The sequence below is a fragment of the Microcoleus sp. FACHB-672 genome (genome assembly GCF_014695725.1).
Lineage (GTDB): Bacteria > Cyanobacteriota > Cyanobacteriia > Cyanobacteriales > Oscillatoriaceae > FACHB-68.
In genome coordinates this window covers 57,672-115,342 of the sequence record NZ_JACJOU010000021.1, presented here as the reverse complement: position 1 = coordinate 115,342, position 57,671 = coordinate 57,672, and the positions used below count along the sequence as shown (strand labels likewise).

Genomic DNA, 57,671 nt, shown 5'->3' with positions numbered 1-57,671 from the left:
TACTCTTCTTACTCAATGCCGGTGTTGTCGGCGCATTTTTAGCACAAGATTTGCTGCTGTTTTTCTTATTTTATGAGTTGGAACTGATTCCGCTGTACTTCTTAATTGCCATTTGGGGCGGACAGCGCCGCGGCTACGCAGCCATCAAATTTCTCATCTACACAGCAATTTCTGGAATTCTGGTTTTAGCATCATTTTTAGGATTAGTTTGGTTCACCGGCGCTTCAACCTTTGCTTACAATTCGCAACTTGCTCAAGCCTTACCTTTAGGTACACAAATGCTGCTGCTGGGCGGAATTTTGCTGGCATTTGGCATTAAAATTCCCCTCGTTCCCTTTCACACTTGGTTGCCAGACGCTCACGTTGAGGCATCTACGCCAATTTCAGTGCTACTGGCTGGAGTGCTCCTAAAATTAGGGACTTATGGACTGCTGCGGTTTGGCTTAGGCTTGTTTCCCGATGCGTGGGCGGCTTGGGCACCGTGGTTGGCTAGCTGGGCAGTGGTGAGTGTGCTCTACGGCGCATTCAGTGCAATCGCCCAAACAGATATGAAAAAAATGGTAGCCTACTCGTCGATTGGGCACATGGGCTACATTCTTTTGGCGTGTGCTGCCGCTACACCCCTGAGTGTGCTGGGGGCGGTTTTCCAGATGATCAGCCACGGGTTGATTTCAGCGCTGCTGTTTTTGCTGGTTGGAGTTGTTTACAAAAAAGCCGGCAGCCGCGATCTGACGATTATCGAAGGACTGCTCAACCCGGAACGTGGTTTGCCGATGATTGGCAGTTTGATGGTGTTGGGCGTGATGGCTAGCGCCGGCATTCCAGGTATGGTGGGATTTATTGCGGAATTTATAGTTTTTCGCGGCAGTTTCCCCGTCTTTCCTGTGCAAACGCTGCTAGCGATGGTGGGAACCGGCTTAACGGCTGTTTACTTCCTGCTTTTAACCAACCGCGCCTTTTTTGGCCGGCTGTCTCAGCGAGTGATCAACTTACCTCAAGTGCGGTGGTCGGATCGTACGCCAGCGATCATTTTAACCGTAGTCATCGTCGTCCTGGGAATGCAGCCAAGCTGGATGGTGCGCTGGAGTGAGGCTACGACAACCGCAATGCTGAACAAAGCCCCAGTAACCTTAACGCTATCAGCTACGCCAGAAAGCCAGAAGTAAAAATGCTAAAGGTAAAAGACAGCAGAAAAAAAGTCTTTTGCCTTTTTCTAACTAACTTTTAACTTTTCTATCCCTGCTTACCCTGCTTATCTTTTGAGGATAACCGCCATGACAAAAGCTGCTTTAAAATATTCTAATCATCCCCTGGCAACCTACATCGATAAATTGGAAGCCGGTGACGCACTGCTTCCAGATTCGCCAGAAAATGTTTTGGAGGTTGTGGGAATTCTTAAAAGCTACGGTGTCGTTTTAGATGCTTACTCTCGCAATTTAATATTCATTGCTGAACATCAATTTTTAGAATTGTTTCCCTTTTTTAAATACTTCGATGGGGAATTTTCGGTTAAGAAGTTGCTGCGCCATTGGTGGCACGACAGAATTAATTTTGAGTACGCTGAATATTGCATGAAAGCGATGCTTTGGCATGGCGGTGGCGGTATGGATGCTTATTTAGATTCCCCAGAATTTAGCCGACTGGCTGAGAAAGCAATTCAGGCTAAGCTTAAGGGCAATTTTCTGATGTTGGGACTACACCGGCTGTTTCCTGAATTTTTGCCAGAACAGATCCGCCAGTTCGCTTACTATAGCGGTTTGGGCCAGTTTTGGCGGGTGATGAGTGATATGTTTATCTCCCTGTCAGATCGTTATGACAGAGGGGAAATTAAAACAATTCCCCAGGTTGTAGAGCACGTTTTGAACGGGTTAGTGGCAGATGCCAATAAGCCGATTACCTATAGCGTGAAGATTGGGAAAGAAGTGTACGATATTCTTCCTAAATCTGCCGGTTTGACGTTTCTTATGGATACCGGGGTGCCTTATGTAGAGGCGATTTTCTTCCGGGGAACCCCATTCCCTGGCACGGTTTCTTATAACGCCCAAGCTTGTCAAATTCCTGCGGATCAGAGTGATTTTACCTATGGCGCTTTGTATGCAGATCCGCTGCCTATTGGGGGTGCCGGCATTCCTCCTACCCAACTGATGCAAGATATGCGCCATTATATTCCCGAATATTTGCATGAAGTTTACCGCACCAGTTGCCGGGGTGAAGATGATTTGCGGGTGCAAATTTGCCAGAGTTTTCAGAAATCAATGTTTTGCGTGACAACGGCTGCAATTCAAGGTTTAGCACCGCATCCATTAAAGACTTCTGATCCGAAGCAACGGCAAGCAAATCGGGCATATTTAGAAAATTGGATGAATCGATTTACTGCGTCTCGTTTGGCAGAAGTTAATAAGCCGGATGAACGGTATTGTCAGCTATTTCCTGAGAGATAAAAGCAGTTTTCTTCTTAACAGATTGTTTGCCGGCAAAACGGGAAGATAAGCGTTTTGACTGAGCATTTTCTCTGAGATTCAGGACTTACGCAAAATCGCAAAAACTTAGGCTTAGTAAGGGCGGGTACGTTAAGAGGCTCTGTAAAATACTGAATTTATCCTCTCAAACCGCCCTAGGCCCAAAATTAGTGAAAATATAGAAATATGCAGAGCATTATTCAAAATTATGCTCTGATTAAATTTCAGGCTTTAATTTTCAAGAATAAGCTTGCATCTTGCTGGCCAGAAAATTCCCTCCAAATGGGGTGAGTCTGCTGTCTAGTGGCCCACACTGCTGGGGCCAAGACGGGAAGGAATATTTCTATAGGCAGAAAATCGAGTGCAGCTTTTTTCTATCAATTTGCGAAATAATTGCCTACTTTCCTCATCCTGAATCTCTCTTATTGTCTAAAGTTCTTCCATTTTGAGTCTAAAATGTTTAATTCAAAATGATATTATGTGCCGGCAACCCTTTAAGTTTTCCAAAAAAATAAAAATTACTATCTCAGACAAAAAAATTGCGTTCAGCTACCAGATTTTCTATCTTTACGCATCTGTATTCTTTCAATTTCCGACTTAAGACAGAGGCTTGATAAAAAACTAAAGGGGAGGTTTCCGTTGATCCCCATTAGGGATTATCCTGTTTAAAGCAAAGCTTGTTATCGCTGAGCCTGCTTCTTATGACTGTTTTTCCCTCTTTCTCTATCGGTCGTCGGTCTTCCGGTGCACGCACGCTGGGAAACCCTTTCCAGTCCATACTGATCATGTTTGGGATCACCAGTGTGATGTTGGGTGCTATCGGCGGTCGGCTTGCCCATTTACAGCTAATTCAAGGAGATCGCAACCGCCAATTGGCAGAGAACAACCGAGTTCGTTTGCTGCCGAAACAACCAGTGCGGGGTAATATTTTTGACCGCAAAGGCAGAATTTTGGCCAGTAGCCGCCTCACCCATGCTGTATATTTGTGGCCTTTAGATTTAGACAAAACAGACTGGTTTAGAACGCGCCAACGCCTGTCTAAAATTCTGAATATCCCTGAATCAGAATTGCAAAAGCGGCTGCAAAAATCGGAAACCTATAACTCGAATGAGCCGATACGTGTTGCCCGTAGCGTCACCCCCGCGCAGATCACAGCACTGCAAGAATACAGCAGTGAACTAAAGGGAGTGAAGGTGGATATCGAAGCGGTGCGGAATTACCCGAACGGCATTTTAGCGGCTCATGCCTTGGGATACACCGGCGAAATTAATGACTCGGATCTTTATGATCTTCAACAGCAAGGTTACCGCCTGGGTGATGTTATCGGCCAGATGGGAATTGAGCAAGCTTTCGAGAAACAATTGCGGGGAGAGTGGGGCGGGCAGCAGGTAGAAGTTGATAGCATGGGCCAGATTTTGCGGGTTTTGGGTGACAAGCCGGCAAAGGCGGGTCAGGATTTGCATTTAACCTTGGATCTGGATGTGCAGAAGGCAGCAGAGGCAGCCCTCGGCGATCGTCAAGGGGCGATCGTGGCTTTGAACCCCAACACAGGCGAGGTTCTCGCGATGGTGAGCCGGCCTGCTTTTGATCCGAATATCTTTTCCACGCGCATTTCTGAGAAGACGTGGCAAGAGTTGCAAAGTGCGGATCACCCATTTGTTAACCGAGCACTGCGAGGATTTCCTCCGGCAAGTACCTTTAAAATTGTGACAACGACTGCCGGTTTGGAATCAGGCGAGTTCTCTCCCGACACATATTTGGGAACTTACGGTTCTTTAACCTTTGGCGGCATTGAGTTTGGGGAATGGAATCATGCCGGTTTTGGGGTTCTGGGATTTGTTGGGGCGCTTGCTTGGAGTAGTGACACGTTTTTCTATCAAATCGGCAGTGGAGTCGGCCATGAAAAGCTGATCCAATGGACGCGAAACTATGGCTTTGGCGAAAAAACCGGCATTGAGTTAGCCGAGGAGGAAGCCCCAGGATTAGTTCCGGATGAAGATTGGAAGGTGCAGGAAATCGAGGAAGGATGGTATCTGGGCGATACCATTAATATGTCAATTGGTCAAGGCTTTTTACTATCTACGCCGCTGCAAGTTGGAGTAATGTTTTCTGTGCCGGCCAATGGCGGATATAAAGTTAGGCCGCACCTGCTGAAGGACAATCAGCCGGCGCAAAAATGGCGAGAGTCGTTGAAGTTGAAACCCTCAACCATAGAAATTTTGCGGCAAGGACTACGAGGGGTGGTTGCCGGCGGCACCGGCGCGGCTTTGGATGTGCCAACCATTCCGCCGGCGGCGGGTAAGTCTGGGACGGCTGAAGATCCCCCCCGCGAATCTCACACTTGGTTTGGTGCCTATGGGCCAACTGATAAGCCAGAAATTGTGGTGGTGGCTTTTGGGGAAAATTCCGGCGGCGGCGGTGGTTCTTTTGCCGCGCCAATGGTCTTGCAAGTATTGGAGACGTATTTTAAGGCAAATAAGCCTGCGAAGGCTAAACCCGTTCAGCCGGCTGCTGAGTAGGCTAGCCATTAAACTGGTATTTTACCTTTACCCGCTGTGATCGACGGTCAGCTCATTTCCATCAGTTTGTTTTCCGGTGCCGGTGGTTTAGATTTGGGGATGGAACAGGCTGGGTTCCATACGGTTAGCGTCGTGGAAATAGATCCTGATGCGGTCAAAACTATCGCTTTGAACCGGACCCATCTTGCCGAGAGTGCCGTAGCGCGAGACATCCGCCAAGTTAGTGCTCAAACTCTTTTGCAGGAAGGCGGACGCGTTTTAAACTTGGGCAGACCTTTGGGTGCCGGTGAAGTGGATTTAGTGATGGGTGGGCCTCCCTGCCAGTCTTTCAGCACTGCCGGTAAGCGTGGATCAGTCATAGATCCGCGCGGTAGTCTGTTTATGGACTTCATCCGGGTTGTGCAAGAAGTTCAACCGCGCTTTTTTGTGATGGAGAATGTCAAAGGGTTACTTTCCGCACCCTTGAGGCACAGACCCCATGCACAAAGGGGTTTAGGCTTCTTACCACTGGAACCTGATGAGAGTGCCGGTGCCGCTTTAAATGTTGTGTTGGAAGAGATGAAAGGTATTGGGTATGAGGTAGTTTACGGTCTTTTGAACGCTGCTGATTACGGTGTGCCGCAAACCAGAGAGCGAGTAATATTTATTGGGTCGAGAGAAGTTCAACGGGTTAGTTTGCCGCTGCCGACTCATAGCGAAAGGGGTGCCGGCGGTTTACCCAAGTGGCGAACTTTTCGAGATGCGATCTCGGATTTAGATGACCTTCAGCCTGAGTGTATGGCTTATTCAGAGAGTCGGCTTAAGTATTTGCGCTTGTTGAAAGCCGGTCAAAACTGGAAGAATTTACCGGATACTTTAAAAGCTGAAGCGATGGGAGGCGCTTACAACTCTGGAGGCGGTAAAGTTGGTTTCTATCGCCGACTGTCTTGGGATAAACCTTCTCCTACGGTTACAACCAGTCCGCACCAAAAAGCAACAGATATGTGTCACCCAGACGAGTTGCGCCCTCTAAGCGTTAGAGAGTGTGCGAGAGTGCAAACGTTTCCGGATGATTGGATTTTTTATGGTTCGGTTGCGTCTAAGTACCGACAGATTGGAAATGCGGTGCCGGTTCTCTTAGCAAAGGCAATTGGTGATTATTTGTGCCGATTATGTAGGGGAGAGAAGGCGCAAGGGAGAGGAATGTACGAACAACTATCTTTGTTCAACTGGGGAGAGTCAAACGTGTCTGAACAACTGCATGAAATGTTAGCCTTTGCTTTAGAAAAAGAGATTAACCTTCCCAAAAGCAAAGCTCGTTCTCTTGCTTCCCACTTTGCCGATTTACAAGAATTTCTGAATGTAGAAGCTTCTGACCTAACAAACATTAGAAGTATTTCTGGACAGCGAACAATTCGACTGACATCTGATGAGGTTGAGCGTATCTTAGCTTTTAAATCTACAGATAGTCTTTCTGCACAACTTACAGTTGCAGAGAATTTTTTGGCCTGTATCAGCCGGAATTTTACAAGAAAACAGTTGGCTATGATCAGAATATTAACTTTAGAGAACCTGAATCCTAACCCATTTTTAATTAAAGCGCTTAATCTAAAAACCCCAGAGGAAGTTGTGCGGCTAAACGTTTATATGGCCGGTACAAGATCCATTGTCACATCAATGGGCTTTTTTCTTCAAGATATTCTGCTTTCTAGCTCTGACACAGTCGAAAATGCGCCCAAAAATTCAGGATGGGACTTAATTAAAAAGACTGATAGCGGTGAGTTGTGCTGGATTCAAGTTAAAAGTGGCCCAAATAACATGGATAAAGACCAGATAGTATATTGGGCTTTAAAGATTCAGGAAAAAATAAACGCAGGAGATAAAGCTTACATAGGAATAACTTATGGAAAAAGAAGCAATAAAACAGTAACAATGGGGCTTTTAAAACAATTCTTGCCTGAATGGGAAATGAAAACCCTTATAGGACGTGAACTGTGGGATTTCATAAGCGAAGATCCTGGTTATAGTTCTCAGCTATTTGAAATTCTGCGTACGTCAGCAGCCAAGGTATTACAAGAGCATTCGATTTCTGACGCCCTTGAGGTATGTGTTCAAAGAATAACGAATGAATTCATCAGTAAATATGGTGGAGGTAGCCTGGGTGTATCAAACTACATCGCAGAGATATTTTAAACGATACAACTATATCCTTTTTCAAAAGGTCGTCATTACCCAGGTTTAGCTGGTCAGCTTTTTTGCAACTTTGAATCTAGAAATCTAGATATTTATTTACCACGCTGGCACCCAACCTTTAATAATTCTATCTTACAAAAGCGCAACCTCATATCTTGCTTGACGAGGTGTAAATGCACTCAGATAATTTTCGCATTCTGGAATATACAATCCAGATGGGAAAACAGTGCCTAAACTCAACGCATCTCGCTGCTGCCAAATTTCAAAAATAGCCTGCCGGCCATCATTGAAAGTCACTGGATCGATTTGATAAATTTTCACCTGTTTTTCTACTTTCCTCTCTGTCATCTTCACCGGCTTCAACTTTAATCCCAACAAATTCAGAATTTTGCCCAGTATTTTTATCGAACTCACACATCCTTTTTCTGTTTCCACAGGAATGCTAATTCCAATTGATCTTTTGATATGCTTGCTACACCGGCACGCCTTTGCCTTCAATTCCAGCAACTCTAAACCACTCTCCTGAAATTCACGTTCTGGATGAAGAAAATCTAAAATCCCTAAAGCTTTTAAGGCTTCCACCTTCAACGTGTAAGTTTGCACGTCAGGCAGAAAAACTCTTCCTTCACCTTTTTCTAACTGCTGCTTCCATTCCTGCCGGTCTTTAAAATAAAAATACTCGCTTTCATGGGTTAAGTAATAATGCGTTAAAAGTTGCGAGTAGTACCCTCTGTCATCCCGCAGCTTTAATTGCGGCGTAACTTTCACACCATAACGCTGCTTCAAGATATATTTATTCACTTGGTAGCGTTCCTCATCCGTTAGCGCGTGCTTAACTAATAAATATTCATATTTTTCCTGATTAAGATCAATTGCCTTGGCAACAGCTTCAGCAACGTGTAATTCATTTTGCTGATGAATTTGTCTAAATTGATGTTTAATCACTAAATACTGATTCGTGTGCTTCTCAAAGTTTTGCTGAAGTTTTACAATTTCGAGAATCAGCTTTTTACGAGTTTCCCACTGCTCCGGACTAACTGTGAGAAATTCCTGACGCAGCTCTCTGAGGCGAGTTTCTGGGGGAGCATTATTAACCACATTTACCTGATGTCCTTCAGCAATTAAACCTTCTCGCAGGGACTGCCGGTAAAAAGTAATCGAGGCATTGACTCGCGCCGCCATTTTTGCCCAAATTTTTAGGTGAATTAAGTCATAAACCAAGGGTAAATCCACATCAACTTTGTGCAGGGGATTCATTAAAGCTAAGTTTTCTGTATGATTTTCTTGATACCAATAGGACAGCACCCGGTAATTTTTACTGCCACTGCCAATTGAGCCGATACCCCGCTTTGCACACCAGATAAACCGAGGGATGCCGACGCGAACTCTTGCTAATGCCTGTCGCGCTTCCCAATCTGGAATTACCCCTTGAAAAATGCCATAAACGCAGTCAAAATGTTCCACATCAATGCTGATGCCGGTTCCTAAACTGGGAGTTACAAAAACCGCGTCATAATCCTTTGCTCTCTGGTTAATGGCTTCTGCAAAATTAACCGCTTCGTGTCCCGGTGTGCTGGTTGTTTGGGAGTTAACTAGAAGCGTTTTAGGATACTGGTGAATCAATTTTTCTAAATGCTGTTTGAGATAGCGCTCTATTGTTTCTGAACTGTAAAGTCCTGACCGGCTATCGGTTGTAACATAACACTTTTTTCCCGCAATTAAATCTTGCTCAAGCTGCTGAATCAGCGGCGTTGGGTTGGGACAATCATAGAAAGTAACATTCCAATCGGTTTCAGGTTTCCACTCATTCACCACAACCCACGGCTCAATTGAAATGCCGGCCATTTCTTTGAGATAGTCTAAAGAAAGGTCTGACAAGTCGGCATCTTGAGCGATCACCGCACCGCCGGTTTGTATGATTGTAGAAATCAAATGCTGAAAAGTTTTTAAAATTTTAACTCGTTTATCTTTACAAGTTTCGCTGTTAAGAAGATGCCACAAACACTGTTCAACCTCATCCAAAATCACCAGCGATCCTTGCCAGTGTTGAGGGTTGAGTTTGCATAGAGAATCAATACACAGTCCGAGTAATTGGGGATGAGAATTGCTTTTGGCTTCCTGTATTCCTCGATTATTAATCCAATTGACTCCGATTTTTTCACACAAAAAACGCCCTAGCTGAATTCTGTGCGTGAGCAGCAAAACTGCTCGGTTTTGCTTTTTCGCTTCTAATACCAACTCTAAAAGAGCCGTCGTTTTTCCGGTTCCTTTGGCAGACTTAACGGCTATTAATCCAGATGTGGGAAAAGGTAGTTTTCCTAAATAGCGCCGGTTAAGAATCAATTGCGGCGGGTAGGTAAACTCAGTGTGGGGTTTAGTTTTAGCTAAATCAGTTTCTAAATCTGCGCTTGCTTCATAAACGGCTTGGAATGCTTCAGCACCTTGAGCGACAATAAAATCATCCACTCCTTTTTCTAAACCGGGAAGTCTGATGACTTTAGCCGCACAGTTTTTTTCCTCTAAAAGCTCACCCAATTGAGTGATCGCTTGATTGACTGCTTTGATAGTTTTCGGCTGAGTTTCATAATCAAAGCAAATGTAAAACGTGCGCGCCGGCAGTGTAAGCGCTGCCAATTCAGGAATCAGCCGGCGACTCATGACTCTGCCTTGTGCGTCTCGCGTCACCCGATAGCTGCTGGTAATTCCCGGTACGGCAAGCGCTGCATATCCCCAACTCAACAACGCCGCCGCTTTCTTCGCTCCCTCACAGATAATGAGCGGAATTTGCGCCTCCACCACCCACTGCCAAAATCCCAGTGCTTCCCCTCCCTCTGCGATCTCAGGGTTCGCCGGCACCGGCACTCCATAGCGATCAGAAATTTGCTGCCAGATGTGAAGCGGCACTTTCAAACAGAATACCCGTGTCGGCGTACAGGGAGGATGCTCGTACTTCACCGGCTTGCCGTTTTTATCATGCCTGGGATGGTTTGGCTTGTAACATCCCCATTCCATTAAACCCCAATCATTGAGCGGATCTCGACCTGCACACCACCATCCCCCATTGGCTACCTGAGCATAACGATGCAGCCATCCACCGCTCACTCGTCCGGCGTTATTGCGGTGTATATCATCGGATATTAGTAAATGCCTATAGATTGCATCTTCTTCCAAAGAGCTGAAGTTGAGCGAAGCCAGAGCGCCGTCAATGCCACTCTCTTTAATTAATTCTTGCAAGTGTTCCGGGTGCAGACTTTGCCGATGCATGAGCGAGTATCCTTCCCAAAGTAGGCGACGGATCTAAAACCCTATCACGACCGGCAACTTTATAACCGGCTAATTTGCCCCTAAAACACTAAATCTAGTGTGTGCTATTTTGTTGTATCCTATATATGGGGTCTGCTGCCCGCCCCACTCAGTCTCGCTCACTCAAAAACGACCGTCCGATTCCCGTAGACTAACACGCGATTTCGCAAATGCAAACGCACCGCACGGGCTAAAACCACCCGCTCTAAGTCCTTTCCTTTACGAATCAGATCGCCCGTTGTATCCCGGTGGCTTACCCTCACAACATCCTGCTCAATAATCGGGCCGGCATCTAATTCATCGGTCACATAATGTGCGGTTGCGCCAATAATTTTTACCCCCCGCTCATAGGCTCGCTCGTAAGGATTTGCTCCCGCAAAAGCCGGTAAAAATGAATGATGAATATTGATAATTTGCGGAAAATTGGAGATAAAATTACCGCTGAGAATTTGCATATATTTGGCTAAAACAACCAAATCAATTTTGTATTGCCGCAGCAATTCTAACTGTTTAGCTTCTTGCTCTAATTTATTTTCCTTAGTCACCGGCAAGTGATAAAAATCAATTCCAAACTGCTTCGCTACATCACCCAGAGCCGCATGATTACTGATCATTAAAGGAATCTGAGCCGCAAATTCCTTTGCGTGCTGACGCCAAATTAGATCCAGCAGACAGTGATCTTGCCGGCTTACCCAAATCGCAATGCGGGGCACCGTAGCGGAAAAGTGTAATTGCCAAGTTGCTTGTAGCGGTTCCGCAATTTCTGCAAATGCCGGCGCGATCTCCTCACGCGGTAAATCAAATCCATCTATCTGCCACTCCAGTCGGCTGAGAAACAACCCAGCCGTAAAATCAGTGTGGTGATCGGCATGAATAATATTGCCATGATGGGCATAGATAAAATTCGCCAACTTCGCAACCAGTCCCCGCTGATCGGGACAAGACACTAGCAGCGTTGCAGTAGGGCTAGTCATAAACAGAGTGCATCAAAATAAAATCGTTTGCATCAACATTGTGCCTTGAGAAAGCTTGCCGGCACGCACCCTTTAAACTTATTGCAAAAATCCTAACAGACACGACCCACAAATCACGACACCTCGTGCAAAAACCTAAAACGCCCAAACCGTGAGCATGATTAACGTCTGTCTAAGGATAGATTCTCGCCCACAGTTGCGGCTTCTCTGCCTATACCTAATGACAGATTATCATCCACATCTGCGTTTATCTAACAAAAAAAATCAATAGCCCCCAATAGCCGGCAGAGCCTTCCCCAGCCCATAGTGCCGGCAATCTGCTTTTCTATCAAATCAAGTTCAATCGCGCCCCATGCCGGCCCCGCTCATAAACGTTCCCTATTGCCGTAAACTAGCAAGCATCTGTGACGAGACATTGCGAACATTAAGCGGCTTGCTAGGAAAACAAAGAAATATGGAAAGCAATGCTGGGTTTATTATCAAAGTGCTGATCGCCTCAACTGTCATATCTGTTGCGATCAAGTATGCGGGTGCTATCGCCACCATCCGCCCAGCGCCTAACCAAGCCTTAATCGCGGTGTTACTGCCAACCGTAATGATGGCTATAGCCCTTTTTTGGCGCTCGTTGCAACAAAAAAGTGAAGGATGAAGAAATTTTGAGCGATAGATTTTCTCTGTTGACTTAATCGCTCAGTCCTAAAAACTGCTCCTTCTTAACTTTTTACTCTTCTTCAGCAATATTTCCCACTTCACCTCTAAGCTCAAATGACAAGGAGTCAGCACTGTGCAACTCGGTAAATGGATCGGTTTATTAGCGTTAATCCTTTCCCTATATATACTCTGGCAAATTCGGCAAGCCATGTTGCTACTATTTGCCGCAGTTGTGCTAGCAACAGCCCTGAATATGCTGGCTCGCCGACTGCAAAAGTTTAAACTGCCAAGAACAATAGCTGTCTTGCTGTCGGTCGCGATTTTAATGGCCGTATTAACCGGCTTTTTCTTACTAATTGTGCCCCCGTTTATCGCTCAGTATAAAGAACTAACAACAACCAAGCTACCGCAGGTTGTAGAACTGTTAAATACTTGGCGCAATCAGCTCAGGCCCCGTGTTCCTACTCAGTTAATGGAGTATTTACCAGATGTTAAAAGCTTTAGTCAACAACTACAGCCGATAGCCGAGCGAATCTTAGGGCGTTCGTTTGTATTTTTGTCTGGATCGCTGGTTATTATTGTCAATTTTTTACTGGTGGTGATTTTAACGCTGATGCTGCTAGCTCAGCCCATGTCCTACCGCAAAGCATTTGTGCGACTGTTTCCATCCTTCTACCGGCGACGAGTAGAGATGATTCTTGACCGATGTGAAGTCGCGCTGGGCGGATGGATTTTCGGCGCACTTATCAGCATGACTGTGGTGGGAATTTTGAGCTTTATTGGCTTATCAGTTTTGCACGTTCCACTGGCTTTAGCCCAAGGCATTTTAGCAGGATTGCTAAACTTTATTCCCAATATTGGCCCGACCTTAAGTGTTGTGTTACCAATGGGAATCTCGCTTTTAGACGCGCCTTGGAAAGCTGGAGCTGTGTTTATTCTATACCTCTTAATCCAGCAGTTTGAAACTAATTTGCTGACGCCCTACGTCATGGCTCAACAGGTATCACTGCTGCCGGCAGTCACCTTATTAGCCCAAGTATTCTTCGCCACTTTTTTTGGATTTTTAGGGTTTTTATTGGCGCTACCCCTAACAGTTGTCGGTCAAGTTTGGGTGCAAGAAGTATTAATTCACGATGTGCTAGATCCGTGGCGGACAGATAAAGATGCAGAGGGCACTGAGACAGCCGTTATAGTTGACGCTCCAGCAGACACTAATACGCTGCCGGCTGAACGTTATGGACTAGCTGATGAGCCGGTGCAGCCCAACAACCCTTCAACCGGGAGTACCCAACCTCACAAGCGTCCCAAAGCTGATGATGCTGATACGCCGTAGTTCAAAAAGTGCTGCCGGTGAAATTCCGCAATATTTGAATATCAGCGAATGAGCTTTTAAGAAAGCCAATTTCTGCACTCCCCATTTCGCTTTCCCCTCAATTCGGGTAGAGAAACTAAGTGGAATGCCAGATTAAAGCTGATAGCGTCCCTCAACACCCAGCCAAGGCATCTAGCACAGAATTATGAGAACCATCGCCGAAATTAACGACAAAATTAGCCGCAAGTGTGCCGTAGTTTGGACGGTGGAAGAATTGAAGGCACGAGTGAGCGAAGTCGGCGTCACCCAGGCTGCCAAGGAAGTAGACGTGATCGCCACCGGCACCTTTGAACCGATGGAATCCTCTGGAGCGATTATCAACCTTGGCCACACCGATCCACCGATTAAAATTCGCCGGTGCTGGTTAGATAACGTCTCGGCTTACTCTGGGTTTGGGGCAGTCGATTTATATTTGGGTGCCACCCAAGTTACTGAAACCGCAGATGGAGAAGAATCACGCGAGCGAGGCGGCGGCCATGTTATTGAAGATTTAATAGCCGGCAAACCCGTATCGCTGCGTGCACTTGGACAGGTGACAGACTGTTACCCCCGCGCCACATTTGAAACCACTATCACCCGCGACACGATTAATCAGTTTTACCTGTATAACCCTCGCAACCTTTACCAAAACTTTATTGTAGGCATCAATGGCGGCGAACGTCCCTTGTTTACCTACCTCGGACCCTTGCAACCCCGCCTAGGGAATGCCGTTTACTCGAATCCCGGTGCCGTCTCTCCCCTATGGAATGACCCAGACTTGCAACTAATTGGCATTGGCACCCGCGTTTTTTTGGGCGGTGGTATCGGTTATGTTGCCTGGGAAGGCACGCAGCACTTCCCATTGCAAAAACGCCTGCCCAATCGAACACCCATTGGCCCAGCAGCTACCTTAGCTTTAATCGGAGATGCCAAGCAGATGCAACGCCGTTGGGTGCGCGGGTGCTATTTCAAAAATTACGGCCCTTCCTTGATGCTGGGTGTTGGCATTCCCCTGCCGGTGTTGCGCGAAGACGTTGTGGCCAACTGCGCTGTGCGAGACCAGGAACTCGTAGCACCGATTGTGGATTTCTCCATTCCCCGCCGCGTTCGCCCCACCTTTGGTTTAGTGAGTTACGCCCAGCTTAAAACTGGTCGCATTACGATTGACGGCAAATCCGTGCGAGTCGCGCCCCTGGCCAGCATTTTTTTATCTCATCAAGTCGCCTTGGAATTGAAACAGTGGATTCTGCTGTCGCAATTTACCCTCAGCGAGCCGGTGGCCCCCCTACCAATGGATCGCTCATTTTTGCCCCAAGACTTGTGGGGCGCTCAGATTACTCTCGAATAGAGTGGGGGCACAATGGCAAAGACAACTCTGAATTTTTAATGATGAATTCATTCAAAATTCAAAATTAAAACTCCAAAATTGTCCCTTCAACTTTCTGGAGGCGGCTCATTCGGGGGTGGCCGCTTGATGATCGGTTTAGAAACCGGCGTCTTGCGTTTAGGTGGTGTGCTGGCAGCAGCAGATTGGGGTCTGCGCGGGCTAGGCGAGGCGCTGCGGGAATTACCCCCACCCGGACGGCCTTTTCTGAAGGGCTTTGTACCGGGCCTTTTCGGCTTACCAGGCAGCGGGCCAATATTGTTACTTTCCTGAATTACAAGCGCCTCTGCTTGTCGGTGTACTTGTAAATCCCAGAAGTGCCCCACTGCTTTACCGGCAAGTGTACCGTTGAGCTTCAACTTGAAGAACTTCGTTTCATCGGCCTCTTTGCGAGGAGCTTGTCGAATTTTGATAACAATGTATTCCTGTTCCTGGGATTGGTAAATGACCTCGCCGCGAACCGAAAAATAGCCATCTGCAACCGGCATTGGCTGAGGGGCCGGCTCCACTGGCGCATCCCCAGCCGGTGCAAGATCCCCCGACGCGAGGGTTTCTGGCTCCCACACCCCCACAATTTGGGCGTGCAAGTTGCCATCCTTCTGACGGGTGCGCGGGTAAACCACCCACAGATGCTCTTGTTCCAAATTCAGGTGATTCTTCACCAAACTCATAATCCGACCCAACAGCACAGCATCGATCACTGTACCGTCTGTGGTGAGGAGTATCCCCTGAGTGAATTGATCAGCCGAGGCAATATAGCGACCTTGAATTAAGCCAATTGCTCGGTATTGCATTGGCTCACTCGGCGGCGGAATCGGTTGCTGTCGGATGCCGGCAAGTGCTGAATTAGAGGAGGATTCATCGTCTCCCTCATTTTCTTCGCTAGGCGGGGATGTCTGAGAACTCAGAAGCGTTCCTTCACCGGCACTTTCACTTTCAGCACTGGCAGTCATTTCGGAATCACTGTCAGGGGGGGCACCGGCTGGCGATAGCGTTCCTTCACCGGCACTTTCACTTTCAGCACTGGCAGTCATTTCGGAATCACTGCCAGAGGAGGCATCGGCTGGCGATAAGGAAGAGGGCGGGTTCGTAGCCTGCAAATCATCAGGCTGGTTTGGGTCAGATGCAGCAGAGTCCGGTGATTGAGGGAACTGCTCAGGAGACATACTCATAAAACCTCCGGCAAAGACACATAGCCGATGTGAGTTGAGTCGGGATGTGCACGTTTTCTGTATTGAGATGCTTGCTGTTGACAGGTTGAATGATGAGTGGGCGACTTTATCATAAAGAAAAACCAGCCCACAAGAGACTCCTGCTTAAAGCAGGGAGTAGTTGGCATCAGTCAGCTTATTTTACTGAATGCAAGTATGCTGCGAGAGGATCAGCAAGATTTCTCTGAAATAAGCTTGATGCTAAACGCTTCTCGTTATCGCTTGCAGTTCTATCAGCCGGCTTAAAGATTGCCGGTTTGTCTAACCTTATGCTGATTGCCGGGGATGCCTGAGATTGCCAGCCAGCTAAATTTTTATAGCAGTGCCGGTGGGGTATCTCACCCCCAGCTATCTTCTTAGAATCAGCATTTTTGAACATTAAAATTGTCTCAGTTACGCCTCAGTGACATACCCAGGCTGTCGGCATCTTGCACAATAGCTTTATAGTGCAGTTCCTACTATCAATTGCTTAAAATCCCTCCTTAAACGGTTCCATAAACGTTAGTACCTGACCATCTGGTTTGAGAACAACCCGAATTCTAGGGGCTTGCTCTCCCCCCACCGGCGAAACAAAAGGTTCATTCTGCAACGGCATCCCGGTGCGATCTAAAAATCTTCCTGCCGTCAGTCCGCGAGGTGTAATCTGCTGAATTGACCCATCTGCATTCAAAGATAGGGTGTACTCCAAAGGCTGTGTTAATCCCTCTTGAGGAGTCCAGCGCTGTTGGAAATAGGTTCTGGCCTCTTCAACTTGGGGAATGATTTTAGAGGTGTCCGCTGTAGTCCCCCTCGCGACCTCAGCCGGCTGCGCGGCGGCAGAAGCTTCCGGTTCGCTAACCCCGCTTGCTGAGGCTTGGGGAGCGGGTGCCTCCTTAGCAAGGGGTTGATCTGGCAATGTGACGGAGGGGAGCGCAGGAGGAGGTTCTGCACCTCTAGGCGCGGGAGCAATAGCAGGGGTAGGGGCAACCGGCTGCGTGACGGGTGGCCCAGATGGAGCGGGTGCCGCCTGCTGATTGGCGGTTTCCGGTGCTGGTGCCGGCGTCCTAGCGCGAAGGTCGATGTTCGGTGCCCCAGGAGTTGCCGACCTGGAGGATGGCAGGGGTGGGGGTGCGGAATTGCTTGCGCCTGGGGGAATTGCCGGAATCGACTGGGAAGGTTTGGCGGGGATCGCTGGATTTAAGGGAATTGGATCAGCGGGAATTTCCAATTGGCTGGCAGCGTTGGGGGCAGTTTTGGGCACCGCCACCGTCGGTATGGGAGAAGAACCTGCCGGTAAGGAATTCGGAGTTGCCATCGCACCAGGCGGCAGTGAGGGTAATTTTTGGGCCGGCAATTGTTGCTGTGCGGGAGGCGATGCTCCGGGCGGCGGTGGTGGAGGGGGCGCAATGGCGAGCTGTTGCGGCTTGCCAGTGTTCGATTCTGGTGGGGGCGTACTACCTCGGTTCTCGACTTTCGAGGTAGCTGTTTGGACAGGAGTGGGACTTTGTGGCTCAAGGAATTTGCCCACAGCCGCTGTCAAACCCACGGTGAGCAGCACCACGGCTGCCGTATTCACCCAAGCCGGCGGATCTTTCAGCAGGGCTAAAATTCCTGAGGCTCCGGTGCGTTTGAGGCTGGGTAAAGCCACCATTTCCGTCGTGTATTCATCAAGGGCGCTTGCCAGGTCAAAAAGTTGCAAAACGCCCAGATGAACCACCGGCCCTGATTCTTCTGTGGCCAGAGAACCCAAAAATAGGTTATGGGATAGCAAGCCTTTCGGTTGCAAATAAATGCCGGTGCCTGCACCCAGCGGTCTGTTTGCCGTTTGTACCGCGTTTGCCGGTGGCACTAATGCCGGTTTCCACGACGGGTTTGGAGTATCTACTCGATTCAGCTCGGCTGGGGTTCTAGGTGCGGGGGCAGCAGCCGGTTGCAGGGTAAAATTCGTTTCTGCGAAGCTCCGGCGATTCTCTAGGTCTGGTCGGTCGCCTCGAACCGTGTCTGGAATCTCTTCGGCTCTACTCAATTCAGAATCACCCACAGACTTACTCCATTTTGCCAAGCCTGCGGACTCTATCTGAGCAGGGGACTGGTGGAGCAAGTCCTGCACGTAAGTGGTCACTGCATCACAGAGGGCTTCAAGTTGGGTGCGGTCTCCCCAAACAGTCATCCGCTGTTCTTCTGGCAATTGGGGCGCATCAAAGCTTAGCTCAAACCGCAAATCTTTTAGTACAGGCCGGCCAGCCCAGCGGGACAAGGGCGAGCCATTCGCCATAATGACCAGCGTGCAAGTGGGGGGCGTGTATCTTTGCAAAACCATTTTGTTCTTTGTCAGGTGTCAGTTGTCAGTTGTGTGCTTGTCCTTTGTCCGCTGTCCTTTGTCCTGAACCCCGAACCACTCGCCCTTAGCTTTTGTCAGTTGCCAGATTCAAGCTGGGTTGTGCTGGGTTGTGCTTTGCTGTGGACTGTGAACTGTGAACTGTGAAGCCTTAGCGACTTCGGTCGAGAAGGGCCAACCAAAGACGTCGGGAACCACCCGGCCCGCTGTAGAACAATAGGTCAATCAAAAGTTTTAAGGCTAGGTGAGTTAGAGTGTCCGGCGATACACTTTCTCCGTCTTCCATGCGCTCTTGATAGGTATTGCAGAACGTATCAAGATAGTCGCCAATCAAAGCAGCTTGGTGCGGTTGGCGATTTTGCTCGGCAAGCTGTTCGAGGAGTCCCACGGCACGGCGAATTAATTCTTGATTTTGTTTAGCGAGATAGCAACTAATTAAAACCAGCGCCCGCGCTTCTTCCACATCCAGCTTTTTGCGCCCTCCCTGTCCCTTCCGCAGGGGAGATGACTGACGTAGCCGCCACAAGGCAACTCGATCTGCTACCATCGATTCGATTTTCAAATCCACTGCTGCCTTGAGCATAGCTTCGGAACCAATGCCGGCTAGGGCTTCTAGGGCTAAGAGGATTAAATCTAGCTGGGCTTTGATGTTGTCGAGTTGCGCCGGTTGTGGCGCATCAGTGACTGTAAATTCCTCCCACTTGGGCACGGATGCGGGCGTCTTCACTGATGGATGCATAGCTTAAAAATAGGGCAGAGGAGCAGAATGCTGAGCGAAAACCCAGAGGAGAGCTTTAGGGAAGTGAGCAATTTTACTTATTCCCCTTTGCTAGGTAAGGTAAGCAACGGTTACACCGGCACCTCCCTCTTGTGCGGTAGCTAACTCATATCGGCTGACTTGAGGGTGCTGCTGCAAGAATTCATGGACGCCTTGACGCAGCTTGCCAGTTCCCTTGCCGTGGATAATCCACACGGCACCGCTCTTGGTTGCGGCGGTGGCGATGGCACGTTCTAATTCTATTTCTGCATCGCCAACTCGGCTACCTCTTATATCAACTGTATTTTGTGATGTCCGGACAGTCGGTGGCGGCGGGGGTGCCGGTGCGGGTGCCGGTGCTGGCTTTTGTTTCACTGGCACATCGGGTTTTTGGCCATCGAGCGATTCAATGTCTGTAAGGGACACTGTCATCTTCATCAAGCCAAACCGGACGCTCAATTCCCCATCTTCATCAGGCCCGCTCAGCACTTCAGCCGTTTGGCCCAAGCGAGGAATCCGGACACGATCGCCCACTTGAGGCCGAAATCCGGGTTTTGGTTTAGCCGGCGGTGCTTTACGTGACGGCAGGCGTACCTCGGCGATTTCCTTTAAATTTTCCGTGGCTTGCTGGGCGTGTTGAGCGGTGGCCGGCCCTTGCTGCAACCGGCGAATTACGCGGGCAATTTCCGATTTTGCCGTATTAATTTCATCTTGCACTGCTTTCTCTTGGGAAAGCTTTAATTGCTGCTCTCGCTCTTGCAATTGCGCTGCTTTTTGCGAAAGTTCCCGATGCAGCCGCTCAGCTTGTTTGACTAACTCTGCTGCCTCTTGAGCGCGGGTTTCTTGGCTGCGGCGCTGGGCTTCCAAGCCGGCAATTACTTGGTTGATTTCTTCAGCCGATCCGACCCCTACGCGATCAGACGCCCGATCCGCAATTTCTGGCTTTAATCCCAATCGGCGGGCGATTGTCAAGGCGTTGGATCGTCCGGGAATTCCCCATAGCAGCCGATAGGTGGGCGAGAGACTAACATCATCAAATTCCACCGAGGCATTTTCAAATCGCTCGTCTTGATATTTCAGCGCCTTCAGTTCGCCAAAGTGGGTGGTAGCAATGGTTAAACCGGCAGTTTCAGCTAGGTATTGCAACAAGGCAATCGCTAGGGCGCTGCCTTCTGTAGGATCGGTGCCGGCACCCACTTCATCGAGCAGTACCAAGGTTTCCTCGCTCAAGGCTTCCAGAATGCGGCTGATGCGGCGAATATGGCCGGAAAAGGTGGACAAACTTTGCTCTAAAGATTGTTCATCCCCAATATCGGCTAAAACTTGGTCAAACCAGGGCAGTTCCACCGGCTCACGGGCAGGGATAAATAAGCCGGCTTTGGCCATCAGCGCGGCCAATCCTAATGTTTTGAGCGTAACCGTTTTGCCGCCGGTATTCGGGCCGGTGATCGCCACCACCCGAATCTTGGGCTGAATATGCAAGTCGATTGGTACCACCGGCGCACCTTGTTCGTGTTGCTGTTGCCACACTAAGAGGGGATGGCGCAACTGCCGCAAGGTAATAATTTCTGCATTGCCGTCTGCTTCTTCTGTCCGGCTGATGAATCGTGGGGGATTGCCTTCTAACCACAAGCTATAACGGGCGCGGGCGGTGGCTAAGTCTAAGGTTGTGGCGATTGCCAACAAGCGTTCTAAGTCGGGTTTAACCGTTGCAACTTGCTCGCTGAGAACGCGACGGATGGCCTCTTCTTCGGCTTGTTCTTGCCGCACCAGCTGCCGCATCTGGTTGTTTAAATCAACGATGGCATGAGGTTCAATGTAGAGGGTTGCCCCGCTCACGGAAACATCATGGACGATGCCGCGAATTGCGTCTTTTTGAGGGGCTTTAACGGGGATGACAAAGCGATCTCCCCGTTGGGCGATGATTTGTTCTTGAACTGCGCCGGCTTGCCGCTGTAAAATGCTTTGTAAAACTTGATAAATCCGATCTCTGACCTGCCGCATTTTTGCCCGAATTTCACCGAGCTTCTGGCTGGCTCGGTCGGCTACCTTACCCCGTTCGTCGATGCAACGATGAATTTCTTGCTCGATTTCTGGATAAGTTCGCAAATCGGCAACCAGTGCGTTCAACACCGGCACGTCTGGTTGGTTGTCGATGATGCGTCGCAAACGTCTGACGCCGGCTAAGGTGGTGGCAATCTCTAGCAGTTCTTCTCCAAAGAGGACGCCTTGCCGCTCTGAACGCTCTAGCGCTTCTCCAATATCATAAATTCCTTCAAAAGTCAACCCTGAACTTAGGCGACTTTCCAATTGATAAACTTCGCGGGTTTGCGCGAGCAGTTTTTGCGTCTCATCCAGAGTATCCGGGATTAGGATTTTTTGTGCAGCTATCGCACCTAATTTTGTGGCCGCAAAGGTGGCCAAATGCTGGCACAAGCGCGGCCATTCTAAAAGTTCTAGAGTCTCAGATTGAATCAAAGCTGGAAAGCCGGATCTGCGGGATAAGGTATCTATTGAGTCATTTTAAGCGCTAGATATGATATTCGTAAGGCTCCAATGGGTGTAAAAGCCGGAATTTCTTCTACTGAACAGATGCCGGTGCAAGAAGTTAAACGCTCATGGATGTGGAAACACAATACATGACGTGAGAATATCTCGCTTTGGCAATGCCGGTGCATAGCATTCGGTGCAATCAATTATCGCTCAACACTATTGATCACCTCAATGCTATGCCTGTGCCAAAACGGGATAAGCCTCAGTCCGTTTCTGCATGGATATCTACCGCAACGGGTTCTGCTGTTTCATTTAACGCTGAACACTGTTACTGGCGACAGGTGCCGGTTCGTAGAGGTACTCAAACCAATTGCCATCAAGATCGCGTCCATAGAATGAGGCTGTGCCATCCCGGTGATCGTGGATGGGACGCACATCTACTCCTGCTGCCTTCATTTGTTCGTAGGCAACTTCTATCTCGCTGCGCTCATTGAAGATAAATCCGAAATGCTGTCCTGCGTGCTTATAGCTTGGCCCTAACAAGGCTAAACCATCTTCACCGGCTTTGAGGTAAGCCCAGTCTGCATCCTTCCAAACGACATCCATGCCTAAGTTCTGGTAAAACTCAGCAGCTTTGTTAATGTCCTGAACACAGATCGCAACGTGGCCTATTCGTTTCAATTTCATAACTGAAAAGTGAAAAATTTTATTGCTTTTCTACCGACTCTATTTTATTACGGCTATTTTAGATTCGGTATTCAATCTGGATTTTTCTGAAATCCAGTAAAGATAGCGTGGTACTCTAACCAACTTTAAACCCTATCGCACTCGAAGATGCCTATTTTCTAGGCACCCTCTCTAGTAAAGTTCATCTTATTTGGGCAGTAGCTTGTGGCGCACAACTTGGTCCGGCCTCTGTTTATGCGAAGTCAAGTTGCTTCGATCCCTTGCCCTTCCCAGCTCCTACACCGGCACAAAAACAAAAAATTCGGGAAATAGCAGAAAGATTAGACGCACATCGTAAAAAAGTACAAAGCCAATCTCCCGAAATTACGATTACTGGAATGTATAACCTGCTCGAAAAACTCAAGGCTGGGGAAACTTTTACTGATGCAGATAGAGCTTACAATGATAAAGCCTTAGTTTCCACCCTCAAACAGAGCCACGACGCACTTGATGCAGCCGTTTTAGATGCTTACGGATGGGACAAAATATTAGCGATAAAGAGATATTAAACCGGCTTGTTGCTCTCAACGCGGAACGCGCCGCCGAAGAACGAAACGGACTGATTCGCTGGCTGCGTCCAGAATACCAAGCACCGGCAGAAACGAGCGCACAAATGACTATCACCGGCATCACGGATACTGAAGAAATCATAACTGTGCCGGTGGAGCAAAAAACCTGGCCAAAAACTCCTAAAGATCAGCTTGCCGCGATTCGTGACTTACTCCGTACCACCGGCACTGAATGGACAGCCGAACAAGTCGCGGCACAATTTAAAGGCGCAAACCGGCAGAAAAAAGTTATCACCCAACACCTCGAAAGTTTGGAATGGTTCGGCATCTTGCTTAGTCGTAGCCAAAACGACATCAGCCGGTGGCACTACGCAGAATTACGGATAGCCGGTTAACCTTTCCCCCTTCACTTGATTGTTGAATTAAGCGAGTTAGGGTGAATCTCAAAAAACCTTCTTCCCGCGTAGTTCTGCCAAAGTGTTAAAAAAACCTTAACTCACTCAAAACCAATACCCCTACTAATTTGATAACCTTACTTAAATAGTCTTGGGAACGAGTAACGAGCGTGGATATTCAAATTGGAAGGGGCAAGGCAGCTCGCAGAGCTTATGGAATTGACGAAATTGCGCTAGTACCGGGACAGCGAACTCTCGATCCGAGTTTAGCCGATACTCGCTGGCGCATTGGCGGCATCGAACGAGAAATTCCCATTATTGCCAGCGCAATGGATGGGGTTGTCGATGTCCGCATGGCAGTGCGACTGTCTGAACTTGGGGCACTGGGTGTACTTAACTTAGAAGGCATTCAAACGCGCTATGCTGACCCAGAGCCGATTTTAGACCGCATCTCCTCTGTGGGCAAAGATGAGTTTGTGACCTTGATGCAGGAACTTTACGCCGAACCCATCAAGCCAGAACTCATCGAACAGCGAATTCAGGAAATTAAGCGCCAAGGCGGAATTGCAGCGGTTAGCGCCACACCGGCAGGGGCAACCAAATACGGTTCAGTTGTTGCTAAAGCCGGCGCGGATTTATTCTTTGTACAGGCAACCGTTGTCTCAACAGCTTACCTGGCTCCAGAGTCAATCACGCCCCTCGATTTAGCCCAATTCTGCCGAGAAATGCCCATTCCTGTGATTTTAGGCAATTGCGTCACTTACGAAGTGACCCTGAACTTAATGAAGGCAGGGGCAGCCGGCATCTTGGTAGGAATTGGCCCTGGTGCGGCTTGCACGTCTCGCGGTGTTCTCGGTGTGGGGATTCCTCAAGCAACGGCTGTGGCTGACTGTGCTGCCGCCCGTGACGATTACTATCAAGAAACCGGCAATTATGTGCCCGTGATTGCGGATGGCGGCTTAATCACCGGCGGAGACATCTGCAAATGTATCGCTTGCGGAGCCGACGGTGTTATGATCGGTTCACCTTTTGCAAGGGCGAAAGAAGCACCAGGCCGGGGCTATCACTGGGGCATGGCAACACCGAGTCCTGTTCTGCCACGAGGCACGCGCATTCGGGTTGGCACCACCGGCACCCTTGAGCAAATCTTACGCGGGCCGGCACAGCTTGATGATGGCACCCACAACCTACTGGGCGCACTGCAAACAAGCATGGGAACCTTGGGAGCCAAAGACATTAAAGAGATGCAGCAAGTTGAGGTCGTCATTGCTCCCTCACTGCTAACTGAAGGCAAAGTTTACCAGAAAGCGCAACAACTGGGCATGGGTAAGTAAAATTACCCCTCTAGCTAAAACTTTAAATTTTTCTACAGTTCTAAAGGCATCAATCGAATCAGTCGCTTACAATAGAAGAGAAGCGGAGACGTAAGTTTCCGTTCACTCCTCACACCACACTCCGCCCGGACTATGTTCGGGCGGTTCCTTATTAATTAGACATTCTCATGTCCCAATAGCGCAGTTGTAGCACCCTAAGAATGGTAGAATGACAATCTTAAAGACAATGTAGAGAGGGATTGTCAGGCATGTCAGCAGCCGCACAAGTTACAGACGCCACGTTTAAACAAGAAGTGCTTGAGAGCGAAGTTCCCGTATTAGTCGATTTTTGGGCACCCTGGTGCGGACCTTGTCGGATGGTCGCTCCTGTCGTCGATGAAATCGCTCAACAGTACGACGGGCAGATAAAGGTCGTCAAAGTCAACACAGACGAGAACCCCAATGTAGCCAGCCAATATGGAATCCGCAGCATTCCCACGCTGATGATTTTTAAGGGTGGTCAGCGGGTTGATATGGTAGTTGGTGCCGTTCCCAAGACCACACTGGCAAACACGCTAGAAAAGTATCTCTAAGCGTCGTCTGCCACAATTCAACAAGCCGCAACGCTGTTAGGGAATCTTCACTGGCCGGCTAGGTGGCTAACCCTTTTGGGCGTTACTGATTTCGGTCAGAAATAAAGGGTTTTTACGATCTAAAACATTACAAATCAACCCGTTCTGGTTTATAGCTGGGGCGGGTTTGTTTTTTTAAGTTGTCAACGCTCTCGCAAAATCGGGAGGCTGCCGGCAAATTACTCAGCTCAGGGGCTGCTTAAGCGCTAAAAGTGCTGAAAATAAGGCGATCCCAGCCCAAGTCTGGGTAGAATAAAGGTACTGCCAGGACACAAGCATTCATGTCTTCTTCTTTGAACTCAACAGAATCCCTCTATAACGACCTCTTAGAATTATTCGCCGAGCTGCCTAACGCGAAGCATCAGAAATTTATTGAGCGCACGCTGGCATCTCTGGTGCGGATTGCGGGCGAAGAAATAGAGCGGCTCGATTGGAAGATTCTGACGGCTTGTTTGGAAGATATGGAGCGTGCATTCCGGGTGTTTTATCCTTACCGGCACGTTCGCAAAATTACCATTTTTGGTTCGGCTCGCATCACAGAAGACAGCCCAGAATATAAAATGGCGGCCCAGTTCGCTCACAGTGTCACCCAGCAAGGATTTATGGTGATTACAGGTGCCGGCGGTGGGATCATGCAGGCCGGCAATGAAGGAGCCGGTGCGGATCAATCCTTTGGCTTGAATATTCAACTCCCCTTTGAGCAAGGGGCCAATCCTTTCATTGCCGGTGATCGCAAGCTCATTAACTTTAAATATTTCTTCACCCGCAAGTTATTCTTCCTCCGTGAAAGTGACGCCCTCGCCCTCTTCCCCGGCGGATTTGGTACACAAGATGAGGCATTTGAGTGCTTAACCTTAAGCCAGACAGGCCGGCTTGGCCCTGTGCCCTTGGTGTTAATTGATCGAGCCGGCGGCGACTATTGGCATGACTGGAACGCCTATATTCACAAGCATTTAGTCGGAAGAGGATTAGTTAGCCCTGCCGATCCCAACCTTTACACGATTACCGATAACTTGGATGTTGCGTGTGAAGCCATCCGCAGTTTCTATCGTGTTTATCACTCCAGCCGGTACGTCAACGATAAGTTTGTCATGCGTCTGAAATCTGAACTTTCAGAGGCGGATGTCGAACAGTTAAATACAGATTTCAGCGACATTTTAGTGAAAGGACGCATTGAGAAAAGTCAGGCGTTTCCCGAAGAAGCCGTTGATGATACATGGGAGCTACCCCGCCTAGTTTTCTACTTCAACCAGCGAGATTTAGGGCGCTTGTATCAACTGATCGGCACCATTAACCAAATTGGTGCCACCACGCCGGCAGCTGCTCATCCAGAGCAAAAATAGCGATTCGAGATTAATCGTTAACCACAACGCGATCACGTCCCCCTTCCTTGGCTTGATACAAGGCTTCATCGGTTGCGGCAATTAACTGTGCCGGTGTTGTGTTGTGAGCCAATGCGCTGGCAACCCCCAAACTTAAAGTCACGACAGATGCCGCCGCTGATTTAGCGTGGGGAATTTGCAAAGAGCGGACGCCGGTGCGAATCGCCTCCGCAATTTGCAACGCACCGGCAGCGTCCGTATCGGGCAAAATCACCGCAAATTCCTCACCGCCGTACCGAGCGGCCAAATCTGCCGATCGCTGGAGCACATTGCGAATTGCACCGGCAACCTGTTGTAAACAAGCATCACCGGCTTGATGGCCATAAGTATCGTTGTAGGGTTTGAAACAGTCGATATCGCACATAATTAGGGAGATCAGAGCGGTTCCTTGTGCCAGACGCCGCACCTCTTGCTCCAGATAGGTATCAAACCGGCGGCGGTTGGCAAGAAGCGTCAAGCCATCTGAAGACGCCAGACGCTCTAACTCGCGGTTAGCCGCCTGTAGCTGCTGGTAAAGTTGCGCTTGCTGAATCGCGATTGCCACCTGTTCTGTGAGTTGCATTAATAACTCACCCTCCCAAGTTTGCCATTGCCTTGGGCCACTACACTGGTGGGCAATCAGCAATCCCCACAACTGATTTCGGGTTTGGGATTTGGGATTTTGCAGGGCTTGTTCGCTTAGCAAAATCGGCACCACTAAATTTGCTTGAACCTGAAACTGAGCCAGTAAGTTGATGTGACACTGACTCATATTTGCCGTGTAGATATTTTCAGTCGCGCGGATGCGACCTTGTTTGTAGAGCTTTACATAAGTCGGGGCAAAACAGGGGTCGTGAATATTGGTAGCTAGAATTGCCGGCCAGCCCCCTGTCACAGACTCCACCGCAACCACGCCATCGTAATTCGATTCAAAGCGAAAAATGATCACGCGATCTGCCTGTAGCAGCTGCCGCACTTCCGCCACAGTCGTGTTCAGCGTTTCTTCTAAATCCAACGATTGACGAATCCGCTGAGCCATCGCCCCAAGCAGGCGTTCTCTCTCTGCTTGCTGCCGCAAGGCGATCTCTGAATGCTTGCGTTCGGTAATATCGTGGCCTTCAGAAATCAGCAAGACGACTTCCCCGGCTTCATTGAACACCGGCTTAATGGAAAAGTCTATGATTGCGACTTTATCCTCCGCCCCAAACATTTCCACTTCGTAGCGTACCACCTGGCCGGCAGCGGCTTGGGAAATCGCCTCTTTCAAGCGTTCCTGAGTTCGATTGAGGCTGCCATCGCCCGCTCTCCCCCTCTCCAGGGCTTTCCCCGTGGGCTGATGATCCCTCACCCACCACCGGCATTCCCAAAACGGGCGAGCGATCACATCGGCGCTGGTGAGTCCGCCAAAATTAAGTGCTGTTTGGTTCGCTTCCAGCAGCGTGCCATCTGGGTTCATCAGTCCGATTAATTGAAACGAGGAGTTGAAAATCGCCCGAAAACGTCTTTCACTTTCCAGCAAGCTGGTTTGTGTTCGCTGGCGTTCTGTGATGTCGCGAAAGCTCCACACTCTGCCAATAATTTTTTCACCGGCACGTTGCGGCAGTGAGTAGCGCTCAAAGAGCCGACCGTCTTTTAACTTTAAAATGTCGTAAAGTTCGGCATCTACCTGGTTGGGCAGTTCCCTGATTCTTCGCAAGAAAGCTTCAGGATCTTGCAACTGCTCAATTGCAAAGGTGAGCAGGCGAGTTGGATTTTGCGAGGCCATAAATTCATCAGTAATGCCCCACATCTGGACAAATTTACGATTAAAGCTGATGATTTCTCCGGCTATGTTGAGGGCAACGATGCCGTCGGCAGTTGATTCTAACGTGGCATGAAGCAGAGAAAGCGAGCGCTCAAGTTCCGCCTCTGCTTGTTTGCGTTCGCTTAAGTCTCGCATCGCGATCACCCGAACTAAGCGGCCTTGATAAGTGATCGATTTGCCCCTAACTTCTACAGGAAACGCGCTTCCATTTTTCTTTATGCGAATACTTTCATAAGTTTTTTCTGTACCCGACGCAATGATTTCTTTGAGGAGCGGATGTAAGGCCGGCGCAAAAAATTCCATCACATTCATTCCGATGGCTTCGGATGATTCGTAACCTAACAACTCAATAAAGTTTTTATTAATATCTACAATTTTATCTTGATCAACAATCCCAATGGCTTCAAAAGATGCTTCATAAAATCGCTGGAGCTGTTCCTCACTTTCCCGCAAAGCCGCCTCGGTTTTCTTGCGCTCTGTAATATCTAGGATATATCCTTCATAGTAAGTAATTTCTCCCGTTTCATTTCGCACCACTACAGTGAAGTCATACACCCACCGGCTTTCTCCATTGCCTTGAACAATGCGGTAATCCTGTTCAAAAGAATTAGCTCCAGCTTCGCTATAAGCTTTAACTTCTGCTGACACTCTTTCTAAGTCGTCTGGATGAATAATACTGGCATAAAACAATTGACTGTTGCTGCATTGAGTGGCTTGATAACCAAATTGAGAAATATTAGGTGAAACATATTCAATTGGCCAATTTTCTGTTGCTAGCCAGCGAAAAACAGTAACCGGCCCTCCAATAAATAGGTTTCGCTCTCGCTTAAGCACCTCCTCGGCTAGTGCACGGCAGGCAATCTCCTCTTGCAATTGTTCATTCGTCCGTCTTAGTTCTACGGTGTGTTCGTCTACTTTCTCTTGGAGGTGATCGCGGTATTGCCTCAATTCTTCCTTGGCTTGTACTAATTCAGTAATATCCACCGCGAAAACAATCACTCCGACAATATTGCCGACGCTGTCACGGTAGGGGATTTTATCAGTGCGAATCCAAAGCTTTTCTCCGGTGAGGGTTTGCAGCGGTTCGATAATCCCTCTTTTAGGACAGCCTGAATTGATCACTTCTAAGTCGTCTTGGTAATACCCATCTGCTTCGTTGGGCGATATTTTGTAAAGTGATGCGCTTGCTATCGCTTCTACCGGCACCCCTGTTGCAACCGAGGCGGTTTTGTTAATCCGTAAGAGCCGGTTGTGGGTGTCTTTATACCAAATCAGCGCCGGCACAGAATCAAAGATAATTTGCTGTTCTTGTTGCTGGCTTCGCAGCGTCGCCTCTGTTTGGCTTCTCTTAATAATTTCGACTTGCAATTGTTCGTTGATCTGGGTAAGTTCAGCGGTGCGCTTTTCTACCGCTTCCTCAAGTTGCTCGTAATATTGGCTTAACAGGCTTTGTTCGCGCTCTCTTCGTTGCGCTTCTGCTTGCAATTTGGTGTCAGCTTCTAACGCTAGGGCGATGAAGTCGGCGCTTGCGATGGCAAAATCCTTTTCATCTGGCATCCATTGGCGCTCGCATTCTTTGTCAGAAGTGTCAGAAGTGATATGTTCATAACAAATAATGCCCACTATCTGCCCATGCAGCCGAATGGGTACGTTTAATAGAGCTGTAATGCCTAACCTTGAAAGATAAGACTCTGACAGTTCTTTCTTTATCGGATCGCTACAGGCGTGGTGCGCTGCTATCGTTGTTTGTTTTTCTAGCGCTTGAAAATAAGTTGGATAGTTAGCAGTTTCTAACACCATGCCTTCAGAATGACGCTCATCTTGCGCTTCGTAAAGATCGAGGCAGACAATTTTTGAGTGATTTGCTTTATACAACCAAACGCTAACGCGTTCAACCTCAAGCGTGTCAGCAACAATTTTTGTAATTTCTCTCACAACAGCTTTCAGATCCCCCCGGTTGAGGATCTGGTTTTTTGCGAGTTCTGTGAGGGTGCGCGTTTGCCGGCATCGGCGTTTTTCGCATTCGCGCTGCTGTTGTTCTATCTGCTTAGTTTGGGTGATGTCTTCGCAAACCAAAAGAATGATGGAGGAAGGTTGAGGGTTGAAATCATCTGAAACCGGCACCATACGGGCACTGGCTTTTACCCAGAGAATTTGACCACTCGCACAGACAAGCCGGCTTTCCCAGCTGATAACCCGATCTAGATGTTGCCAATCAGCTGTATCCAGCGCTTGCAGTTGTTGCCGATCTTCAGGATGAAGAATCTCAGCTATTGATTTTAAAATCAACTGGCCGGCAGGATAACCGAGACGTGCGGCACCAAATTGATTAACATCAATAACAACACCCGTTGGGTCGAGCGTTAAGCAGATAGTCGGAATAAATTCGTATAAAGTTTGAGCCCATCCCAGGTCAGCTTTCCTTTCACGCACAGCGGCTTCAAGGTTGTAATGGTTTGCATTGAAATCAGAAGAGTGGAACTGTTTAAGAGCTGTTTTTGCTTCCTAGTATAAAAGCATTGCTTTCACGGGCAGAGCCGATTTTGCTTTGAGCTTAAACCCCAGTTAAAACCTCAATTAAAGTGTTAATACTGAATTAACACTTTAAAGAATATTCTGGGAATTTTATGCTTTTTGGGCATAAGTCTTCGGCTGCATCCTAGATTAGCAAAAATATTAGTGGGAGCATCTTGTTGCCAGAGATAACAGCCAGCAGGCAAAATGTCTGCACGACAAACAACCGCCTACAAATTTACAAAAATGCGATGATCCCCAAGTCTTTGTTGCCTTCGTTCAAAATGTTTTACCTTTTGTTACTAACCCCACTGTCAAAATGGCTTTATTCTCTGAGCCTATACTAAAAAGTTGCAGATTGGGTAACTGCCGGCACCCCACACTTATATGGTTCATCCTTATCACAATTAAATGATTATTGCAATAGGACTTTGCACTTAATCTACCTTACTAAAACTGAGCTTTTAATTCTGTTTTGAATTTAAAACCCTACAGACGTCTTTCTCTCGTAGGACGTGGGGGATCAATAGCGAAGCAAAAGAAACTGTTATACGTTGTCAACATCAGGTACTAACAGAGGTTCTTAAGTCCGATTTTGGCTTCACCGTTGCCCCACCAGGCAGAACGCGTTATCTTAATACATTTTAAATTTGAGATTTTTAATTTATCAACTAAATAAAGCTAGCTTTCTTAAAACTTTAAACTGTGCCTTTAAATTCCCAAAAAACTTTACGTGCTGCCTGTGTTGCAATATCTTGAAACGGGTGCTGAAATACAAGGATTGAAGGGGTGCCGACAAAGTTTTTGTTGAGATATACGGGCGGGTGAATCATGCTTTACGAAGAATGAATGAGCCATCATTATTGTTGCAGAATAGAAAATTGAATCAAAAAAGGGCAAAATTCTATATCTTTTTAACCAATATCTTGTTTAATAACACCGGAGCAATTTCAGTCAGCGGCAAAATATACTGAGCGGAACCGAGGGCAATCGCTTCTTTCGGCATCCCAAAAACGACACAACTCTTCTCATCTTGAGCGATGGTGAGACCACCGACTTTGCTGATACTGAGCATTCCATCTGCACCGTCTCGGCCCATTCCTGTTAAGAGGACACTCGCAGCGGACTTGCCGTAAAAGTTAGCTACCGAGTTAAACGTAACGGTTACAGAGGGACGATGTCCAGAGACAGGTGGCGCAGGAGAACAGTGAAACCGGCCTTTGTTATCCACTTCTAAATGATGCTGCTCTGGTGGAAAATAAATCGTGCCGGCAGCAGGATACTCACCCGCCGTGGCAATTCTTACGGAAAGAGAACACTCCCCATTTAACCAATCCACCAATCCTTTTAAAAACCCCTCGCTGATGTGTTGCACACAAATCACCGGCACCGGGAAATTTGCCGGCAGTTGAGTGAGAATAGTGTGCAGTGCTTGGGGACCGCCGGTGGATGCCCCAATTGCCAATATTTTTTTGACGGCTAAGTGCTGATTGCTAACTGCTAAGGGCTGAGGGGGAGAGGGGAGAACGAGTGGCGGTTGTTTGGCCGGCTGGGCTTGTTGCTTTGGAATTTTGCTCTCGCGATTCTTAGTGTCTTTGACGATAGTATCTTTGACGCTCAGCGGCTTTGGCTGAGGGTTAAAAGATGCTGGTTCCGTGGTTGTTTTTTTGCGCCGCAGGGTAAAAACAGCCACGCCAGATAGTATCCTAATTTTGCTGATCAATTCCTGGCGGATGGATTCGTAATTCGGGCCGAGCGCACCATGAGGTTTGGGAAACACATCCACCGCCCCTGCTTGCAGCAGACGAAAAACAGTGTGCGTATTTTCTGGCTGCACTGAAGAACTGATCACCAAAATTGGGCGCGGGAAGTTTGCCATCACTTCTTGGGTGAATTCCAGTCCATCCATTTGAGGCATATGCAAGTCCGTGCAGATCACTTGGGGCTGAAGTTGAGGAATGAGGGCCAAACCCTCCTTGCCGGTGCGAGCCGTTCCCACCACTGTAATATCAGGGGATGAGGCTAGCATCCGTTTAAGAATGGTGAGCGCCACAGGTGAATCTTCTACCAGCAAAACGCGAATTGTCATTTGTCATTTGTCCTTTGTCACCTGTCACCCGTCATTTCTGGGATGTTTTTTAACAACCACCAACAATCGATTTTTCTGGGATGTTTTTGAGCAACAACCAACAATCGATGACCCATGAGGAATGACCGCTAAACTAGCCGTCTCAATGTTTCTAACAGCACTTCTTGATTAAAAGTGCTTTTTGTAATGTAGGCGTTAGCACCGGCTTGTGCCCCAATTCTTCTATCCTCGTCTGTAGCGAGGGAGGTGACCAGGATAATCGGTAATTCTTTATATTCCTTGTGTTGGCGAATTTTTACCGTCAAACCCAAGCCATCTAAATTCGGCATCTGAATGTCAGAGACTACCGCATCAAAAGAGCGAGTTTTCAGTTTATTGTAGCCATCCAATCCATCGACGGCGGTAACAACTGCATAACCGGCAGATTCGAGAATGCGTTTTTCTTGGGTACGAGTGGCGATCGAGTCTTCCACTAGCAGAATCGTTTGTTTCCCTGCTGCCGGCACCGCCGCACTGACGGGTTTGATCGCTTTAGATGGCCGGCGAACCGATTTGATCAAATCTTGAGGATTTAGCACCATACAAACTTCGCCGGTGCCCAAAATCGTTGCGCCGGCAACATTTCGCACCCGTTTGAGCAATTTACTTTGAGGTTTTAACACCACATCTTGCTCATCAAGCAGCGCATCTACCAGCAGCCCCAGGCATTCTTCGCCTACCTTCAAAATAATACAAGGCTGTTGCTTGCCGTTTTTTATTTCTTGTCCCTCAGCCGCTGGGTTTGAGAAATGATTGTTGAGCGAGGGCATTTCCAGCAAATTCGCTAGTGGGGCAACTGATATGGGTTGACTGTCTAAAATCATTGTTTCGCGGCCTTCAATTGTAAAAATATCACTCTCAGCCACCAGCCTAGCCATTTGCACAAATTCCACCGGCAAAGCATAGGCAATGTCATTAACAGCAACCAACAGCACATGAGCAGTAGACAGGCTCGTTCCCAGATTCAGGCGCAAGGTGCATCCCTTTCCGGGTGCCGATTCTACATGAATACTGCCTTTGAGATGCTCGACATTGGTTCGCACCACATCGAGTCCCACACCTCTGCCGGAGACTTCTGTAACAAATGTTCGAGTTGAGAAACCGGGCGCAAAGATTAGAGACTGAATTTGATTGAGCGTCATGGTTGCCAGTTCTTCTTCCCGACAGATCCCGCGTTTGATTGCCGTGCGTTTAATACTGTCTATGTCCAAACCCCGCCCATCATCAGCGACCTCAATAATAATGTTGGTGGCGGTTTGGTAACCTCGCAGCCGAATCGTGGCTACTGGCGGTTTGCCCATCTGCAAGCGCTCTGCCGGTGTTTCGATGCCATGATCAATCGCATTGCGAAGGATATGCATTAAAGGATCTTTCATTTCCTCCAAAATCCGCTTGTCTGCCTTAGTTTCTCCCCCTTCAATGATGAGTTCTACTTCTTTGCTTTGCTGTCTGGCGAGATCGCGCACCATGCGGGGAAATAAATTAAAAATTGTGGATAGCGGCAGCAGGCGCAGAGTGCGAATTCCTTCTTCTAATTCATCGGCGACGGTGTCGAGTCGGGCCGTGTCTTCATAAACGGCATTTCTGAGGCGGTTGACGAGCGAGCCTAACTGCTCTAGACGTTCTTCGGCTCGATGGTGCAAGTTTTGTACTTGCTTAAGGGTGCCATTGCGAGCTGAGGGGCGCAGGTGGAAATTACCCGGAAGTTTTAGGTTTGAGTCTGAGTTCCGCCCGTTTGGAACTTCGACTTTCAAGCCTCGCTCTAATTCGTCGAGGGCAAAGCGATTGACAAAAACATCCCGGCTCCATTCTTCCCACAAGCTGACGATTTCCTCGATTTCTCCGAGCCGGTGGGCGATCCGAATTTTGGCAACGGTTAATTCACCGGCTTGAGTCATGAGGGCATCGAGATTTCGAGTTTCAACGCGAATGGTATCGATGCGGTAGGTATCACTGCTGATTTTCGCCGCATCAGTTGAGGGAAGAGGCAAGCCGATGGCAGCCGGTTGAACCGACGCGGCTGAGAAGTACCCGTTGCCGGTTAATGGCTGAGGCTGCTGGTTAGAGGTGATGTTTGGTGTTTGTAAAACTTGAGCCGGCTGCATTACAGTTGGCGCTGCTGATGAGCCGGCAGCGATAGCATTTCCATCCTCTGTAGAGCTTGCAGATGGGGGCGTCTGCTGGATATGTGACATCCGGGTGAGAACGTCTGCTGGGTTGGTGCCAGTGGGTTCGCCAGTGACGGCTTCGTGCACAAGTTGGCGGATGCCATCCAATCCGTAAGACAAGTTATCGCAAAGCGCTGAGCTAAAGCTAAGTTCGCCAAGTTTGACTGCCGTGAAAATATGCTCTAGCTGATGCGCGAGAGTGCCCACATCTTTGACGCCCAACATCCCGGCATCACCTTTGATGCTGTGGGCTTCTCGCAGCATTTCTTCTAATTTGGCATTGTCGTTGGGGAATTTTTCTAAGGAGAGCAAGCCCCGATCCAGTTTTTGTAAATGCTCTTCACAGACGATTTTGAAGGTGGTGCGAAGTTCGTCGTCTTCGATATAGCGATGGCTTTTTTGCCCGCTAATGAGTTTTGAGTTTTCAGCAGGGGTTGGGAGTTGAGAATTATTGGGGATGGGCGATGTATTATTTTGCCGGCGATCAGGTGTTTCTTGCCTAGGTTGTGTGATGTGCTGTTCTGCTGCAGCTTCCCTTTCTTGTTCACTTGTATGAGTTGGGGCTGCCGGTGTGAGCTTTATCTCTGGAGTTGGCTTGATGATTTCAACCGCTTCTTCCTTAACCTGCAGTGGTTTCGGAGGTTGAGTATCCGCTCCCATCAAGTGAGCAAGGGCATAAAATGTGTTGATGCCGCTGGGTTCGCCGGTGACAGCTTCATGGACGAGTTGACGAATCGCATTTAACCCGCCGGACAAGCGATCACAAAGCGCTGGGGTAAGGCTGGCTTCGCTACGCTTAATGGTGCCCAAAATATGCTCTAGCTGGTGGGCTAAGGTGCCAACATCTTTGATGCCTAACATATTGGCATCTCCTTTCAGGCTGTGGGCTTCCCGCATCAGTTCATTTAGCCCATCTAGATCGTCGGGGTATTTTTCTAAATGCAACAGCCCTTCATCAAGTTTCTGCAAATGTTCTTCGCTGGCATCTTTGAAGGTAATTCGGAGTTCTTCATCTTCGATCATCATAAATATTCGCTCCTTTACAAAGTTGGGAGAGTAATTGATGTTTAGAATGTTTATCAAACTGAGAAGCTGACAATTAGTTAATAGATAAAGGCTTTAAGCGAACTGAACATCTGCTGATGAGTGTAGCAGTTGGCTTTTATTTTGGGCGATTTGATGGCGGAGCTTTGGAAGCTTCTCTATAATTCGGCTGTTTATGCCTGCAGCATTCAGTTGCAGTTCCTGAGATGCTGCGCCTGGGTTTAATAAACTGAGGGGCTGTTCAATCAATACGTCTATTTGAGCTTCCCCCCTCCGTCTTTTGTAGAAGGCTTGTTCATCATTTCTTAAAAATTCTTTATATTTTGCAATCAAATAACACTCGAGTGTCTGGGTAATTTTCCCGATGCCCAGCAGTCTATCGCTTTCTTGTAAAAGAGCTTTCTCTGTAGGTTGTATATTTTTTAACCCGTCCAAAACTTGAATGGTGCTGGTGGAAATTCCCTCTGCCAACACAGTAGCTAAAATCTTGAAAAGATCACGAGCGATTAGAATCCTGTTTTTTAAGTTTAGGTTACCAACCATTACAGCCTCTCTGAGAATCTAAACGAATGCTTAATATATAGTAAGAATTTCTAGATTGCGAAACCTTGGTACTGCTAGACCGGACGAGGAAACGGGCACGCTCGCGCTCGTCATTGTGGCTCAAGATGTGAGGTTTGAATTTTTCCTTTCTCGGCTAGTTTTTGCACCCACTGAGCCGCATTATTGGTACATACCCTGTTTTTTATCCTAACTTAACTCCTTAATTAAATGAATGAGTTAATTAAAAGATAGCGTTTGCCGCCGGCATGGATGCGTTTTATTCTAAAAACTTCTTTTTTCTTAGAATTTATTATAAGGGTTCGTTGACTTTGACAAACCGTTGGTTCTGTAACTGCGCTCCTATTTATTTTGCTTTATCTACCTGTGCTTTTCCCTTAGTGAGTACGAATGCACTATTGATAATATATTCACTTAAATTCAATAGGTCATATCTAAATAATTCTATTAATCATCAAGAAAATTATTTAGATTTTTAGATACTTCTGAAAACCATTTAATTATTAAATTAAATAATTACAAACTTTTGTAAAATTTTTAAGTGAAAAAGCTAGGTGCTTTAGAATAGCTAAATTGAGGTTTAGACTTATAAAAATGTTTATAACGTTTAATCAGAAGTTATTCAAATGTTTGGCAAGAAAAACTATTTTTGATTGAAAAAGCAAAATTTAAGCAATGACTGTCAGGCGAATGCTTGTTTCCAGCCCTCGGTAAATTGCTGGTTCTTTCAAAACTATATTTGTGATAGCCGATGCGGTACTAAGCAAAAGTTGTTCCTCCTTAAGCCACAACCTTCATGGCTTTGTGATTAATTGCTTTATCCATATACCTTCTGCCGGCGAATGAACTCAATGTGATATTATTAGTGTTCCCAGCAGCATTAATAACTAACCGAATATTTGCTACTTGATCGGGAATTTTTGAACGGACAAACACAGCCCTAGTGCTTCTTCAGCAGGGTTTTGCCCGGGAGTTGTGGGCAATACGGCAAAAGTGGAGACGCTAAAGTTGGCAGAGCCTTCACCCAGACTACCATTCGGCAAAAACTTGCCCCCTGAATTATTCGGTAATAGGTGCAAGAATTTCAAATTCCCTAACTACCTAATTCCGGTGTCATTCCCACTTGTATTGGCAAGTAGAAAACATTGCTATTTAATCAAATATCTTAAATGGTATGAGGTGGCTCAGGTTGTTTTCGCTGGCCAGTTGGCTAGGATGCAGAAGTCAAACAGCGCCATCTGAAAAGTGTAGTAATTTTAAATATTCTTATGAAAATTTTTGCCCCGACACTAATATCGGGGTGTTTCTCGTGAGCGATGATTAACATTAGTTGGCCACAGCATTCACCTGAGCGAGCTGCTATGCCGGCACCTCAATGGGAATTACCTCAAACCGACATCAAACTGAACTCGGCGCGGAAGTGGAAGCGGCGAGTTCTTCCAAGCGTTCCTGCTGATCTTGGCCTATACAGGACTGAACAAGCTGTTCGATTTCACCTTCCAGAACAGGGGTGAGGGTGAAATTTTGTCCAAGCCGATGATCCGTGACGCGATTATCTTTGTAATTGTAAGTGCGGATCTTTTCCGAACGTGCGCCGGTGCCGACTTGAGAACGCCGCATGGATGTGACGGCTTCTTGTTGCTCCCGCAGCTTCAACTCATAAAGCTTGGCCCGCAAAATTTGCATGGCTCGCTCTCTGTTTTGTAGCTGGGAACGCTCTTCTGTGCAGAAGATCCGGATGCCAGTTGGTTTGTGGAACAAGTCAACGGCTGTTTCCACTTTGTTGACGTTTTGGCCACCGGCACCGCCAGAACGAGCAGTGGTCAGTTCAATTTCCTTCGGATCAATATGGACTTCCACATCATCCACTTCTGGCATAACTGCCACGGTTGCGGTTGAAGTGTGGACGCGTCCCCCGGCTTCTGTTACCGGCACCCGCTGTACCCGATGGACGCCGGCTTCAAATTTGAGCTTGCTGTAAACTTGATCGCCTTGAATTTCCAGAACAGCCTCTTTAAAGCCGCCCATTTCTGCTAAAGATTCGCTCACCAGCTTGACGCGCCAATTTTGGTTTTCAGCATAGCGGGAATACATCCGCAGTAAATCGCCGGCCCAAATACTGGCTTCATCTCCGCCTGTGCCGGCGCGGATTTCCAGCATGATGTTTTTATCATCATTCGGATCACGGGGCAGTAACAATATTTTCAGCCGTGTCTCTAAGCTTTCCAGCTTAGCTTCCAGTTCTTCAACTTCCAGCGCTGCCATTTCTTGCAGATCAGGATCGCTGTTTGATTCCTTAAGCACTTGCCGAGTGCCGATCAATTCCTGCTGAGTTGTTTTCCAAATCTCATAGGTATCGACCACTTCTTCTAGAGAGGAACGAGCCTTAGCCACCCGCTGGTATTCATTCGGCTCTCTGGCCACATCTGGGTCAGCCAGACGGCGGGTTAACTCGTTGAAGGTTTGCTCAACGGATTTTAGCTTGTCGAGCAGATAAGTCTCAGCCATGTCGCGATCACCAGTCAAAATAGTAGGGTTTATCAGCTTTCTTTAGCTCTCAGCTGCCACTGTGTTGAGTGGCGCAGGGCTGAGCGCTGAGTTTTGAGTTAATTCAAAACTCAATTCCTCAAAACTTCTTGCTGACAGCCCTGCTACCTTTTCTTTTTGGTCTGCTCGCCTGCTTCCGGAGTTTCGCTTCCCATGCCGTATTTACGCAGGAAGCGCTCAACGCGGCCTTCTGTATCAATAATTTTCTGGGTGCCGGTGTAGTAAGGGTGGTTGCCAGACCAAACATCAACGTGAAGTTCGGGTTTTGTGGAACCGATTGTCATGACTAATTCCCCGTTGCAGTAAACCTTAGCGTCGGGATACCACTGGGGATGAATATCAGGTTTTGCCATTGTTTTGGACTCTTAATCGGTTGACTCTGAAATTATTTTAACGCTCATCAGCCCGTATCGTTTGCCCTGAGTCCTTTGCATTTCAATAAGGGGCAAAGGACAGAAGACAAAGGACGTTTGACTTAGCGCTTAGAGTATTGAGGTGCCTTACGGGCTTTACGCAGACCGTATTTCTTCCGTTCTTTGGCGCGGGGATCGCGGGTTAAATACCCTTCGATTTTCAACGGTTGGCGGTTGTCTGGGTCTAGCTGGCAAAGGGCGCGGGCGACGCCTAGGCGAATGGATTCTGCTTGGCCGGTTAATCCGCCACCTTGAACCTTAACCAGGATGTCATATTCATTTTCCAGACCCAAGGTTTCTAAGGGAGCCTTGGCAGCAGCTTGATAACCGGCATTAAATTGCAGGTAATCTTCTCCAGTTCGACCGTTGATGAGCAGCTGGCCGGTGCCGGGAACGAGGCGCACTCGTGCGACGGATGATTTACGGCGTCCGGTGCCCCAGTACATGGCGCGACCGCTTTGTTCGGTTGCTTGCATTAGTCTTGTCCTCCGGGAATCGTTTGAATATTGAGGGTTTGGGGTTTTTGAGCTTCGTGGGGATGGTCGGGACCTGCGTAGACTTTGAGATTAGTAAACAGTTGTCTGCCGAGGCTGTTTTTGGGCAGCATCCCCTTCACGGCTTGCTCAACGATCCGTTCGGGGATGCGAGCTTGCAATTTGGCGAAGGTTTCTGTTTTCATGCCGCCCGGTCTGCCGGAAGTGCGCCGGTAGAGTTTCTGGGTGCGTTTTTTGCCGGTGACGTTGATTTTTTCGGCATTCACCACGATCACAAAGTCCCCGGTATCGATGTGAGGGGTATAGATGGGTTTGTTTTTACCCCGTAAAATCATGGCGATTGCAGTGGCCAGCCGGCCTAGGCGCTGGTCAGCGGCATCCACAACGTACCAGTTTTTCTCGATAGAAGTTGGATTGGGTAGGAAAGTTTTGTTTTCGCTCATTTGTCATTATGTCCTTTGTCATCTTTAAAAAATCTTTTGTTTTTCATCTTTTGTCATTTGCTCTGGGACAAGAGACGAAGAACCAAAGACGAATTTGGGCATGGTGTCAAACCAGATATCTGGGGGAAACGGGGAGTCGGGATAGCCAACTCTTAGCAAGCAGAGTCCATGAGCCGGTGCTGCATACTTGACTTCTTCACGGCGCTCGTTTGTCCACAGTTCTTGGAAATTGGCCACCGACCGCTGTCCCCTGCCCACTTGAACCAGCAGCCCGACGAGCAGACGCATCATGCCATAGAGGAAGCCATTGGCTTGCACTTCAATATGAAGGAATGGCCCTTGCCGGTAGCACTCAGCGACGTGTACTTCCACCCAAGAATGCTTGCGCTGCGATCCAGCTCGGTGAAAAGCAGCCAGATGATGGTAGCCAACCAGCGGTTTTAAGGCTGCTTGGATTAACGATTCATCTAAGGGAGCATGATAATAATGCCAAGCAAAGGGTTGCACAAACAAGTTGGGTTGCGCTTCTGTATAGAGGCTGTAGCGATAACGACGCCACTGGGCACAGAAGCGAGCGTGCCAGTCAGAAGGCACTGAGGCCGAGGCCCGAACCAGAACATCTTTGGGCAACCTGGTATTGAGAACTGCTGCCCACCGATGGCCCGGAATTGTGCCGGTGGCATCAAAGTGAGCGACCTGGGCTGCTGCGTGGACGCCGGCATCGGTGCGACCGGCTCCATAAAGAGTCACTGGCCGATTGAGTGCAGATTGCAAGACTTTTTCAATTTCTTCCTGCACACTTCGATGATGGGGTTGCCGTTGCCAACCGTAAAAATGAGTGCCCAGGTATTGAATCACCAGGGCAATTCGCTGTGTGTTGGTTGGGCAATGTGCGCTATCCATCTTTTGCAAATTACTAACAGCTAATTGCTAATTCCCATTAGCCATCAACCATTAGCATTCGCCAATGACCAATGACCCATGACATCAGACGAGTTCGATAATCGCCATTTCAGCATTGTCACCTCGTCTGGGCATGGTTCGCAGAACCCGAGTATAGCCTCCGTTTCGATTGCCATACCGAGTAGCCACTTGTTCAAACAGCGCATGGACGAGCTGTTTGTCGTAGATATAGCCGAGGGCTTGCCGGCGGGCAGATAGAGAGCCATCTTTGGCCAAAGTAATGATCCGGTCAGCTTCCGAGCGAACCGCTTTGGCCCGCGTTTTTGTGGTAGTAATCCGACCGTGGCGGAGCAGCTCGGTGGTCAGCGCTCTGAGCAAAGCCCGACGCTGATCTGCCGGCTTACCGAGTTGAGGAACACGACAACCGTGACGCATAGGGAATTCTAAAGTATAATTACAAAGTGAGAAATCAGAATGAAAAAGGGAGAAGGGAGCAGTGGAAAATTAGTTTTTCCCATGTGCTTATCCCTTGTCCCTTTTTTACGTGGTTTTCGCCGATTTTTCTTGCGGCAGCGTAATGCCTAAACGCTTCTGCAAAGCTTCAATCACTTCTTCAGCGGACTTTTGACCGAAGTTTTTGATCTCTAAAAGATCTTCTTGGCTGTAATCCAGTAAGTCGGCTACTGAGTTAATTTGCGCCCGCTTGAGACAGTTATAGGCTCGCACTGAGAGCTGCAACTCTTCAATTGGAATCTGGCTGGTTGGATCTTCTGGGAAGTCGTCTGCTTTATCCAGTGTCTCAAGGTTGATATCCTTGAGCGGATTGAACAGATCAACCAAAATATTCGCAGCTTGGCTGAGAGCCTCTTGGGGGGTGAGGCTCCCATTCGTCCAGATTTCCATAATTAGCCGATCTTTCTCCAGAGAACCCCCAACGCGGGCATCCTCAACGCTGTAGTTGACTTTGCGAACCGGCATAAAGATCGCGTCAATCTGGAGAAAGTCTACAGGGGTGTCGTCGCGGCTGCGATCAACCGCTCGATAGCCTCTGCCTTTTTCAATCCGAAATTCCATTTCCAACGTAGCTCCCTCTGAGAGGGTGGCCACATACTGGTTCTGATCGACCACTTCGACCTCAGAAGGCAGATCGAACTGTGATGCTGTAACAGTTGCTGACCCATTTACGAGCAATCGACCAATCTGGGGTTGAGAGGAATAGGTTTTGAGGACAACTTCCTTCATGTTAAGGAGGATTTCCAGCACATCCTCCCGCACCCCTGGAATTGTGGCAAACTCGTGATTAACCCCCGCAATGCGGACAGCTGTCACCGCCGCACCTTCCAGGTTAGACAGTAGCACCCGCCTCAGCGCATTGCCGACCGTGGTTCCTTGCCCCCGTTCCAGCGGCTCCAAAATAAATTTGCCGTACTGACCCTGATCTTTCTCAGTGTTGGACTCTACACATTCAATCTGAAACTGCGCCACGGAGTGACCTCCCTTCTCCTTGATCCCTGGAAGGCTCACATAGCCTCCCTCTATGAATGCTGACTTGATACCCAGCTGTGTTTCCGCAGGCAAAATCCAAAGAAATTCTTTGTTGTGTTTTGCCTGTTGGCTTTCGAGTGCCTAAACTCGCCGACGTTTCGGTGGGCGGCAGCCATTGTGGGGAATTGGGGTAATGTCCCGAATCAGTGTGATTTCTAGCCCAGCACCTTGTAAGGCACGTATCGCAGTTTCTCGACCCGATCCTGGCCCACTCACCATCACTTCTATCTGGCGCATACCCTGGTCGCCGGCTCGTCTAGCGGCGCTCTCAGCTGCTGTTTGAGCGGCAAAGGGGGTGCCTTTTTTAGCTCCCTTAAAGCCGCTAGAGCCGGCTGAGGCCCAGGAAATCACCTCACCGTTTTGATCGGTGATCGTGACAATGGTGTTATTAAAGGTAGACTGAATGTAGGCTACCCCATTGGGGACGTTCCGTTTTTGCTTCCGCGCCCCTGCTTTTTTTGGTGTTTGTCGCGCCATATCGGTCTGTTTGAGAGGGTTTTAAGTTGATTGTTGTTGAGTTCTAGAAGGCGCTTACTTCTTAGCTGCTGCCTTCTTCTTACCTGCAACGGTCCGACGGGCACCGCGACGGGTTCGAGCGTTTGTGCGGGTTCTCTGTCCCCGTACCGGCAGTCCCAAGCGATGGCGGCGACCTCGATAGGTGCCGATATCCATGAGGCGCTTGATGTTCATCCCCTCTAAGCGCCTGAGATCCCCTTCAACTTGATAGTCGCTCTCTACCGCTTCTCGTAACGCCGCTACATCCGCGTCACTTAAATCTTTGACGCGGGTGTCAGGATTGACACCCGTGGCGGCTAGAATATCTTTGGACCTCGATAGCCCAATCCCATAAATGTAGGTCAGACCGATTTCGACGCGCTTATCGCGAGGAAGGTCTACCCCGGCAATCCGTGCCACGATTTTTTCTCCCTATTCTTTACTTTGTTGCTAAAAATCTCGAATGGACAGATGCCAGATGGACATCTCTGTGAGATTTGGGTAAGCTAACCTTGACGTTGCTTGTGTTTCGGGTTAGAACAAATTACCATGACTCGACCGCGACGACGAATGACGCGGCATTTCTCGCAAATCTTTTTGACTGATGCTCTAACTTTCATGCCTTTTTTGGCAGCACTACAAACGTAATATTATATCAATTTCTGTTGGGATTACAAAAAACTCAGCAAAATTTTCCTTGTCTGAGTTTTTAAACCGTTTTATCTAAAGCTACTTCTTGCGAAGCCGGTAAGTAATTCTCCCTTTCGTCAAGTCATAGGGCGTTAACTCGACTTTGACGCGATCTCCTGGCAAAATTTTGATGTAATTGCGCCGGATTTTGCCGGAAATATGAGCGAGAACGTTAAACCCATTATCTAGGTCAACGCGAAACATCGCATTAGGCAGGGATTCCGTCACCGTGCCTTCCATCTCAATTAAATCTTGCTTAGCCAATGTGTTTTTTCCTTGACGCGACTGTATCTAGAACTCAACCCAACAGTTTTTTTCTTTCCACTGAGTCTGGAACTGCTTAGGGCACTCTAGCTTTACATATCTTAGCAAAGCTTTCACCCAAAGCAGTCTGACACTTATCAGGCAAGCAGTCTTGACTCAGATGAAGAATTTGAGTGAACGGTCAGGCAATGCCCTCAGTCCCGTGCACTGGCGTGCCGATCAGGACTCTATAAGTTGTTTGAGTGCTGCGGTGACCTCCTCCATTGATTGATTGCCATTAACAGAAACGAGCTGCTGCTGTCCGCTGTAATAGTCAATCAGCGGTGCTGTTTGTTCTCTATAAACTTCCAGACGCCGGCGAATGGTTTCTTCGTTGTCATCTTTGCGCCCTCGGCTTAGCATTCGTTCCACCAAGACGGCATCAGGCACGTCTAAGTTGACAACGCGATCTGAGTGCTGTTCTAATTCTTGGAGCAGCTTATCCAAAAAGGTAGCTTGAGTAACGTTACGCGGGAAGCCATCTAAAATCCAGCCGGCTATAGCATCCGGTTGGCCCAGACGTTCCCGCACCATCTCCAGGATCAGCTCATCAGGCACTAACTCGCCGCGATCCATGTATCCTTGGGCTTTTTCACCCAAGGGAGTTTTTTCTGCGACGCAGGCTCGCAAAATATCGCCGGTTGAAATATGGGGAATGTGGCAAAGCTCAGCAAGTAGATGGGCTTGTGTGCCTTTACCGGCTCCTGGAGGACCTAAGAAAATCAATCGCGTCACTACTGCTTCACCATTCCTTCGTATCGCTGGGAAATCACGTAAGTTTGAATTTGTTTCGCCGTATCAATGGCAACCCCCACTAAAATTAGCAGTGAGGTTGCGCCAAGTCCCTGAAACGTCTTAACACGAGTAGCCGTTTCCACAACCGTTGGCACAATCGCTACCAGGCCGAGGAAAATAGCCCCTAAGAAGGTTAGCCGGTTTAAAACGCGCTCAACATACTCGCTCGTCGTCCGACCTGGACGAATACCCGGAATACTAGCTCCCATCTTTTTCAAGTTTTGAGCCATATCCACTGGGTTAACGATTAAGGAAGCATAGAAATAGCTAAAGAACAAAATCAAACTCAGGTAGAACGCTTCATAGAGAAATGGGACAGGACCCCCAGGACTCAGATATTGAGCGATTTTGATTAACAGATCGTTGCGAGTGAATTGAGCTAAGGAATACGGCAAAATCAAGACAGCTGACGCAAAGATGATGGGCATGACGCCCCCTTGATTCAAACGCAGCGGCAGATAGCTTTTTTGCTCTTTATAAAGGCGTTTGCCGACTTGTCGGCGTGCTGAGATGATGGGAATGCGGCGAGTTCCTTCTTGAACAAATACAATCCCCACAATCATGATCAAGAAAACGATCAGTAGCATTATTACGCGACCAACGTTTTCCCTGCCTCCTGTTTGGGCGTATTCAATTGTTTGCCCTAAGGAGCGGGGCAGTACCGCCACAATGTTGAGGAAAATTAACAGGGAAGCCCCATTACCAATGCCCCGTTCTGTAATCAGTTCTGACACCCACATGACAAACATAGAGCCGGCAGTGAGAGCCAGCGCCGTGAAGGCGATAAATAAAGGGCCAGGATTGATCGCAGCTTGGGAATTAGAAATCCACAGGGCAATACCAATACTTTGAATAATCGCCCATCCCAAGGCCACATAACGAGTAAGCTGGGAAATTTTCCGCCGACCCGCTTCCCCTTCATTTTTCTGCAACTCCTCTAAAGCCGGAATTGCTGCTGTCATCAGCTGCAAAATGATAGAAGCGTTAATGTATGGCAAAATTCCTAGGGCGAAAATTCCCAGGGTGCGAATGCCGCCTCCAGAGAAAAAGTCCAAAAAACCAATTAATGGACTATTGCTAATGTTGGCTTCAAACGCATTTCGATCAACGCCCGGTACGGGTAAAAATATGCCCAATCGTACCAATATCAGCAGACCGACAGTGACAAGCAGCCGACCTCGGAGGCCGGCAGCTTGAGCCATCTGCATAAAGGTTTCTTGAGCAGTTGGAGCTTTGTCTCGACTAACGACCATTCAGGCATCCCTCTCCTACATAGATTGGCAAGGACGCTGGGCACTCCTAGCCATCGCCAAGGCTGCTAATTTCCCCTTGCAGATACAACTTCACAACTGCCACCCGCTGCTTCAATTTTGGAACGGGCGCTAGCTGTAAAGGCAGAGGCTTTTACATTAAGTGGGACGTTCAAATCCCCATCGCCTAAAATTTTCAGCGAGCCGTCATTTGATGTGACAATACCGGCCTCCATGAGTGAGGCTAAAGTCACTTCTGTATTGGCGGGGAGTGAGGCCAGCGATCTTACATTAATCGTAGTGTACTGTTTACGATTAATGACGGTAAAGTGTTTAAGCTTGGGCAAGCGCCTGTAAAGAGGCATTTGACCACCTTCAAACCCGGGCCGAGTACTGCTACCCGATCTGGCTTTTTGACCGCGCATTCCTTTGCCTGCGCTAGCACCTTGGCCGGCAGCAATCCCCCGACCTAAGCGGCGTTTGCGCTTTGTAGAGCCCTTTTTGGGCACCGCATCTTGTATTCTCATACTCTTCAGTTGTTTTTTGTCTTTTGCCCTTCATCGTTTGCCCTTCGTCCCTGGTTTTTACACCCTTGACTGGTGACAAGTGACAAGTGACTAAATGTAGAGATTTTCAATTGGAATTCCGCGCTCTTCGGCCACATCAGAAAAGGTGCGGAGACCGGATAAGGCATTGACTGCCGCGCGGGCATTATTTAAAGGATTGTTCGAGCCGAGTTGCTTGGCTAAAATATTGCGGACACCGGCAAGTTCCAGTACCGTCCGCACAGCTCCCCCGGCAATTACCCCAGTTCCAGGTGAAGCAGGACGCATCATCACTTTGGCTCCAGTTGCCGCCCCATTTGCGGGATGAGGGATGGAATTGGACTTGGTGAGGGGAACCTCAATCAAGTGCTTTTTGCCATCAACCACGCCTTTTTTAACAGCACTGATTACGTCACTCGCTTTGCCAACGCCAACACCCACTTGGCCCCGTTCGTTGCCAACAACGACGATCGCGCGGAAGCTGAGTTTTTTACCACCTTTCACCACTTTGGTAACGCGGCGGATCTGAACAACCCGCTCTTGCCACTCGGTTTCTTTTTCGCGATTGCGACTGCTTTTTTTACGTCGCTGTTGCTGTTGTTGTTCCGCCATAGTTTTGTCCTTTTAAGTTAGTTTTGAATTTTGATTTTTGAGTTTTGAGTCGTGATTTCATTCAAAACTTAAAACTCAAAACTCAAAACTCTTAAAAATCTAAGCCGGCTTCACGAGCGGCTTCTGCTAGCGCTTTGACGCGACCGTGGTACAGGTTGCCACCGCGATCAAAAACGACTTTCTCAATGCCTTTGGCCAGCAATCGCTGTGCGATCAGCTTTCCAACTTGAGCGGACGCTTCACAGTTAGAGCCAGAGTTCACTTCTGATTTTAGCTCTGTGTCTATCGTCGAGGCCGCCACTAAGGTCTGGTGTTGGGTGTCGTCGATCACCTGTGCATAAATATGCTGGTGAGAGCGAAACACGGCCAGTCTGGGACGTTCTGGCGTACCAAACACCTGGCGTCGAACGCGCCGGTGCCGGCGCTGGATTGATTCTGTACGAGTCAGCTTCATTTCTTACCCTTACCTCCTGCCTTACCAACCTTACGTCTGACGACTTCACCGGCATAGCGAATGCCTTTGCCTTTATAGACTTCCGGCGGTCGGACAGCGCGAATTCTGGCGGCAGTGTTTCCCACGATTTCTTTATCAATGCCGCTGACAACCACATTTGTGTTGTTTTCCACGGCGATTTGGATACCTTCAGGCGGTTGAATTTCAACGGGTTTGCTGTAGCCCACGTTGAGAATCAGCGTTCGCCCTTGGGTTTGCGCCCGGTAACCGACGCCTTGGATTTCCAGGCGTTTTTGAAAGCCTTGGGAAACGCCATCAACCATGTTAGACACTAAGGTTCGGCATAATCCGTGGCGCTGACGTGCTGGCCGGGACTCATCCCTGCGCTTGACGTGTAATGTGCCATCTTCCTCTTCGACGGTGACTTCTGCCGGCAAAACTCTAGAAAGTTCACCTTTTGGCCCCTTAACTGCTACCTGCTGCCCCTCAATTGCGACCGTCACTTTATTGGGGATAGGAATGGGGCGCTTGCCAATGCGAGACATAACTGGTTTCTCCTTAAGAATTCAGAGTTGGGAATTCAGAATTCACACTTGGGATTGAAAAAGATTTTTTCACGCCCCAGTTGTGATTTCTGAGTTTTACCAGACATAACAAAGCACTTCCCCACCTACGCCGGTTCGCCGAGCTTCGCGATCGGTCATAATGCCAGACGACGTAGAAATGATGGCAATACCAATGCCCCCCAAAACTCGTGGCAATTCTTGTCGGTTTGAGTAAACCCGCAACCCAGGCTTACTGACTCGCTTTAGTGCTGTAATAATCGGTTGCCGGTTCTTTCCTTTGTACTTTAAGGAAATTACCAGATGCCGTGTCACTCCTTCGCCTGCTTCTTCATACTCAGCAATAAAACCTTCATCTTTTAAAACTTTGGCTATATTGCGAGTCATTTTAGTGGCCGGCACCTCAGTTGTTTGATGCCGCGCTAGGCTGGAGTTGCGAATGCGCGTTAGCATATCTGCAATCGTATCGTTAACCGCCATCGTTCCCTCCTTATAAAACTGCTTTAGTTAGTCCGGAAGGGCATACCCATTTCTTTGAGCAAGGCGCGGCCCTCTTCGTCGGTGTTTGCAGTTGTGATGATTGAAATGTCCATACCCCGAATTTGATCGACGGTATCGTATTCGATTTCTGGAAAAATTAGCTGTTCTCTGACGCCTAGAGTGTAATTTCCCCGGCCATCAAAACTCTTGGGACTAATGCCTCGAAAATCCCGAATTCGGGGCAGGGACAGGTTAATGAGTCGCTCTACGAAGTCGTACATCCGCTCAGACCGGAGAGTGACCATAATGCCAACCGGCATTCCTTTGCGGATTTTGAAGCCGGCGATGGCTTTCTTCGCGCGAGTTACCACCGGCTTTTGACCTGTAATAATCCCCATTTCTTTGATAGACGCTTCCATTGCCTTAGCATTTTGAGCGGCATCCCCTAACCCACGGTTAACGGTGACTTTCACAAGCTTGGGCACCTGATGGATGTTCGTATAATTAAACTGCTCCATCAGTTTTGGAACAATCGTCTCGGTGTACTGAGTTTTGAGTTTTCCTGGCATAATTATTCCGATCCTTACTTTCCCTGGGCTTGGTCAGAGAATTCGTCATTTCTCGTTAGTCATTTGTCCAAAGCGCTGTACACAAGGGACAGATAACAGTTAATCAATGATCTCTCCGGTCTTTTTAAGCATCCGCACTTTACGACCTTCTTCGGTAAAGGTGTAAGAGACGCGGCTGGCAACTTTTTGTTTGTTGGAGTAAAGCATGACATTGGAGCTGTGGATCGGGGCTTCATAGTTGATGATTTTTCCCGATTCCCCTTCTTGCTGGGGTTTAACGTGCTTGGTTTTGACGTTAACCCCTTTAATCACTACTTTGCTTTCTCTAGGAAGAGTTTGGAGAATTTCTCCCACCTTACCCTTATCCTTGCCGGCAATCACCTGAACAGTGTCACCTTTTTTGACGTGCATTTTGTAGCGAACTACAGGATTTTCACTTTTTTTGGCCATCAGAGTACCTCCGGCGCGAGGGAAACAATTTTAGTGAAGTTCTTGTCACGCAGTTCGCGAGCCACCGGCCCAAAGACGCGGGTTCCTCGCGGGTTGCCATCTTGGTTAATAATGACGGCGGCGTTATCATCAAAGCGAATGCTCATGCCACTGTCCCGGCGCAGTCCCTTACGGGTACGGACGATGACGGCACGCACGACATCCGACTTTTTGACGGCTTGATTCGGAGTGGCATCTTTAACGACGGCAATAATCACGTCGCCCACACCGGCATAGCGCCGGTTGCCCCCCAGAACGCGGATGCACATCAATTTACGTGCACCGCTGTTATCTGCCACATTTAAGTAGGTCTCTTGCTGAATCACGGTTCGGTTTCCTTTGTCCTTGTTTTAGGAGGCGCTGTTGAGAACTTCGATCACCGTCCAGCGTTTGGTACGACTCAGGGGCCTAGTTTCCTGAATCCGGACGCGATCGCCTTCCTTACATCGGTTTTCTTCGTCGTGAACTTTGTAACGCTGGGTGCGAACCATAATTTTGCCGTATTTAGGGTGGGGCGAGCGGTTTTCGATAGCCACCACGACGGTTTTTTGCATTTTGGCGCTGACAACCAAGCCAACTCGTTCTTTAACTGCCATGTTTACCTACTCCTGGGTTGCCGCCTGTGAGGGGACTTCTTGCGCGGATGACCGCTTGCGCTCGGCTTCTACTGTTATCAGCTGGGCCAACCGATGTCGGGTGTGCTTGAACTGATGGGTTTTTTCTAGCCGGCGAGTCGCTTGTTGCAACCGCAATTCAAACAATTGGCGTTTGACTGCCAAAATTTCCTGACCCAGTTCTTCGTCACTTAAGCTTCTTGCTTCTTCAATCTTGGGAAAAGGCATATTCTATGACTGCTCCTCTTCACGCGAGATGAACTTTGTTTTGATGGGTAGCTTATAGGCAGCCAAGCGCATTGCTTCACGGGCTGTCTCTTCAGTGACGCCCCCAATTTCAAAGAGAATTCGACCGGGTTTGACCACGGCTACCCAGAACTCTGGCGAACCTTTACCTGAACCCATCCGGGTTTCGGCAGCCCGCATGGTTACGGGTTTGTCTGGGAAAATGCGAATCCAGATTTTGCCACCCCGGCGAATGTAACGGGTCATGGCACGACGGCTGGCTTCAATTTGGCGGGAGGTAATCCAGGCCGGTTCTAGCGCTTGTAGGGCAAACTCGCCAAAGTTGAGTGTGTTGCCTTTAGTTGCCTGACCTGTCATCCGTCCGCGCTGCTGCTTGCGGAATTTTGTTCTTTTAGGACTTAACATGATTTGTCAGTTGTCAGTTGTCAGTTGTAAGAATGCCGGCTGCCGGCGCTCAGCTGTCAGTCGTTGGCTGTGATCGTTTTGGCGGCTGACCGCTGACCGCTGACCGCTGACAGTCCCAACAGATCACTGATGAAGTTTTTACAGTTATCCTTCATTTGAGCGGTCTTCAAACTGCTGGCGGCGTCGCTGTTGCCGGCGCTTGGGCTGAGCCACGTTTGTCGGAGCCACTTCTTGCTGTCCGGGAATGATTTCGCCTTTGAAAACCCAAACTTTGACGCCAAGAATCCCATAAATGGTTTTGGCGGTGCAGTAGGAGTAGTCAATGTCTGCGCGTAAGGTGTGCAGAGGCACTCTTCCTTCGCGAGTCCACTCGGTACGGGCAATTTCCGCACCGTTCAGACGACCGCTGACTTGTATTTTGATGCCTTCCACACCGGCTTTTTGGGCGCGTTGGATGGCTTGGCGTACAACTCGTCGGAAGGAAACCCGCCGCTCTAATTGTCCTGCGATGTATTCGGCAATCAACGCTGCATCGGCATCCACTCTAGCCACTTCCACAACGTTAATGCGGATTTGGCGGTTGCCGCCACCGAGCATTTCTAGAAGGCCGGTGCGTAAACTTTCGATACCTTGGCCACCCCGCCCCACAACGACGCCGGGTCTGGCTGTGCGGACTTCTAGATCGATCTGGTCAGCTTTGCGTTCAATACGCACTTCAGAAATCCCTGCATTACTGAGGGTTTTCTGCACGTACTTGCGGATTTTGTGATCCTCTTGCAAAACTTCTGGATAACGATTGGAATCTGCGAACCAACGCGAGCGGTGTTCTTGGGTGACACCTAAACGAAAACCGACTGGATGTATTTTTTGTCCCACGGATGCGTCCTCTAACGACTTTAGATTTCAGATTTTGGATTTTGGATTGAATCTAAAATCTAAAATCCAAAATCCAAAACCGCTCCTGCTTTCTAAATTAGTCTTCTAATGCAGGAGCCACAGCCACGGTAATGTGACAGGTTGGCTTCCGAATTTGGTAAGCGCGACCTTGGGCACGAGGCCGGAAGCGCTTGAGTGATGGCCCTTGATCCGCAAATGCCTGACTAACCGTTAGTTTGGCCGGGTCAAGCCCCAGGTTGTGTTCGGCATTGGCGACGGCTGAGCGGAGCACGTTCAGCACCGGCTCACAGGCTCGGTAAGGCATAAACTCCAGAATAATCAGCGCTTCCCGATAGGAACGCCCCCGAATCTGGTCAAGCACCCGACGCACCTTATGAGGAGACATCCGAATGTATCGCGCGATCGCTTTGACTTCTTCAGTGGTTTCAATAGCCATAATAAAATTGAGAATTGAGAATTGAGAATTGAGAATTAAGAATTAAGAATTAAAAACGATTATCTCTTTCTTCATTCTTAATTCTTTGTTCTAAATTCATCTAACGACGTGCCTTTTTATCGCCCTTAGCGTGTCCCCGGAAAGTTCGGGTCGGGGCAAATTCACCTAATTTGTGACCGACCATTTGCTCGGTCACGTAGACTGGTACGTGCTGCCGTCCGTTATGAACGGCGATGGTGTGACCAACCATCAGGGGCAAGATTGTTGAGGCGCGTGACCAGGTTTTGATCACCTGTTTTTCGCCTTTGGCATTCAAGTTTTCTACTTTGGTAAGCAGATGGTCAGCAACGAAAGGACCTTTTTTGAGAGAACGACCCATAGTTCAATTTTGAATCTTGGATTTTTGATTGATGCGCGGAGTCTAGATTTCGGAGTTTTTTTTTGAAGCTCGAAAATCTAAAATTGAAAATTCTAGGACTCTCTACCGCCACGCCCTCGTTTGGAGGATTTACGGCGACGGCGCACAATTAGAGCGCTACTTTGTTTCTTGCGCTTACGAGTCTTGGCACCCAAAGCTGGTTTACCCCAAGGTGTCACTGGGCCGGATCTACCGATTGGCGCTTTACCCTCACCACCACCGTGTGGGTGATCAACAGGGTTCATCACGCTGCCTCGAACAGTGGGCCGGATGCCTTTCCAGCGAGTCCGCCCGGCTTTGCCAACTTTGATGTTTCTGGCATCAAGGTTGCCAACTTGGCCAATGGTGGCATAGCATTCGCGCCGCACCATCCGGACTTCACCAGAAGGCAGTCTGAGGGTGACATAGTTGCCTTCTTTGGCCATTACCTGAGCGGTTGCGCCGGCAGCCCGAACAATTTGGCCACCCCGACCGGGTGTCAGTTCTACGTTGTGGACGGCTGTCCCTAACGGGATATTGCCCAAAGGCAAGGCGTTGCCAATTTCGATAGGGGATTCAGGTCCGGAAATGATGTGGGTGCCGACGGCTAACCCAACGGGATGAAGAATGTAACGCTTTTCTCCATCTTGGTAGTACAGCAGTGCAAGCCGAGCGTTGCGGTTCGGATCGTACTCAATCGCTGCAACTTTCGCTGGGATATTGTGTTTATTACGGCGAAAGTCAACAATCCGGTAGAGGCGCTTGTGGCCCCCGCCCCGGTGCCGGGTTGTAATAACACCACGATTATTCCGGCCTTTCGGGCGGTGTCGTGAAGTCGTTAGCGATTTTTCTGGCTCATCACGCGTCACCTCGGAAAAGTCGGAGACGGTGCGTTGGCGGGTGCTTGGTGTGTATGGCCGGTAAGAACGGATGCCCATAACTTTTTTCTCAGTTGTCAGTTGTCTGTTGTCTACTGTCCGCTGTTAGTGGCCCTTCGCTCGCTTCGGTGATGCCACTGCCATCTGGCGAACTTAGACTTCTGGGAACAAGGTGATGGTATCACCCGGTGCCAAAGTTACAATTGCGCGTTTGTAGAGCGCTTTGAACCCAACAAATCGCCCAACCCGTTTCTTTTTACGCGGCGGTCTTTGAGTGTTGACACTCAGGACTTTGACATTAAACAGGTATTCAATTGCAGCTTTAATTTCTGGTTTGGTCGCTTTAGGAACAACTTCAAATGTGTATTTGTTGAGTTCCATTAACATCGTTGCTTTTTCGCTAACGATTGGGCGATGGATTAAATCGGCTAGCCCGCGCTGATTGTATTCACTCACTGTACACCTCCTGAATTTTAGCCAGTGCCTCTGCACTCACAACAATTTTGTCTGCATGAAGCAGATCAAAAATATTCAAGTTTGCTGCTGAGAGGAGCTTTAATTTTGCGACGTTGCGAGCTGATAAATAAACGTTTTCTTCTCGCTCGTCCAAGATCAACAGAACCTTGGCGTCTGGCTCAATTCCCCAACGCGTGAAGGCGGCCAATAATTCTTTGGTTTTTGGGCGCGATAGCTGTTCTTTAAAGTCGCTCACCACGATCATGTCTTCGCTGGCCCGACTTTGGAGAACGGTCCGAAGCGCCAGACGCCGCTCTTTGCGGTTCATTTTGATGTCATAATCTCTGGGTTTGGGTCCAAAGATTACGCCGCCGCCCCGCCATAGGGGTGAACGGATAGAACCGGCACGGGCGCGACCTGTTCCTTTCTGACGCCAGGGTTTGCGTCCGCCACCTCTGACTTCTGCTCTGGTTTTGGCGCTGGCTGTTCCTTGCCGCCCATTGACCTGTTGCAGTCTTAATGCTCTGTGGACAATGTGCGCGGCGTTTTCTTCTTTCGCCACTCTTAAATCTAGCGTTGCTTCGGAGACTTCTTGTCCTTGCCAGTCTCGCACTACACAAGTAACCATGTTTTTTGTCCTTTGTCTTTTGTCTTTTGTCTTTTGTCTTTATTTCGCCTGCAAATGACGCTTGACAAATGACTACCGACCTACTATTGTTGCCGGCTTGATACTGAGTAAGGCTCCGGGTTTACCAGGAACGGCTCCTTTAATTAGCAGCAGGTTGCGCTCGGCATCTACGCGAACGATTTCCAGCTTGCGAATGGTGATTTGTTTGCCACCCAGGCGACCGGCCATCCGCTTGCCAGGGTAAACCCGACCGGGGGTTGTGCCTGCGCCGGTGGAACCGGGTAGTCTGTGATTTTTGGAACCGTGAGCCATTGGCCCGCGCTTAAAGTTGTGTCGTTTTTGATAGCCGGCGAAGCCTTTACCGATGCTGGTGCCAACGACATCTACAATTTGGCCGGCGGTGAAAATATCGGCTTTAAGTTGCTGCCCCAGTTCATACTCGCCGGTGTTATCCAAGCGATACTCAAGCAGGTGACGCACCGGCGTGGTACTGGACTTGGCCAGATGTCCCAGCAGGGGTCTATTAAGAGCTTTCGGTTTCACATCGCCGTATCCGACTTGGATGGCTGTGTAGCCATCTGTTTGTTTGGTTTTAATCTGTGTAACGGGGCATGGACCGGCTTGTATGACGGTGACAGGAATCGATCTTCCTTCAGCGTCAAATACTTGGGTCATGCCGAGTTTTGTGCCAATAATACCTACAGCCACGGGTTTAAGGGTCTCCCTTTTACGCACTACTATATATTCGGATTACGGGTGCGACTTATGACCTTTGCTCCCATAAACCTTTGTCAGAACAACCAGCCAACAGCAATCTCCTAACCTTTTAGGAGATTAACTGTGAGGGCGATTTACCAACAATTTAATCAGCCTTTTAAAAGCTGCCATTTGCCGAGCATTTACTTCGGCTTGCGGAGGTTTCCCTTTTGGACTTAAGCAGTTTGCTGCTTAGTATCCGACTTAGAAGCGACAGCTCTTTGCTGACCCAGTGGGACAACAGTGCCCTCGATCTTTTTTCCTGCTTTGCCGATCCTTTAGAAGCGCAGTGTCACATACTTTGGATCTGCTCAGGATAGACTAGGGGCTTCTGTTCCACCTCTGTCAACACTTCCGAGCGTTTACCTCTCTTGCGAGGAGGTGTTTGCCTGAATTTTTGCCGACAATCTAAGATACTAAACCATCTTGCGGCACTTGTCTACATAAATCTCAAAATTTATTTAGACGAGGGAATGAAACTCTGGCCCAATGCGAACATCAACGGTTTCGGCAATGGGCCGGCTGGTTGTGCTACAGAGCATTAACGCTTACGGAGCCAGGAGTCAGCCGTTTCGATTTCAGAAAGCTCAACTAGAATCTTTCTAATGTAACATTGATTGACACCTGAGTTGATTAATTTTGATGGGAAAATCAAGGATTAATGTTTTTGTCCTTAAAAAAAGCTTGCTCTTTGATTTGAAAACAGCAAACCCAGCCTAATGATGCGATTACTTGAAATTTTTTAAAATATTCCGAATAAGTATTTTGAATCTATAACGTTAGTCAAGTTTATTGCATTTCGATGCATTTCAAAATCTGTTAGTTTATAGTGTCATGCCGTTTATGATTTCCCCGCAATACTCGCACTCAGGGATTGGAAGTCCCGTGCAGTCGGGGCGAAGTTTTCCCCGACACGTATGAACAACTCGGTATCACCGGCTTGCCCTGTGCAACCTCAGCCACCCCAATTCACGGTAAAATTCCAGCAGGCATTAACAAAACTATAAAAAGGTAGACGGCACAGTTATGGCACTGATTACTACGGGGGGCGGGTTAATCCGTGATCTGGAAAAGCACGGGGCGCTGGGACTGTATGTACCTTTAGAAGGGGGATATGAGGGGCGCTATCAGCGCCGGGTTAGGGCTGCCGGTTACAACACTTACAACCTTTCTGCGCGGGGTTTAGGGGATTTGGCAGCCTATTTAACCGGCACTCATGGAGTACGTCCCCCTCACCTCGGTAAAAAAGGCACTGGCAATGAGGGTGCAGTTGGCTATACCTATTATGTGCCGGCACTGATAAGCACCCAATTAGCCCAGTTACCGCGCAAGTCAAAAGGACTGGTACTTTGGATGCTGGAAGGACAGATCCTGTCACGCCAGGAAATTGAATATTTAACGACTTTGCCTAAGATAGAACCCCGGGTGAAGATCGCAATTGAGATGGGTGGCGATCGTTTCTTCCGCTGGATGCCGCTTAAGGATATGTTGGTTCCCGCTTAAGGGGAAAGAAGGAGAGGGGAAACCCATTTGCTTACCCCTACTCCTTAAATCATCTGGCTGGTTTTAATACCTTTTAAGAAAACTGAGTCTATTGGGGAGATCCTTATGCTGGAAAACCG

At 48.5% G+C, this 57,671-nt stretch carries 56 protein-coding genes and 1 pseudogene (2 of these 57 cut by a window edge); 14 read left to right on the top strand and 43 right to left on the bottom strand.

What is annotated here, in order from left to right:
- The 4 genes from H6F56_RS17405 to H6F56_RS26430 all read left to right on the top strand — a co-directional run.
- A protein-coding gene (locus H6F56_RS17405; RefSeq protein WP_190670684.1) for an NADH-quinone oxidoreductase subunit M crosses the window boundary here: on the top strand, nt 1–1,166 show its 3' portion. It extends 334 nt beyond the left edge of the window; only the last 1,166 of its 1,500 coding nucleotides appear in the window; the start codon falls outside the window, past its left edge; its stop codon occupies nt 1,164–1,166.
- Between the two features lie 108 nt (nt 1,167–1,274).
- Complete coding sequence (locus H6F56_RS17400; protein WP_190670682.1) at nt 1,275–2,441, top strand: CO2 hydration protein; 1,167 nt, start codon at nt 1,275–1,277, stop codon at nt 2,439–2,441.
- 719 nt (nt 2,442–3,160) lie between these two features.
- On the top strand, nt 3,161–4,978 hold the full coding sequence (gene mrdA, locus H6F56_RS17395) for a penicillin-binding protein 2 (protein WP_190670680.1): 1,818 nt from the start codon (nt 3,161–3,163) through the stop codon (nt 4,976–4,978).
- 36 nt (nt 4,979–5,014) lie between these two features.
- A complete protein-coding gene (locus H6F56_RS26430; protein WP_309236562.1) occupies nt 5,015–7,150 on the top strand; it encodes a PmeII family type II restriction endonuclease in 2,136 nt (711 codons plus the stop codon).
- 132 nt (nt 7,151–7,282) lie between these two features.
- Here H6F56_RS26430 and H6F56_RS17380 read toward each other — a convergent pair whose 3' ends face one another.
- Both H6F56_RS17380 and purU read right to left on the bottom strand, forming a co-directional pair.
- The gene (locus H6F56_RS17380) at nt 7,283–10,414 is read right to left on the bottom strand and encodes a plasmid replication protein, CyRepA1 family (RefSeq protein ID WP_190670679.1); all 3,132 of its coding nucleotides are present in this window, start codon (nt 10,412–10,414) and stop codon (nt 7,283–7,285) included.
- Between the two features lie 158 nt (nt 10,415–10,572).
- On the bottom strand, nt 10,573–11,427 hold the full coding sequence (gene purU, locus H6F56_RS17375) for a formyltetrahydrofolate deformylase (protein WP_190670672.1): 855 nt from the start codon (nt 11,425–11,427) through the stop codon (nt 10,573–10,575).
- A 352-nt stretch (nt 11,428–11,779) separates the two neighbouring features.
- Between purU and H6F56_RS17370 the strand changes: the two genes are divergently transcribed.
- From H6F56_RS17370 to H6F56_RS17360, 3 genes are all read left to right on the top strand, one after another.
- Nucleotides 11,780–12,076, top strand: coding sequence for a hypothetical protein (locus tag H6F56_RS17370; RefSeq protein ID WP_242032059.1), 297 nt, complete (start codon nt 11,780–11,782; stop codon nt 12,074–12,076).
- A 135-nt stretch (nt 12,077–12,211) separates the two neighbouring features.
- Nucleotides 12,212–13,411 (top strand): AI-2E family transporter, encoded by a 1,200-nt coding sequence (locus H6F56_RS17365; protein WP_190670663.1) that lies wholly within the window; start codon nt 12,212–12,214, stop codon nt 13,409–13,411.
- A gap of 184 nt (nt 13,412–13,595) precedes the next feature.
- On the top strand, nt 13,596–14,777 hold the full coding sequence (locus H6F56_RS17360; RefSeq protein ID WP_190670660.1) for a homocysteine biosynthesis protein: 1,182 nt from the start codon (nt 13,596–13,598) through the stop codon (nt 14,775–14,777).
- 86 nt (nt 14,778–14,863) lie between these two features.
- On the opposite strand, the gene H6F56_RS17355 is transcribed toward H6F56_RS17360, so the two are convergent.
- From H6F56_RS17355 to H6F56_RS17335, 5 genes are all read right to left on the bottom strand, one after another.
- The gene (locus H6F56_RS17355) at nt 14,864–15,985 is read right to left on the bottom strand and encodes a hypothetical protein (protein ID WP_190670658.1); all 1,122 of its coding nucleotides are present in this window, start codon (nt 15,983–15,985) and stop codon (nt 14,864–14,866) included.
- Between the two features lie 508 nt (nt 15,986–16,493).
- Entirely contained in the window at nt 16,494–18,323 is a 1,830-nt protein-coding gene (locus H6F56_RS17350) for a DUF4335 domain-containing protein (RefSeq protein WP_190670653.1), read from the bottom strand.
- A gap of 169 nt (nt 18,324–18,492) precedes the next feature.
- Nucleotides 18,493–19,080 carry a DUF3038 domain-containing protein gene (locus tag H6F56_RS17345; RefSeq protein ID WP_190670642.1) on the bottom strand — a complete coding sequence of 196 codons (588 nt, stop codon included), beginning with the start codon at nt 19,078–19,080 and terminating at the stop codon, nt 18,493–18,495.
- 90 nt (nt 19,081–19,170) lie between these two features.
- Nucleotides 19,171–21,576, bottom strand: a complete 2,406-nt coding sequence (locus H6F56_RS17340; protein ID WP_190670640.1) for an endonuclease MutS2 — start codon at nt 21,574–21,576, stop codon at nt 19,171–19,173.
- Nucleotides 21,577–21,903: 327 nt separating this feature from the next.
- Nucleotides 21,904–22,278 (bottom strand): VOC family protein, encoded by a 375-nt coding sequence (locus tag H6F56_RS17335; RefSeq protein WP_190670630.1) that lies wholly within the window; start codon nt 22,276–22,278, stop codon nt 21,904–21,906.
- Between the two features lie 260 nt (nt 22,279–22,538).
- Between H6F56_RS17335 and H6F56_RS17330 the strand changes: the two genes are divergently transcribed.
- The 5 genes from H6F56_RS17330 to H6F56_RS17310 all read left to right on the top strand — a co-directional run bounded on the left by H6F56_RS17330 (nt 22,539) and on the right by H6F56_RS17310 (nt 26,509).
- On the top strand, nt 22,539–22,826 hold the full coding sequence (locus H6F56_RS17330; RefSeq protein WP_190670628.1) for a hypothetical protein: 288 nt from the start codon (nt 22,539–22,541) through the stop codon (nt 22,824–22,826).
- Nucleotides 22,793–23,221 carry a hypothetical protein gene (locus H6F56_RS17325; protein WP_190670624.1) on the top strand — a complete coding sequence of 143 codons (429 nt, stop codon included), beginning with the start codon at nt 22,793–22,795 and terminating at the stop codon, nt 23,219–23,221. The genes H6F56_RS17330 and H6F56_RS17325 overlap by 34 nt, the downstream gene beginning before the upstream one ends.
- Before the next feature lie 170 nt (nt 23,222–23,391).
- Complete coding sequence (locus H6F56_RS17320; RefSeq protein ID WP_190670622.1) at nt 23,392–24,555, top strand: GuaB3 family IMP dehydrogenase-related protein; 1,164 nt, start codon at nt 23,392–23,394, stop codon at nt 24,553–24,555.
- A gap of 248 nt (nt 24,556–24,803) precedes the next feature.
- Complete coding sequence (gene trxA, locus H6F56_RS17315; protein WP_190670618.1) at nt 24,804–25,127, top strand: thioredoxin; 324 nt, start codon at nt 24,804–24,806, stop codon at nt 25,125–25,127.
- 320 nt (nt 25,128–25,447) lie between these two features.
- Nucleotides 25,448–26,509 carry an LOG family protein gene (locus tag H6F56_RS17310; RefSeq protein ID WP_190670609.1) on the top strand — a complete coding sequence of 354 codons (1,062 nt, stop codon included), beginning with the start codon at nt 25,448–25,450 and terminating at the stop codon, nt 26,507–26,509.
- A gap of 10 nt (nt 26,510–26,519) precedes the next feature.
- Here the strand turns inward: H6F56_RS17310 and H6F56_RS17305 are convergent, their stop codons facing one another.
- The 36 genes and pseudogenes from H6F56_RS17305 to rplC form a co-directional block, all read right to left on the bottom strand.
- On the bottom strand, nt 26,520–30,764 hold the full coding sequence (locus H6F56_RS17305; RefSeq protein ID WP_190670607.1) for a PAS domain S-box protein: 4,245 nt from the start codon (nt 30,762–30,764) through the stop codon (nt 26,520–26,522).
- A 985-nt stretch (nt 30,765–31,749) separates the two neighbouring features.
- Nucleotides 31,750–32,934, bottom strand: a complete 1,185-nt coding sequence (cheB, locus tag H6F56_RS17300) for a chemotaxis-specific protein-glutamate methyltransferase CheB (RefSeq protein ID WP_190670597.1) — start codon at nt 32,932–32,934, stop codon at nt 31,750–31,752.
- A 128-nt stretch (nt 32,935–33,062) separates the two neighbouring features.
- Entirely contained in the window at nt 33,063–35,552 is a 2,490-nt protein-coding gene (locus tag H6F56_RS17295) for a response regulator (protein WP_416360997.1), read from the bottom strand.
- A 375-nt stretch (nt 35,553–35,927) separates the two neighbouring features.
- Nucleotides 35,928–36,164: pseudogene (locus H6F56_RS27360) on the bottom strand (Hpt domain-containing protein); the annotation flags it as partial.
- Nucleotides 36,165–36,260: 96 nt separating this feature from the next.
- Complete coding sequence (locus tag H6F56_RS17290; protein WP_190670579.1) at nt 36,261–36,728, bottom strand: hypothetical protein; 468 nt, start codon at nt 36,726–36,728, stop codon at nt 36,261–36,263.
- A 1,416-nt stretch (nt 36,729–38,144) separates the two neighbouring features.
- A complete protein-coding gene (prfA, locus tag H6F56_RS17285; protein WP_190670781.1) occupies nt 38,145–39,254 on the bottom strand; it encodes a peptide chain release factor 1 in 1,110 nt (369 codons plus the stop codon).
- Nucleotides 39,255–39,397: 143 nt separating this feature from the next.
- Entirely contained in the window at nt 39,398–39,646 is a 249-nt protein-coding gene (rpmE, locus tag H6F56_RS17280; RefSeq protein WP_190670576.1) for a 50S ribosomal protein L31, read from the bottom strand.
- A 122-nt stretch (nt 39,647–39,768) separates the two neighbouring features.
- Nucleotides 39,769–40,182, bottom strand: a complete 414-nt coding sequence (rpsI, locus tag H6F56_RS17275; RefSeq protein ID WP_190670572.1) for a 30S ribosomal protein S9 — start codon at nt 40,180–40,182, stop codon at nt 39,769–39,771.
- On the bottom strand, nt 40,182–40,643 hold the full coding sequence (gene rplM / locus H6F56_RS17270; protein WP_190670569.1) for a 50S ribosomal protein L13: 462 nt from the start codon (nt 40,641–40,643) through the stop codon (nt 40,182–40,184). Before rplM ends, rpsI begins: the two co-directional genes overlap by 1 nt.
- 24 nt (nt 40,644–40,667) lie before the next feature.
- Nucleotides 40,668–41,546 (bottom strand): tRNA pseudouridine(38-40) synthase TruA, encoded by an 879-nt coding sequence (truA, locus tag H6F56_RS17265; RefSeq protein WP_190670562.1) that lies wholly within the window; start codon nt 41,544–41,546, stop codon nt 40,668–40,670.
- 84 nt (nt 41,547–41,630) lie between these two features.
- Nucleotides 41,631–41,981: a 50S ribosomal protein L17 gene (gene rplQ, locus H6F56_RS17260; RefSeq protein ID WP_190670553.1), complete on the bottom strand. Its 351-nt coding sequence runs from the start codon at nt 41,979–41,981 to the stop codon at nt 41,631–41,633.
- 105 nt (nt 41,982–42,086) lie between these two features.
- The gene (locus H6F56_RS17255) at nt 42,087–43,031 is read right to left on the bottom strand and encodes a DNA-directed RNA polymerase subunit alpha (RefSeq protein WP_190670551.1); all 945 of its coding nucleotides are present in this window, start codon (nt 43,029–43,031) and stop codon (nt 42,087–42,089) included.
- A gap of 141 nt (nt 43,032–43,172) precedes the next feature.
- Nucleotides 43,173–43,568, bottom strand: a complete 396-nt coding sequence (rpsK, locus tag H6F56_RS17250) for a 30S ribosomal protein S11 (protein ID WP_190670547.1) — start codon at nt 43,566–43,568, stop codon at nt 43,173–43,175.
- Nucleotides 43,569–43,622: 54 nt separating this feature from the next.
- Nucleotides 43,623–44,006 (bottom strand): 30S ribosomal protein S13, encoded by a 384-nt coding sequence (rpsM, locus tag H6F56_RS17245; RefSeq protein WP_190670539.1) that lies wholly within the window; start codon nt 44,004–44,006, stop codon nt 43,623–43,625.
- An 86-nt stretch (nt 44,007–44,092) separates the two neighbouring features.
- Nucleotides 44,093–44,206, bottom strand: a complete 114-nt coding sequence (gene rpmJ / locus H6F56_RS17240; RefSeq protein ID WP_006618079.1) for a 50S ribosomal protein L36 — start codon at nt 44,204–44,206, stop codon at nt 44,093–44,095.
- Between the two features lie 109 nt (nt 44,207–44,315).
- Entirely contained in the window at nt 44,316–44,540 is a 225-nt protein-coding gene (infA, locus tag H6F56_RS17235; RefSeq protein ID WP_008191178.1) for a translation initiation factor IF-1, read from the bottom strand.
- Between the two features lie 219 nt (nt 44,541–44,759).
- Nucleotides 44,760–45,314: an adenylate kinase gene (locus H6F56_RS17230; RefSeq protein WP_190670530.1), complete on the bottom strand. Its 555-nt coding sequence runs from the start codon at nt 45,312–45,314 to the stop codon at nt 44,760–44,762.
- Entirely contained in the window at nt 45,314–46,627 is a 1,314-nt protein-coding gene (secY, locus tag H6F56_RS17225) for a preprotein translocase subunit SecY (protein WP_190670527.1), read from the bottom strand. The genes H6F56_RS17230 and secY overlap by 1 nt, the downstream gene beginning before the upstream one ends.
- Before the next feature lie 65 nt (nt 46,628–46,692).
- Nucleotides 46,693–47,151 (bottom strand): 50S ribosomal protein L15, encoded by a 459-nt coding sequence (rplO, locus tag H6F56_RS17220; RefSeq protein ID WP_190670517.1) that lies wholly within the window; start codon nt 47,149–47,151, stop codon nt 46,693–46,695.
- A 90-nt stretch (nt 47,152–47,241) separates the two neighbouring features.
- Complete coding sequence (gene rpsE / locus H6F56_RS17215) at nt 47,242–47,781, bottom strand: 30S ribosomal protein S5 (protein WP_190670514.1); 540 nt, start codon at nt 47,779–47,781, stop codon at nt 47,242–47,244.
- 91 nt (nt 47,782–47,872) lie between these two features.
- Nucleotides 47,873–48,235 (bottom strand): 50S ribosomal protein L18, encoded by a 363-nt coding sequence (gene rplR, locus H6F56_RS17210; RefSeq protein ID WP_190670512.1) that lies wholly within the window; start codon nt 48,233–48,235, stop codon nt 47,873–47,875.
- Nucleotides 48,232–48,780, bottom strand: coding sequence for a 50S ribosomal protein L6 (rplF, locus tag H6F56_RS17205; protein WP_190670509.1), 549 nt, complete (start codon nt 48,778–48,780; stop codon nt 48,232–48,234). Before rplF ends, rplR begins: the two co-directional genes overlap by 4 nt.
- Before the next feature lie 96 nt (nt 48,781–48,876).
- Nucleotides 48,877–49,278: a 30S ribosomal protein S8 gene (gene rpsH, locus H6F56_RS17200; RefSeq protein WP_190670506.1), complete on the bottom strand. Its 402-nt coding sequence runs from the start codon at nt 49,276–49,278 to the stop codon at nt 48,877–48,879.
- Between the two features lie 23 nt (nt 49,279–49,301).
- A complete protein-coding gene (gene rplE, locus H6F56_RS17195; RefSeq protein ID WP_190670503.1) occupies nt 49,302–49,847 on the bottom strand; it encodes a 50S ribosomal protein L5 in 546 nt (181 codons plus the stop codon).
- 99 nt (nt 49,848–49,946) lie between these two features.
- The gene (rplX, locus tag H6F56_RS17190; protein WP_242032058.1) at nt 49,947–50,297 is read right to left on the bottom strand and encodes a 50S ribosomal protein L24; all 351 of its coding nucleotides are present in this window, start codon (nt 50,295–50,297) and stop codon (nt 49,947–49,949) included.
- Nucleotides 50,297–50,662 carry a 50S ribosomal protein L14 gene (gene rplN / locus H6F56_RS17185; protein WP_190670500.1) on the bottom strand — a complete coding sequence of 122 codons (366 nt, stop codon included), beginning with the start codon at nt 50,660–50,662 and terminating at the stop codon, nt 50,297–50,299. The genes rplX and rplN overlap by 1 nt, the downstream gene beginning before the upstream one ends.
- A gap of 24 nt (nt 50,663–50,686) precedes the next feature.
- Nucleotides 50,687–50,932, bottom strand: a complete 246-nt coding sequence (gene rpsQ, locus H6F56_RS17180) for a 30S ribosomal protein S17 (protein WP_190670496.1) — start codon at nt 50,930–50,932, stop codon at nt 50,687–50,689.
- Nucleotides 50,933–50,938: 6 nt separating this feature from the next.
- Nucleotides 50,939–51,178 carry a 50S ribosomal protein L29 gene (rpmC, locus tag H6F56_RS17175; RefSeq protein ID WP_190670487.1) on the bottom strand — a complete coding sequence of 80 codons (240 nt, stop codon included), beginning with the start codon at nt 51,176–51,178 and terminating at the stop codon, nt 50,939–50,941.
- A gap of 3 nt (nt 51,179–51,181) precedes the next feature.
- Nucleotides 51,182–51,601: a 50S ribosomal protein L16 gene (gene rplP / locus H6F56_RS17170; RefSeq protein ID WP_190670483.1), complete on the bottom strand. Its 420-nt coding sequence runs from the start codon at nt 51,599–51,601 to the stop codon at nt 51,182–51,184.
- 144 nt (nt 51,602–51,745) lie between these two features.
- Entirely contained in the window at nt 51,746–52,477 is a 732-nt protein-coding gene (rpsC, locus tag H6F56_RS17165) for a 30S ribosomal protein S3 (RefSeq protein ID WP_190670474.1), read from the bottom strand.
- 97 nt (nt 52,478–52,574) lie between these two features.
- Nucleotides 52,575–52,934 (bottom strand): 50S ribosomal protein L22, encoded by a 360-nt coding sequence (gene rplV / locus H6F56_RS17160; RefSeq protein ID WP_190670471.1) that lies wholly within the window; start codon nt 52,932–52,934, stop codon nt 52,575–52,577.
- A gap of 100 nt (nt 52,935–53,034) precedes the next feature.
- Nucleotides 53,035–53,313 carry a 30S ribosomal protein S19 gene (gene rpsS / locus H6F56_RS17155; RefSeq protein ID WP_190670462.1) on the bottom strand — a complete coding sequence of 93 codons (279 nt, stop codon included), beginning with the start codon at nt 53,311–53,313 and terminating at the stop codon, nt 53,035–53,037.
- 92 nt (nt 53,314–53,405) lie between these two features.
- Nucleotides 53,406–54,269, bottom strand: a complete 864-nt coding sequence (gene rplB / locus H6F56_RS17150) for a 50S ribosomal protein L2 (protein WP_190670458.1) — start codon at nt 54,267–54,269, stop codon at nt 53,406–53,408.
- Between the two features lie 93 nt (nt 54,270–54,362).
- Entirely contained in the window at nt 54,363–54,665 is a 303-nt protein-coding gene (locus tag H6F56_RS17145) for a 50S ribosomal protein L23 (RefSeq protein WP_190670454.1), read from the bottom strand.
- Nucleotides 54,658–55,293 (bottom strand): 50S ribosomal protein L4, encoded by a 636-nt coding sequence (gene rplD, locus H6F56_RS17140; protein ID WP_190670449.1) that lies wholly within the window; start codon nt 55,291–55,293, stop codon nt 54,658–54,660. The genes H6F56_RS17145 and rplD overlap by 8 nt, the downstream gene beginning before the upstream one ends.
- Before the next feature lie 72 nt (nt 55,294–55,365).
- A complete protein-coding gene (rplC, locus tag H6F56_RS17135) occupies nt 55,366–56,001 on the bottom strand; it encodes a 50S ribosomal protein L3 (protein ID WP_190670446.1) in 636 nt (211 codons plus the stop codon).
- A gap of 1,074 nt (nt 56,002–57,075) precedes the next feature.
- Between rplC and H6F56_RS17130 the strand changes: the two genes are divergently transcribed.
- Both H6F56_RS17130 and H6F56_RS17125 read left to right on the top strand, forming a co-directional pair.
- Nucleotides 57,076–57,552, top strand: coding sequence for an NAD(P)H-quinone oxidoreductase subunit N (locus H6F56_RS17130; protein ID WP_190670443.1), 477 nt, complete (start codon nt 57,076–57,078; stop codon nt 57,550–57,552).
- Between the two features lie 105 nt (nt 57,553–57,657).
- On the top strand, nt 57,658–57,671 hold the start of the coding sequence (locus H6F56_RS17125) for a vWA domain-containing protein (protein ID WP_190670439.1). It continues 592 nt past the right edge of the window; only the first 14 of its 606 coding nucleotides appear in the window; the start codon lies at nt 57,658–57,660; its stop codon lies beyond the right edge, outside the window.

What these genes read in the sequence shown, in the direction of transcription:
- H6F56_RS17400 (WP_190670682.1), top strand. Translation starts at nt 1,275, where the DNA reads ATGACAAAAGCTGCTTTAAAATATTCTAATCATCCCCTGGCAACCTAC.
- mrdA (WP_190670680.1), top strand. Translation starts at nt 3,161, where the DNA reads ATGACTGTTTTTCCCTCTTTCTCTATCGGTCGTCGGTCTTCCGGTGCA.
- H6F56_RS17380 (WP_190670679.1), bottom strand. Translation starts at nt 10,414, where the DNA reads ATGCATCGGCAAAGTCTGCACCCGGAACACTTGCAAGAATTAATTAAA.
- purU (WP_190670672.1), bottom strand. Translation starts at nt 11,427, where the DNA reads ATGACTAGCCCTACTGCAACGCTGCTAGTGTCTTGTCCCGATCAGCGG.
- H6F56_RS17370 (WP_242032059.1), top strand. Translation starts at nt 11,780, where the DNA reads ATGCCGGCCCCGCTCATAAACGTTCCCTATTGCCGTAAACTAGCAAGC.
- H6F56_RS17360 (WP_190670660.1), top strand. Translation starts at nt 13,596, where the DNA reads ATGAGAACCATCGCCGAAATTAACGACAAAATTAGCCGCAAGTGTGCC.
- H6F56_RS17355 (WP_190670658.1), bottom strand. Translation starts at nt 15,985, where the DNA reads ATGAGTATGTCTCCTGAGCAGTTCCCTCAATCACCGGACTCTGCTGCA.
- H6F56_RS17350 (WP_190670653.1), bottom strand. Translation starts at nt 18,323, where the DNA reads ATGGTTTTGCAAAGATACACGCCCCCCACTTGCACGCTGGTCATTATG.
- H6F56_RS17345 (WP_190670642.1), bottom strand. Translation starts at nt 19,080, where the DNA reads ATGCATCCATCAGTGAAGACGCCCGCATCCGTGCCCAAGTGGGAGGAA.
- H6F56_RS17335 (WP_190670630.1), bottom strand. Translation starts at nt 22,278, where the DNA reads ATGAAATTGAAACGAATAGGCCACGTTGCGATCTGTGTTCAGGACATT.
- H6F56_RS17325 (WP_190670624.1), top strand. Translation starts at nt 22,793, where the DNA reads ATGGGACAAAATATTAGCGATAAAGAGATATTAAACCGGCTTGTTGCT.
- trxA (WP_190670618.1), top strand. Translation starts at nt 24,804, where the DNA reads ATGTCAGCAGCCGCACAAGTTACAGACGCCACGTTTAAACAAGAAGTG.
- H6F56_RS17310 (WP_190670609.1), top strand. Translation starts at nt 25,448, where the DNA reads ATGTCTTCTTCTTTGAACTCAACAGAATCCCTCTATAACGACCTCTTA.
- cheB (WP_190670597.1), bottom strand. Translation starts at nt 32,934, where the DNA reads ATGACAATTCGCGTTTTGCTGGTAGAAGATTCACCTGTGGCGCTCACC.
- H6F56_RS17290 (WP_190670579.1), bottom strand. Translation starts at nt 36,728, where the DNA reads ATGGTTGGTAACCTAAACTTAAAAAACAGGATTCTAATCGCTCGTGAT.
- prfA (WP_190670781.1), bottom strand. Translation starts at nt 39,254, where the DNA reads ATGGCTGAGACTTATCTGCTCGACAAGCTAAAATCCGTTGAGCAAACC.
- rpmE (WP_190670576.1), bottom strand. Translation starts at nt 39,646, where the DNA reads ATGGCAAAACCTGATATTCATCCCCAGTGGTATCCCGACGCTAAGGTT.
- rpsI (WP_190670572.1), bottom strand. Translation starts at nt 40,182, where the DNA reads ATGCAAGCAACCGAACAAAGCGGTCGCGCCATGTACTGGGGCACCGGA.
- rplM (WP_190670569.1), bottom strand. Translation starts at nt 40,643, where the DNA reads ATGAGCGAAAACAAAACTTTCCTACCCAATCCAACTTCTATCGAGAAA.
- truA (WP_190670562.1), bottom strand. Translation starts at nt 41,546, where the DNA reads ATGGATAGCGCACATTGCCCAACCAACACACAGCGAATTGCCCTGGTG.
- rplQ (WP_190670553.1), bottom strand. Translation starts at nt 41,981, where the DNA reads ATGCGTCACGGTTGTCGTGTTCCTCAACTCGGTAAGCCGGCAGATCAG.
- rpsK (WP_190670547.1), bottom strand. Translation starts at nt 43,568, where the DNA reads ATGGCGCGACAAACACCAAAAAAAGCAGGGGCGCGGAAGCAAAAACGG.
- rpmJ (WP_006618079.1), bottom strand. Translation starts at nt 44,206, where the DNA reads ATGAAAGTTAGAGCATCAGTCAAAAAGATTTGCGAGAAATGCCGCGTC.
- secY (WP_190670527.1), bottom strand. Translation starts at nt 46,627, where the DNA reads ATGGTCGTTAGTCGAGACAAAGCTCCAACTGCTCAAGAAACCTTTATG.
- rplO (WP_190670517.1), bottom strand. Translation starts at nt 47,151, where the DNA reads ATGAGAATACAAGATGCGGTGCCCAAAAAGGGCTCTACAAAGCGCAAA.
- rpsE (WP_190670514.1), bottom strand. Translation starts at nt 47,781, where the DNA reads ATGGCGGAACAACAACAGCAACAGCGACGTAAAAAAAGCAGTCGCAAT.
- rplR (WP_190670512.1), bottom strand. Translation starts at nt 48,235, where the DNA reads ATGAAGCTGACTCGTACAGAATCAATCCAGCGCCGGCACCGGCGCGTT.
- rplF (WP_190670509.1), bottom strand. Translation starts at nt 48,780, where the DNA reads ATGTCTCGCATTGGCAAGCGCCCCATTCCTATCCCCAATAAAGTGACG.
- rpsH (WP_190670506.1), bottom strand. Translation starts at nt 49,278, where the DNA reads ATGGCGGTTAACGATACGATTGCAGATATGCTAACGCGCATTCGCAAC.
- rplE (WP_190670503.1), bottom strand. Translation starts at nt 49,847, where the DNA reads ATGCCAGGAAAACTCAAAACTCAGTACACCGAGACGATTGTTCCAAAA.
- rplX (WP_242032058.1), bottom strand. Translation starts at nt 50,297, where the DNA reads ATGGCCAAAAAAAGTGAAAATCCTGTAGTTCGCTACAAAATGCACGTC.
- rpsQ (WP_190670496.1), bottom strand. Translation starts at nt 50,932, where the DNA reads ATGGCAGTTAAAGAACGAGTTGGCTTGGTTGTCAGCGCCAAAATGCAA.
- rpmC (WP_190670487.1), bottom strand. Translation starts at nt 51,178, where the DNA reads ATGCCTTTTCCCAAGATTGAAGAAGCAAGAAGCTTAAGTGACGAAGAA.
- rplP (WP_190670483.1), bottom strand. Translation starts at nt 51,601, where the DNA reads ATGTTAAGTCCTAAAAGAACAAAATTCCGCAAGCAGCAGCGCGGACGG.
- rplV (WP_190670471.1), bottom strand. Translation starts at nt 52,934, where the DNA reads ATGGCTATTGAAACCACTGAAGAAGTCAAAGCGATCGCGCGATACATT.
- rpsS (WP_190670462.1), bottom strand. Translation starts at nt 53,313, where the DNA reads ATGGGTCGTTCTCTCAAAAAAGGTCCTTTCGTTGCTGACCATCTGCTT.
- rplB (WP_190670458.1), bottom strand. Translation starts at nt 54,269, where the DNA reads ATGGGCATCCGTTCTTACCGGCCATACACACCAAGCACCCGCCAACGC.
- rplD (WP_190670449.1), bottom strand. Translation starts at nt 55,293, where the DNA reads ATGGTTACTTGTGTAGTGCGAGACTGGCAAGGACAAGAAGTCTCCGAA.
- H6F56_RS17130 (WP_190670443.1), top strand. Translation starts at nt 57,076, where the DNA reads ATGGCACTGATTACTACGGGGGGCGGGTTAATCCGTGATCTGGAAAAG.